This window comes from Acinetobacter sp. WC-323 (genome assembly GCF_000314615.1).
Lineage (GTDB): Bacteria > Pseudomonadota > Gammaproteobacteria > Pseudomonadales > Moraxellaceae > Acinetobacter > Acinetobacter courvalinii.
In genome coordinates, this window is record NZ_AMZS01000075.1 from 1 (window position 1) to 41903 (window position 41903).

The following is a 41903-nucleotide window of genomic DNA, read 5'->3' on the forward strand; positions in this document are numbered from 1 at the left end:
CCGCTATAAGGCGGGTATCATAAGCTGAATACATAGGCTTATGAAGCGAACGAGGGGAAGTGAAACATCTCAGTACCCTTAGGAAAAGAAATCAATTGAGATTCCCTTAGTAGCGGCGAGCGAACGGGGAGCAGCCCATTAAGTTATGTGTGTTCTAGTGGAACGCTCTGGGAAGTGCGAACGTAGAGGGTGATATTCCCGTACACGAAAGGGCACACATAATGATGACGAGTAGGGCGAGGCACGTGAAACCTTGTCTGAATATGGGGGGACCATCCTCCAAGGCTAAATACTCCTGACTGACCGATAGTGAACCAGTACCGTGAGGGAAAGGCGAAAAGAACCCCTGTGAGGGGAGTGAAATAGATCCTGAAACCGCATGCATACAAGCAGTGGGAGCACCTTCGTGGTGTGACTGCGTACCTTTTGTATAATGGGTCAGCGACTTATATTCAGTAGCAAGGTTAACCGCATAGGGGAGCCGTAGAGAAATCGAGTCTTAATAGGGCGTTTAGTTGCTGGGTATAGACCCGAAACCAGGCGATCTATCCATGAGCAGGTTGAAGGTTGGGTAACACTAACTGGAGGACCGAACCCACTGTCGTTGAAAAGCCAGGGGATGACTTGTGGATAGGGGTGAAAGGCTAATCAAGCCTGGTGATAGCTGGTTCTCCCCGAAAGCTATTTAGGTAGCGCCTCGGACGAATACCATTGGGGGTAGAGCACTGTTTCGGCTAGGGGGTCATCCCGACTTACCAAACCGATGCAAACTCCGAATACCAATGAGTACTATCCGGGAGACAGACTGCGGGTGCTAACGTCCGTAGTCAAGAGGAAAACAATCCAGACCGCCAGCTAAGGCCCCAAAATCATAGTTAAGTGGGAAACGATGTGGGAAGGCATAGACAGCTAGGAGGTTGGCTTAGAAGCAGCCACCCTTTAAAGAAAGCGTAATAGCTCACTAGTCGAGTCGGCCTGCGCGGAAGATGTAACGGGGCTAAAACTATGTGCCGAAGCTGCGGATGTATACTTGTATACGTGGTAGGGGAGCGTTCTGTAAGCCGATGAAGGTGTATTGAGAAGTATGCTGGAGGTATCAGAAGTGCGAATGCTGACGTGAGTAACGACAAAACGGGTGAAAAACCCGTTCGCTGAAAGACCAAGGGTTCCAGTCCAACGTTAATCGGGGCTGGGTGAGTCGACCCCTAAGGCGAGGCCGAGAGGCGTAGTCGATGGGAAATTGGTTAATATTCCAATACTTCTGTGTAATGCGATGAGAGGACGGAGAAGGTTAAGTCAGCCTGGCGTTGGTTGTCCAGGTGGAAGGCAGTAGGCATGCATCTTAGGCAAATCCGGGGTGCTCTATGCTGAGAGCTGATAGCAAGCTGTACTTGTACAGTGAAGTGGCTGATACCATGCTTCCAGGAAAAGTCTCTAAGCTTCAGTTACACAGGAATCGTACCCGAAACCGACACAGGTGGTCAGGTCGAGTAGACCAAAGCGCTTGAGAGAACTCTGCTGAAGGAACTAGGCAAAATGGTACCGTAACTTCGGGAGAAGGTACGCTGCTGACGGTGATGGGACTTGCTCCCTGAGCTTTGGCAGCCACAGAAACCAGGCCGCTGCAACTGTTTATTAAAAACATAGCACTCTGCAAACACGAAAGTGGACGTATAGGGTGTGATGCCTGCCCGGTGCTGGAAGGTTAATTGATGGGGTTAGCGTAAGCGAAGCTCTTGATCGAAGCCCCAGTAAACGGCGGCCGTAACTATAACGGTCCTAAGGTAGCGAAATTCCTTGTCGGGTAAGTTCCGACCTGCACGAATGGCATAATGATGGCGGCGCTGTCTCCAGCAGAGGCTCAGTGAAATCGAAATCGCTGTGAAGATGCAGTGTACCCGCGGCTAGACGGAAAGACCCCGTGAACCTTTACTGCAGCTTGACATTGAACTTTGACCTTACTTGTGTAGGATAGGTGGGAGGCTTTGAAGTTAGAACGCTAGTTCTAATGGAGCCGTCCTTGAAATACCACCCTGGTAATGTTGAGGTTCTAACTCTGCCCCGTAATCCGGGGCGAGGACCATGTCTGGTGGGTAGTTTGACTGGGGCGGTCTCCTCCTAAAGAGTAACGGAGGAGTACGAAGGTGCGCTCAGCGTGGTCGGAAATCACGCGTAGAGTATAAAGGCAAAAGCGCGCTTAACTGCGAGACCCACAAGTCGAGCAGGTACGAAAGTAGGTCTTAGTGATCCGGTGGTTCTGTATGGAAGGGCCATCGCTCAACGGATAAAAGGTACTCTGGGGATAACAGGCTGATACCGCCCAAGAGTTCATATCGACGGCGGTGTTTGGCACCTCGATGTCGGCTCATCTCATCCTGGGGCTGAAGCAGGTCCCAAGGGTATGGCTGTTCGCCATTTAAAGAGGTACGCGAGCTGGGTTTAGAACGTCGTGAGACAGTTCGGTCCCTATCTACCGTGGGCGCTGGAAATTTGAGAGGATCTGCTCCTAGTACGAGAGGACCAGAGTGGACGAACCTCTGGTGTACCGGTTGTGACGCCAGTCGCATCGCCGGGTAGCTATGTTCGGAAGGGATAACCGCTGAAAGCATCTAAGCGGGAAGCCTACCTCAAGATAAGATTTCCCTAGGAATTTATTCCTCTAAAGAGCCGTTCGAGACTAGGACGTTGATAGGTTGGGTGTGGAAGCACGGTGACGTGTGAAGCTGACCAATACTAATTGCTCGTGAGGCTTGACTATACAACACCCAAACAGTTGTTGTATTCAAGATAAATTCAATACATAACTTGATTTAGTGTAAACTAGTTACAATACGACTCGATTAAACTAATCCGTTAATAACTCTTTCGGTACTAAGTGGCAAAAAACGTAAGACCACCCAAAACCAAAACAGTTTGCTGGCGACAATAGCAAGAGTGAACCACCTGATCCCTTCCCGAACTCAGAAGTGAAACCTCTTAGCGCTGATGGTAGTGTGGCACTTGCCATGTGAGAGTAAGTCATCGCCAGCTTTTAAATATGAAACACCCCCTCCGCTAACGCAGAGGGGGTGTTTTTTATTGCGGAAAACATAATACTGTCTAAGAGCTTATTCTTGGCTCAATTCTTTCAAGATAGCTTCATTGAACTGCGGGATATCATCTGGGCAGCGTGAGGTGATAAGAGGCCAGTCATTGGTATTACAACGATGTACCGCTTCATCCACCCAGTGTGCGCCTGCATTTTCCAGGTCCAGACGAATGCTTTTATAGGACGTCAGATTTTTATCCTTAATCCGTTCTGCATTGATGAGTGTCCAAGGCGCATGACAGATTGCGGCAATCGGCTTGTTTTGATCGGTAAAATATTGAATTATGGCATGGGCTTTTTCATTGAGCCGTAAGGTATCGGCATTAACGGTACCGCCAGGAATAATCAAAATATCGTAATCTTCTACAGAAACCTGATCTAATGAGGCTTGTGGTGTATAACTTGGACCAAGTGCCTTATCACCTTTTACCGTCTGCACCGCATCAAAGCTTTCTGCAGCATGGATGACTTCAATACCTTTGCCTTTTAAAAATTCGAGCGGCTGAATCAGCTCATCATGTTCAACGCCTGCGTTAGATGTGATGATTAATGCTTTTTTACCCATGGTTACGACCTCAAAATCATTTTTATTTTAGGGTAACAAGCTAAAAACATGAAAAATGTAGGGCTTTCTGGGGCAGATTGTATCTTGCGGGATACGATGTCAATTTCTGTTACATGCTTCAGATAGATAACAAATAGATAAAAAGAAGCCCCATCATCCTGACGGGGCTTCTTTGTATTCCGCTTATGTCGTTGATATCCTATTAACGACCACGTCCTGTGTGTTTTATTATTCTCAATGAGACTTCCTGTCTCTCTATGCTTCATATATTAACGATTAAGCTGGGGTGGATATAGACGTAAATCTACCTGATCAACGTACGCTTAGGCGTACAATTAAGCGATATGATACTTCTGTAGTTTACTCATTAACGCTGACAAGCCTTTCACTTCAAACTCATTGGCTTCAAACGTTTCTTCTTTATTACGTTTAAAAATATCACGGATTTCAAGAACGGCATTGCTGTCCACCAAGCCGATATAGGTCGCGACCTGACGGAGTTGATCAATTGAGCGCGAGCCATTGGTTGCACCATAGCCCACATAAGCCGCAGGTTTACCTTGCCATTCCTTAGCCACGTAATCCAGTGCATTTTTGAGTGCTGGACTGTAGCCATGATTATATTCAGGGCTAATCAAGATAAATGCATCAGCTGCGGCAATTTTATCGGCCCATTGTTGTTGTTTAGGTTGGTCATAAACACCTGTCGCTGGAGGATGCGCGCCTGCAAAGATAGGTAAGGCCCATTCTTTCAGATCGATAATCTCGGTCTGAATATCATTTAATGAAAGTTCATTGATGGCCTGATCGACCCAATTGGCGATTTTAATGGCTATACGGCCTTCGCGGATGCTACCGACGATAATGTAAATGAGCATATTGATCTTCCTGTGTTATTGCTTTGAATCGAAAATAAATGTCTTTTAATGATCTTATACTTTTATTCAGGGTTAAAAAAAGCTCTCATTTGAGAGCTTTTATGTTACATCAATTTAATGCCTTGCTGTCCAGCCGGGGTGACCTTAAAGATTTCAACTTCAAAGGTAATATTTTTGCCTGCCAGTGGATGATTAAAATCGATTTCAGTGGTGTCATCATTGACCGATTTTACAATTCCAAATAAGGTGGCTTTGGCCTTATCTTCAAATTCAATCATATGACCAACGATGGGACGTTGTTCAAACTTAACGGTATCGAAGATTTGGATATTTTCAGCATTCCAAGGGCCAAAAGCATCTTCAGGTGGTAAATGTACAGTACGACGATCGCCTGCACGTAAACCAAATAAAGCTTTTTCAAAGCCAGGTAACAGGTTACCGTCACCAATGACCAGACTGACAGGCTCTTCACGGCCACGGGTATTGTCGATCTCAACACCATTTTCGATTGAAACCGAAAAGTGCAAGTCAACTTTTGAACCGTCCTGAATACGAATTTCTTCGTTTGGGTGAATAATTTCGTTCATCTTATCTATCCGCATTTTGGTTGCGTTTCTTCTCGAGGAAGAAGGTATCGATTAGCAGTAAAATCGTTCCCAAAGTAATGGCACTATCTGCAAGGTTAAATGCCGGGAAATGGCTGTTCTGGTAATAGACATGGATAAAATCAACCACATAGCCTAGACTGACACGGTCAATCAGGTTGCCAATGGCTCCCCCGAGAATCAACGCAATTGCCATAGGCAAAATGATCATTTTCTTTGGCATGCGCATGAGCCAGAACACAAAAATAACCGACACAATGCCTGCTAGAGAGGTAAACAGATAACGTTGCCAGCCACCCGCATCAGATAGAAAGCTAAATGCTGCGCCATGATTGTGAAGTAATGTCCAGTTTAAAAAAGGCAGAACCGGAACAGGATCAGCATAATTTAAATGCGAACTTGCAATCCATTTGGTCCATTGATCCAGCACAATGGCAAGGACAGAAAGTCCAAGCCACATGAAGTTGTGCGGGTAAAACTGGAATAAGCCTTTTTTTGCGGGGCTTGTTTGCACAGAATTATGCATATTTTCTCACTTCGCCACTGCCAGTGACATTGATAATACAACGAGCGCATAAACCAGCATGACCAACGTGTGTATTTACATCTGGCAACACATGCCAGCAGCGTACACATTTTTCACCATCCGCCGCTGAAACCTGAACACGTAACCCGGCAAGGTCAGTGCTTTCACCTTGTTCAGCATACGGATGCACAATGACTTGAGAGGTGATCAAGACAAAGCGTAATTCATCAGCCAATTGGTTCAACAATTTCTGTAATGCTTCATCTGCCCAAAGTTCAACTTTTGCAGATAAGTTACTGCCAATCAGTTTAGCGTTACGTGCTGCTTCAATCTGTTTATTTACTGCTGATTTTACGCTAATCAATGTTTGCCAATCTGCTTCAGACAGTAAGTTTGCTGTTGATGCGGTTGGAATGTCATACCATTCAGCGGTAAACACATATTTTTCAGTTTGTTCTGGGATTAAAGGCCATGCTTCTTGTGCAGTAAAGCTGAGAATTGGTGCCATCCAGCGAACAAATGCCTGAACGATATGGTACAGCGCGGTTTGGGCAGAATGACGTGCTTGTGAATCTGCCTTGGTGGTGTATTGACGATCTTTGATGATGTCGAGATAGAAACCACCCAAATCGTTGATACAGAAGTTGGTGAGGGCATTGGTCACAATATGGAAATTCATCTCTTCATAGGCTTGCTGAATGGTTTTTTGAACCTCAGCAGCACGTTGCAGGATGTATTGGTCTAATGCAATCAACTGGTCCACTGGCAGCGCATCCGTAGATGGCTTGAAGCCATTCAGGTTCGCCAGCAAGAAACGTAAGGTGTTACGGATACGACGGTAACCATCTGAAGCACGGCTAAAGATTTCTTTACCAGCCGTCATTTCATAACGATAGTCCGCAGAAGCGATCCAGAAGCGTAAGCCATCTGCACCCATATCTTTAATAATGTCTTGTGGGGTAATGATATTACCTAATGATTTAGACATTTTACGGCCTTTCTCATCGACCACAAAACCGTGGGTGAGCAAGCCTTTATATGGCGCGCGTTCATTGATGGCAATTGAGGTCAGCAATGAAGACTGGAACCAGCCACGGTGTTGGTCTGAACCTTCAAGATACAAGTCTGCAGGATCTTGCAGGTCTTCACGTTCACGTAGCACCGCATAGTGGGTTGTGCCAGAGTCGAACCAGACATCCAGTGTGTCACGGATTGCATTGTAGTTTTCGGCATCTGCACCAATGAAGTCACTTGCTTCACGGTTATACCAGCCGTCAATCCCTTCCTGTTCGATCAGCTTAGCCACTTCTTCAATCAGTTCAGGCGTGCGCGGATGCAATTCATTGGTATCTTTATGAACGAAGAATGGGATTGGCACACCCCAGGTCCGTTGACGTGAGATACACCAGTCAGGACGACCTTCAATCATGGATTGGATACGGCTTTGACCCCAATCAGGCACAAACTCGATGTCATTTTCAATCGCGTTTAATGCATTTTGGCGTAGACCGTTGGCATCCATGCTGATAAACCATTGTGGAGTCGCACGGAAGATAATTGGTGTTTTGTGACGCCAGCAATGTGGATAGCTATGCTTGATTGGCTGATGTGCCCATAAACGGCCCACTGCACCCAGTGCTTCAATAATTTGCGGATTGGCTTTATAGATATGCTCGCCTGCAAAAATTGGCGCAGTGGGTAAATATACACCATTGCCGCCTACAGGATTTTCAACTTTTAATTGATAGAGCAAGCCAACTTTATAGTCGTCTACACCGTGGCCTGGTGCGGTATGAACTGCACCTGTACCACTGGTTGCAATCACGTGCTCGCCTAAAATCACAGGCACTTGGCGATCAGTTAACAGCGGATGTTGCAATAAAAGATTTTCGATTGCCGCACCTTTGAAATCAGCGAGTACAACTGGGTTTTCAAGCTTATAGCGCTCGATTGCCGATTCGACCAGATCTTTGGCCAGAATAAAGTTTTGCGTACCACGATCAGTGGTCACCTGTACCAGTTGATAGTCGATTTCAGCATGCAACGCGACCGCCTGGTTGGCCGGCAAAGTCCATGGCGTCGTGGTCCAGATCACGATATCAGTCGCATCTTTCACCTCGACATTCAAACGTGTGCTGAGATCTTTCAGATCAACCACGGTAAAGCCGACATCGATGGCATCTGATTTTTTATCTTCGTATTCAACTTCAGCTTCAGCCAGAGAAGAACCACAGTCCATACACCAGTTCACTGGTTTTAAACCCGGCTCAATATGACCTGCCTTGGCGATTGCACCAAGCGCACGTACGATATCTGCTTCTTGTTTGAAGTTCATGGTGAGGTATGGATTGTCCCAGTCACCAAACACGCCCATACGTACAAAGTCTTTTTTCTGTAATTCGACTTGGGTATAGGCATATTCACGGCATGCTTTACGGAAAGTTGATGCATCAACCTTGACGCCGACCTTACCGACTTTTTCTTCTACTTTCAGTTCGATTGGCAGACCGTGACAGTCCCAACCTGGCACATAAGGTGCGTCAAAGCCATCTAAAACACGGCTTTTGATAATGATATCTTTTAAGACTTTATTGACGGCATGGCCTAAATGGATTTGACCATTGGCATAGGGAGGGCCGTCATGAAGGACATATTTTTTCTTGCCAATACGCGATGCACGAATCTGCTGATAAATGTTGTCGGCATACCACTCTTCTAACCATTTAGCTTCACGCACAGCCAAGTTTGCCTTCATGGCAAATTCAGTCGCAGGCAAATTGAGTGTGGCTTTATAATCCACTGCATTTTCAGGAGTTTGCTTATCGCTCATGCAAGTTTTCTTCCAGTTTGATCAGTTTGTAAACTGACATGTATTACGTTTTAAATTTAAAAAGGAAATTCTGCTGTGCTGCTACGATAATCTCGTAACTTTTGCACATCATCATTAATTCCGGCTTTGAGGGCTTCAAGCGAAGGGTAATTCAGCTCACCATGTAAATAGTGAAGGAAGGTTACCCGCATCAATAAGCCATACAGATTAGCAGAAACATCAGGGAAATGTACCTCTAATCGCCATTCTGGCTGGTCTTGTTTGATGGCTGGGCGTGTTCCCACATGACCTGCACCAAACAAACTGTCAGCTTGATAGCCAGAGATGCCATTGAGGGCAGGATCTGCATGTTTTATTTTTGCTGTAAGAGAGGCATCTTCACACACCACATCGACCGCATAAATCCCGTTTAAACACGGTTTATGACGGTTTAAACGCACATTGATCGTTGGGAAATCAAGGGTGCGACCAATCTGATCACCATATTGCACTCGGCCAGTGATGCTATACGGACGACCTAGTAATTTTGCCGCTAATGCCAGATCACCTGCTTGTAGCACCTGACGAATACGGGTTGAACTGACCCGTTCACCGTTTAAGGCAATGGTATTTAAATTGGTGACATCAAAGCCATAGTTGCGTAGAAACTCGCTGTTGCCTTGGCGGTCTTTACCAAAATGGAAGTCATCTCCCAGTACAAGGCTTTGCGCATTCAGTTTTAATTTGAGTAGTTCTGCAAATTCTGTGGCATTTAGACTTCTAAAATATTGGTCAAATTTTGCGACCGCAATGTAGTCTACACCGAGCTCGGTTAAATATTCTACTTTTTCACGTAATGAGCTAATCCGTGGCGGTGCTTCATAACCTTTAAAAAATTCAAGTGGTTGTGGCTCAAAAATCATCACCAATGTTTTTAAGCCTTGCGCAGCAGCCAACGTTTTGAGTTGAGCAATCATCGCTTGATGGCCGAGATGGACACCATCAAAATTGCCGATCGTTACCGCAGTCGGAGGTAACTGAAAATCTGGCGATAATGCGTTGAGACGAAGCAACTTCATGGGCGTTAAATACAGTGATTTTTGCAAAGGCTATATATTGCCATATTCTCAGCGTTTCGTCTTGTTGTTGTGTTTTTACACAGGAAATTTTCAGGATTTAGAAGTCTTATATCAATTAAACTGATTCATTAAATAAAAATAAATCAGTTTTTCTTATTTAACGATTGAACTAAAATAGCTGCATAGTCGCTTGATATCGAGATAGAGATGAAAAAGCCGTTTTATCAGCTAGAGCAGAGCACCGATGTAATTCGCCATTTTACCCCGAACTGGTTTACTGCAACCATGGGCACCGGGGTGGTGGCGATGATTTTAACACAGCTGCCTTTTGCTTCATCTCTTTTGTTTATGCTTGCGACGAAGTTGTGGCAATTCAATATTCTGTTATTCACCACCTTTACTGTGTTGTATGGATTACGCTGGATCTTGTTTCCGACTGAAGCAAAACAGATTTTAAGCCATCCCAATATGAGTCTGTTTTTGGGTGCGATACCCATGGGTTTAGCCACGATTGCCAATGGTTTTCTCAGTTTCGGAACACATTTATATGGCGATATTGCCATCCAGATAGCCACTTACCTTTGGTATATCGATGTTGTTCTTGCTGTAGTGATTGCGTGGGTGGTGCCATTTTGCATGTTTAGTTGTCAGGACCATCAACTGCAACGCATGACCGCCGTCTGGCTGTTGCCGATTGTGGCATGTGAAGTTGCTGCCAGCTCTGCGGGCTTGTTATTGCAACATTTAGCAGCCGATCAGCATGCCTTGACCATTTTGATCACAGGCTATGTATTGTGGGGAATTTCTGTGTTACCTGCATTTGCAATTTTAACCATCCTGATGTTACGTCTGGCTTTGCATCAGTTGCCTGAGAAAGAAGTGGCGATTTCTAGCTGGTTATGTTTAGGTCCGATCGGGACAGGGGCGTTAGCATTACTATTACTCGGTGAGCAGGCGCCACGGATCATGCAAGCGATGGGCTTTGAAGGCTTGGCAACGTTATTACCTGCTTTAGGCATCGTAGCGAGTCTGGTGTTATTAGGCTTCGGTTTATGGTGGTTTGGTATCGCGATTTTGACTACATTACGCCATATGCGCACTGGAATTCCATTTAACCTAGGCTGGTGGGGCCTCACGTTCCCGTTTGGGGTATTTATTTTGGCGATCTTTAATCTGGCACATCAGTTACATATCGGTTTTTTACAGTATGCGGCTGTGGTTCTCAGTCTGCTGCTGGTCGGATTATGGGCCTTGGTGATGAAGAAAACGCTGGCAGGAGCCTATAGTGGTCAGTTATTTTTCTCTCCCTGTTTGGTCGCCTTACAGCAGAAGATGCAATAATATCAAGGTGTGCCTGAGCACACCTTTTTTGTATCTCTATTTTGATTTGAACGAGTCTTTTTATGAATGCTGATATTGCCCTGATTATGGCGTTGCCGAGTGAATCCAAAGGTTTGTTTGAGCAGGCAGGCATAGAAGTCCATTACAGTGGAATTGGCAAAATTAATGCGGCATTCAAAGCCTTTGAGGTGATTCAAAAGACAGGGTGCAAAACATTGATCAATTTAGGCAGTGCCGGAAGTTCTCATTTTGATGCACATAGTCTGGTTGAAGTCACGACTTTCGTGCAGCGTGATATGGATGTCTCCCCACTCGGTTTTGCAGTCGGGGTTACACCAATGGATGATGAGATTCCTGCTGACATCCATGCCCAACCGCATTTTGAGTCTTTACCCAAAGGAGTTTGTGGCACGGGGGATTCGTTTGAAACGGGCTTACCGAAAGTCAGCTGTAATCTGGTCGATATGGAAGGCTATGCCTTAGCTAAAGTGTGTCAGAAACTGGGTGTACGTTTGATTTCCGTTAAATATATTACTGATGGTGCCAATGATACGGCACATCTGGATTGGGAAGAAAATCTGCTGCTTGGCGCACAAAAATTATTGGCGTTGTACCAGGCGCATTTTTAAGCACAAGGATCTATTGCTGTGGTGTATACGAAAAAAACTCTTTAATTATTAAATGATTGTTTGGGTAAATTCGCATACCGGCGATTTTATTCAATGAGCTCAATGTCTACTAAAATAGCTATACTTGCTTCTTGAAAATCACTATTTAAGAATTTCTTATTTTCAATAATTAGTTGTATTTTAAAGATAAAGGATTAGGTTCCTTTGTACACGGAAATTGAAACAGTACTATTGAGAGTGGCGATGATTATTTGCAAATTGTTAGAGAAAAAATGGCTTTATAGAAAATTTCTGCTCAGCATAGACGGTAATTCTTATTATGTGGAATATCATGGACGAGGAGCTGGGTATGAATATGTTGCGCTGAATGGAAATGTTGTAGATGGTGGAACAAGCCAGCCTTGGTTTATTCCATCTTTCTCTTTTGACATTGAACAGCATAAAATTGTGTTAAATGTTCGTGTTTGGCCATGGCTCGCGATTAAGAGCTTAAAGATTTCAGTGGATGGAATAGAAGTTTTTATTATTTAAGGTTAGATCCTTAATTTAGAAAATCTAAAATTCAAATAATATATTTTATAGACAATAATTAATCTTTTTCTTTGGGTATGAAAATTTCAGTCAAAATCGCCTTATAGTTTATAGCACTGAAATTATTTTTTTTGACTTTCCATGCTCCATAATTTCATTTAGGCAAACTTAATAATATTTTCGTGCATTCAATAAAAAAGCGACTAACAAAGCCGCTTTTTCTATTTTAATCGCTAAGATAAGGCGTGTGAAGAAAATTTAACGCGGCAATACGCCGTATAACATCACATGCACAGTATGCTCGATGCTGCGTTGAAACATACTCCGATTACGCAAGGTTTTGCCTGTCACCATTTCAATCTGGGTCGAGAAATCCGCATAATTCTGTGTAATGGCCCAGATATTCAGAATCAACAGTTCTGGATCAATCTCTGCCGACAATTTACCTTGTTCTTGCCAAGTTTGAATGACTTTAGCTTTACGCTTGAACAGTTTTTTTAACGGACCTTTCAAGATCGGCAAAATATGAGGAGCACCTTGAATAATCTCGAGTGCAAATAAACGTGAAGCCTTTGGCTGGTCACGTGAGCTTTCAATTTTTTGAATTAAATAATGCGTCAGTGCTTCTGTTGGTTCAAGTTCAGACTCCAAGGTCTGCAAAGGTGCCAGCCATTTTTGCAGAACCGTGGTGAGTACTTCCACATACAGTGACTCTTTATTTTCATAGTAGTAGAAAATATTGGATTTATGCATATTTGCGAGCTGTGCAATCTCATCCAGACTTGCGCCACTAAACCCATAGACGGAAAAAACATCCAGGGCAGCATTCAGCAGTTGATTGCGCTTTTGTGTACTTTTTTTCTGTTCCATCTGCGAGCTTGATTCAAAAAATGTCATTGACATTGTAAGATAAATTGCCGGATTTGTGCACAGTCACAGAATTTTTTTATCGAAAAAATTATACTTTTTGGGCCAAAATTGGGGATGTGTTTGATAATTATTGAAATCTAAAAAAGGTCATACATATTTTGTAAATAATTCATATGTTGGTCATCAATTGGAATCGTTATTTTTGTTGATTTGACGCATTTTTTAGAAAAAGTGAAACGGTTTTAGGTGGCTAAAACCGCATCAAGGACTTGTTGTTCGAGTTGTGCAAAAGCAATACTCTTTTTACGTGGACGTGGCAGATTCACCTGAAAATTATGCGCAATATGGCCCTGATCCAGAAGGATAATTCGATCGGCCAGCTGGACAGCTTCACTTACATCATGTGTCACCAGAATCGCGGTAAAGCCTTGTTCCTTCCAGAGACGTTCAATCAGGTTTTGCATTTCCAAACGGGTCAGGGCATCTAAGGCGCCTAAAGGTTCATCCAGAAGCAAAATACGGGGTGAATGCGAGAGCGCACGTGCCAGTGCAGCACGTTGACGTTGCCCTCCTGAAAGTTGTGCAGGCCATTGCGAGGCTTTTTCTTTTAAGCCGACTTTTTCCAGTAAGGTGGCTGCGAGTTGGTGCTGTTCTTTAGGTAGTCCCAATTGCACATTTTGCAGAACGCTTTTCCACGGCAGCAGGCGAGGGTCCTGAAACATCACCCGAATGTCTGCATTGGTGATACCTTCACGAAAATGACGGGCAGACTGGAATTTAATTTCACCATAACTGGCTTTTTCGAGTTGGGCAATCAGACGGAGCAGGGTACTTTTACCGCAGCCACTGCGTCCGACGACTGCAACAAATTCACCGGCCTGAATATGCAGGTCAAGATCTTCCAGAACCTTGACCTCACCATAAAACTTATACAGTTGCTCAATCAGAATATCTGCGCCATTGGCAGGTGCCTGAGCTGCTTCTGGTTCAGTCACAGGTTGCACCAGATTGTTGTCATAGAAATTTAGATTTAAATTACTCATCTTTATCTCCCTTTTATTTCTGGTAGCCTGCATGCCAGCGTAATAAATAACGTTCTAAACCTTGAGCCAAAACATCGGCCAATTTGCCCAGCAGTGCGTAGAGTAAAATACCGACCAGCACAATATCAGTCTGTAAAAATTCCCGTGCATTCATGGTCATATAGCCGATTCCTGATTGTGCAGAAATTGTTTCGGCCACAATCAAAAGGACCCAGACCAGTCCTAAAGAGAAACGGAGACCGACCAGTATGGAAGGCATGGCACCGGGTAAAATGATGTCTTTATACAACTGCCAGCGGCTAAGTCCATAACTTTTACCCATTTCGATCAGCTGTGGATCGACGGAACGGATGCCGTGATAGGTATTGATGTAGATCGGGAAAAATACGCCTACCGCAACCAGAAACAGTTTGGCCGTTTCATCAATCCCGAACCATAAAATCACTAATGGAATCAAGGCTAATGCGGGAATGTTACGGATCATTTGTAAAGTGGTATCAAGCAAGGTTGAAGCAATACGCGATGAGCCGTTGAGTAGCCCTAAAATCAGCCCCAAACCACCGCCAATCAGTAAACCCAGTAAAGCGCGACCCGCACTGACTTTGACATGCTGCCAAAGTTCACCACTGAGCAGTAAGTGCCAGAACGCACTTACCACAGCACTTGGAGCGGGTAATACCCGGCTTTGTAACAGTCCCGAACTCGAAGCAGCTTGCCAAACCAGCACCAGTAACACTGGAAATAGCCAAGGCAATAAACTGCTGCCTATTTTTTGTGTTCCACGTGAAACATTATTAACGGAAACTTTGCTATTCATGCAGTCTCCTTGGCCAAGGGTTTAGCTTCCTTGACCTCCGGCACGTAGTTATTGGCAATAATTTCACCAAATGGGCCGGTTAGATGTGGCTGTGCCAGTTTCTCGCGGGTTTTAAGGGGTAATAATGGGAACACCAGTTCTGCAAAACGGATCGATTCTTCCAGGTGTGGATAGCCCGAGAAGATAAAGGTATCGATACCTAAATCGGCATATTCCTGAATACGTGCCGCAACCGTTTCTGGATCACCGACCAAGGCGGTTCCTGCACCGCCACGGACCAGCCCAATGCCTGCCCAGAGGTTCGGTGAGACTTCAAGTTGGTCTTTACGTCCGCCGTGAAGGGCAGCCATACGCTGCTGGCCAACGGAATCCATTTGCGCAAATTTTTTCTGTGCTGCGGCAATGGTGGCATCATCCAGATATTGAATCAGCTCATCTGCTGCTGCCCAGGCCTGTTCGTTGGTCTCACGCACAATCACATGTAAGCGGATCCCGTAATTCAGGGTACGCCCTTTGGCCGCTGCTTTGGCACGCAAATATTCGACCTTTTCTTTCACTGCAGCAGGAGGCTCACCCCAGGTCAAATAGGTATCGACCTGTTCAGCTGCCAATTCAGTTGCAGCTTCTGATGAACCACCAAACCACAATGGAGGATAGGGTTGCTGTACAGGCGGGTAGAGCAGTTTGGCGTCATCGACACTGAGGCGTTCGCCATGAAAGGTAAACGATTCGCCGGTATGTGAGCGGGTCAGGATTTCACGCCAGATTTTGACATATTCAGAGGCGGTTTGATAACGGGTACTGTGATCTTCATAAAGACCATCACCCTTGAGTTCTTGCTCGTCGCCGCCAGTCACCAGATTAAGCAGAATACGGCCATTGGAGAGACGGTCGAAGGTGGCAGCCATCCGTGCAGCAAGTGCCGGGGTGGTAATGCCAGGGCGAAGTGCCACAAGGAATTTCAGTTGTTTGGTGGCATCAATCAGGCTGGCAGCGGTGATCCATGGATCTTCACAAGAGCGCCCGGTCGGAATCAGGACGCCGGCATAACCGAGATTGTCCACCGCTACGGCAATCTGTTTCATATAAGCATGATCGACCTGACGAGCGCCCTTGCTGGTGCCAAGATAACGACTGTCACCATGAGTGGGAATAAACCAGAAAATATTCATATGCTTACCTATCTATTGAAATCACTTGGCTTGCCAAACAGCTTGTTTGATACGGATACTGTTCGGAATAATGCCTTGCTGGCTAAAAATGTCCGCGAGTTGTTGTTGCTCTGCAATCACCTTGGCATTCAGTGGCGCGGCGGCAGAAGGACGCGGACGACGTTGCACAAATAAACTGCTGACGGCAGGTTTAAGGCCTGTACTTTTGCCAATCAGGTCGGCAGTTTCACTCTGATGTTGCTGTACCCATCGATCGGCCTGATTAATCTGTTTTAACAGTCCTGTCACTGCTTGAGGATGCTGCTGGACAAAATTCGGTGCCGCCAGATAAAAGGTATAATTGGGACTCAGATTTTTACCTGTCGCCAGGACTTTGGCCTGATCTTCCAGTTCGGTCGATGCGTAATAAGGATCCCAGATCGCCCAGGCGTCGACCGCTCCTTTTTGAAATGCAGCCCGTGCATCGGCAGGAGTAAGCCAAATCGGCTGGATATCACTCCATTTCAAACCTGCTTTGCGTACGGCCTGAACCAGTAGAAAATGTGCACTCGAGCCTTTTTGTAAGGCAATACGCTTACCTTTAAGATCGGCGAGCTGTTTTAAGCTGGAACCCTTTGGAATTAAAATTGCGGAAGCCAGCGGTTTTGCGGTTTCATAGGCAATGTAGTAGAGCGGTTTTCCTGCCGCTTGTGCATAAACTGGCGGGGCATCGCCTGTGACTCCCACATCAATCGAGCCGACTGCGAGAGCTTCTAAAATTTGTGGGCCAGCTGGAAACTCGTTCCATGTCACTTTGGCATTGGGAAACTCTTGTTCCAGAAGTTTTTGCTGCTTGGTAATGGCAAAGTTAATCGAACTTTTTTGAAAGCCAATCCGCAGCTGTTTAACAGTTGGATCAATTGCCCAGACCGGGCTGCTCAGCAACATGCCCAGACTGGCCAAGGTGAGCAAAGATTTGAACCGACGGGTGTGTTGCTGCATGACCATATCCTTATACTCAAATAGAAGACTTAAAATGGGCTTATTTCTTGCTCAGTAATGCATCTTGGATCACAAGCTGCTTTGGAATCAGTTTCTGGGCAAAAAATGCATCAGCCACATATTGCTGTTCTTTGGCAACCTTTTCAGAAATGGGCTGAACCCCAAAACCCATACGCGAAATTGATGTTTTTAAAATGTCGAATTCAAGTGCGGTCGGTTTTTCTAACAGTTTTGCAGCATCGTCTGGATGCGTTTTGACCCAGTCCGTGGTTTGATTAAGCGTGGTGACCACGGTATTTAGCACTTGCGGATGATTTTGTGCGAATTGGCGATCAGATAGATAGAATTGATGGTTGCTGACCAGATGTTCGCCATTGGCAATGACACGCGCATGAATCTGATGCTCAGCTGCAGCAAGGAATGGATCCCAGATCACCCATGCATCGACAGCACCTTTTTCAAAGGCAGCACGTGCATCTGAAGGCGGAAGGTAAACGGGCTGGATATCACTTAAGGTCAGATTATTTTCTTCTAGCAACTTAAGTAATAGGTAATGCACGTTGGAACCTTTATTCAATGCAATACGCTTGCCTTTTAAATCCTGAATCGATTGAATTGGCGAATCTTTTTGCACAATCAAGGCTTCTGCGGATGGGGCAGCGGGCTGATTAGCTACATAGACCAGATTGGGATTGGCAGCCTGGGCAAAGATCGGTGGTGCTTCACCAGCCTCACCCAAGACCACACTTCCGACGTTTAAACCTTCCAATAACTGGGGGCCGGCCGGGAATTCAACCCATTTCACCTGTATACCCTGAGCAGCAAGCGTTTTTTCTAATTCACCTTTTGCTTTGACAATCGGCAAGATGCCATACTTTTGAAAGCCGATATTTAATGTGGTGGTTTCTTGTTTTGTGGTGCTTTGCTGCTCAGGTTTTTTGGCACAGCCTGCAACACCCATCAAACTGGCAAGACTTGCCGCGATGAGGGTATATGTTGTCCATGAGCGATGGTTTGAAATAGCCATGATGCTTGTGCTCCCCGAAAAATCAAAAGATTTAAATAGATGAGCAACTAAGCTAAAACTTTTTTTATTGCATAAAAAATAACAAATCGGGCTTTGTTTATGAGGAAAAGTGCAAAATACAAGATTGCATAACCTTATCCATAAATGGAATAAGAATTAAAAAATGAAATATATTAAGTTTTTGTTTTTAATTAGATTTTCATTATTTTATCAGTTGGTGAATTTATTCTTCATACAGACTTAAGCAGAGATAATGATGATGAAGAGAGATCTTTATCAAAAATAAACATATCCCTTCATCATGCTCAATGCTTAGCGCAGTCTCTTTTTAAATACCAGAGAATTACGCTGATAGTTATATAACTCCTGACGCGCATTCGGTAAATCATCGACGCTGGCAGGGACAAAGCCCTGTTCCAGAAACCAGTGCGCGGTTCGGGTGGTGAGCACAAACAGTTGCTGAATCCCTTGTTGTTTGGCTTTGCTTTCCAGAAATTGTAAAATCTGGCTACCGCGATTGGATTTACGATAGCTTGAATCCACAGCCACGCAGGCAATTTCAGCAGAACGGATTTCATCTGATCCGGCCGGAATCGGGTATAGGGCTGCACAGGCCAGGATCATACCGTCCCGTTCAATTACCGCAAACTGTTCAATTTCACTTTCCAGACGTTCACGCGAGCGATAAACCAGAATGCCTTCCTGCTCCAGTGGACGTAACAGATTAATTAAACCGCCGACGTCATTGATATTGGCAATGCGGACTTCTTCATAGTGTGCATCAGTAATCAGGGTACCGACACCATCACGGGTGAACAGCTCTTCAATCAGGGCGCCATCATAGGCATATGAAATCAGATGCACACGATGCACTCCCGATAAAGAGGCCTGTTGCGCCTGTTTGAGATGGAGCGCAAATTCTGGATATTGTTGCTGGTTCTGTTGAATATAGGGTTCCAGCTGGTGCGGATTTAACTCACGCAATAACTGGTGCTGCGTATCCATTAAACCTTGTCTTTCACCCAAGAAAATCAGTTTATCGGCTTTTAATGCAATCGCGGTCTTGGTCGCCACTTCTTCTGCCAGTAAATTAAAGACTTCCCCTGTGGTTGAATAGCCGGTTGGCCCCAGCAGGACGATATTATGGTTATCCAGATGACGCTGAATGGCATCAGTATCCACCGAACGGACTTCACCCGTAAGCTGGAAGTCGATACCATCACGAATCCCGTAAGGTTTGGCGGTGACAAAATTACCAGACACCACATCGATGCGAGCGCCGTACATCGGTGAATTGGCCAGACCCATGGAGAGTAGGGCTTCAATTTCCAAACGGATTGAACCCACCGCATTCATAACACCACGTAATGATTCGCGGGTGGTAATGCGATGGTTCTGGTGAAATGGCGTGTCAATATTGCGATCAAGCAGATTCTGGTTGATTTGCGGGCGTGCGCCGTAAACCAGAATCAAGCGGATGCCCAAAGAATGCAACAGGGCAATATCATGAATAATATGCTGAAAATTTTCGTGTTGAACTGCTTCACCGGCAAACATCAGGATAAAAGTTTTATCACGATGGGCGTTAATATACGGTGCGGAATGGCGAAACCAGTGTACATAATCTTGGGTTGTACTATGTAACGTTTCAGTCATTTGGGTCGCCATGTGAATCTCAGAGATGTACCAATTGATCTGATTTTAACGAAAAAAATGAAAATATAAATCACTTCCTAAAACAACAACCCAACTTTTAGCGGTCAAGCGATTGGGGCTGTGCCTAGAAACCCATGATACGGATAATACTGTTATCTTCCGAATTGACCAAAATATAGTCGTTGTTGATTTTGTACCATTGCTCGTTACGGCTCGGTCGAGGAAGATTATTATCTTTATAATCGACTTTATAACCGTTGCCACGATAGTGCTGTGGCATGACATAACCTGCCTGCCAGCGATGTTGCTTTAAGCGCTCGACACCACGTTCTTCACGCATACGACGTTCACGTTGACGATTTTCACCATCCGGACGATCAAAGCCACGACCATTTTGCCAGCCGCCACCGCGCGAATCCTCATCACGATCGTGCGGACCTGCAAAACTCCCCATGCTACTGAACAGGGTGGTTGAACCTAAAACCAAGATAATGAAAAATTTTTTCATGATGCACCTTATTGACTTCGGATGTCTCTCATGTGAACTACTGTACGTTAAAAATGCAGAGAAACTGTGAAGATCAATTCATTATTGTTTTAAAACAATGAAGAGTTTTCACTCATTTCTCTGAAAAAAACAGTTTTAACCTCAGGGTCCAATGTTATTTAGAATTATTGTAAGGATGAAATTAAGCTTGGGCGTCAATACTTTGCCCGTTCATGTCCAGACTATCGTCACCCATCAGATACAGGTAGGCTGGCATAATGCTATCCGGTGTTGGAAGAACCTTTGGATCTTCTTCCGGATAAGCCTTGGCACGCATCGCGGTACGTGTACCCCCTGGATTGATGCAGTTAAATCGGATATTCGGATAGGTATTTTCAGCGGCAAAAATCTTGCTCATGGCTTCAGTGGCTACTTTAGACACTGAATAGGCACCCCATAAGGCACGGGCTTCACGGCCGACACTGGAACTGGTAAATACCACAGAGGCGTGTTCAGATTTCTGTAGCAACGGTAATAAGGCCTGGGTAAGGGCAAAAGGCGCACGTAAATTGACTGCCATGACATCATCCCAGACATCGACCGGATATTCTGCCAGTTCAACACGGTCACCGAGCATGCCTGCGTTATGCAAGATGCCATCAAGGCGGCCGAATTGCTGTTCCAGCGTATTGACCAGAAGCTCGTAGTCATGCGTTGAAGCAGTTGAAAGCTGCAAAGGTAAGATTGCAGGTTGAGGCGCACCCAAACCTTCAATTTCGTCATAGATCACTTCAAGTTTATTCAGGGTACGGCCGTGTAATACAACGGTTGCACCATGAAGGGCATAACTCATCGCAGCAGCACGTCCAATACCATCACCGGCACCGGTGATCAGGATAATACGGTCTTTCAGCAAATCTGGACGAGGTTGATATTCTGAATATTTCATTGTTATGCCTCCTGTTTTTATCGTTAATAATTAACCCATCATACCCTGATTTTCTGACAAAACAGTGATTTTCTGTTTGAGCAGCTGGTGTAATTCGGGGATGGTGTGAATAATGGCATCGGCCTGCCAGGCCGCCAGATCATCACGTGTTTCTACAGGCAAATAACCATAGGCAGCCAGAATGGTATACATGTCTGCATTACGGCCTGCATCAATATCACGTGGATGGTCGCCGACATAAATGATGTCTTTGGCATCAAGATTAAGCTTTTTGGCCGCCAGATACATCGGTTCCGGATCGGGTTTGGTGTGGCTGACATCTTCCGGGCAAACCAGCACAGCGCAACGATCGGTCAGGTTTAAGGCCGCGAGTAAAAGCTCGCTTAAGCCACGAGGTTTATTGGTCACAATACCCCACGGGATATCGTGGGCTTCCAGTTCTTCCAGTAAAGGATACATGCCTTCAAACAGGTTGGTGTCGACTACAATATTGTCACCATAGACATCTAAAAAGCGCTGGCGATGTCCTAAAAATACAGGATCGGTAATCTCTAATTCTGGATAGACCAGTTTTACCATGGCACGCGCACCTTCAGACACCTGCGTGCGAATGGTTGCGGCATCCACCACAGGGCGCTGCTCATCACGGCACATTTGTTGAATGATACGGATAAAGTCGGCAGCGGTATCGATCAGCGTACCATCAAGATCAAATAAAACAGCTTTCATCACGCACCTGTATTTGTGGTATGAACCATATAATTCACGTCAACATTTGGCGCTAGCCAGTAATGTTTGGTGATCGGGTTGTAATGTAAACCGGTCATTTCTTTGAGGGTGAGACCTGCATTGCGGATATCATGTGCCATTTCTGAAGGGCGAATGAATTTATGATAGTCATGTGTGCCTTTTGGCAGTAAACGAAGCACGTATTCCGCACCGATAATGGCAAATAAATATGATTTCGGATTACGGTTAATGGTCGAGAAGAATACATGACCGCCTGGCTTAACCAAAGCCTGGCAGGCTTTCACGATTGAAGCAGGGTCTGGTACATGTTCCATCATTTCCATACAGGTTACTACATCATATTGACCGGCCTGTTCCTGCGCCAGTTGCTCGACTGGAATCTGACGGTATTCAATATTTTCAACATTGTCCTGCTGGGCATGCAAACGCGCCACGGCAAGCGGCGCTTCGCCCATATCAATGCCCACAACATCGGCACCACGACGTGCCATGCTTTCTGCCAGAATCCCGCCACCACAGCCGACATCAAGGACTTTCTTGCCTGCCAGGCCGCCCACGCGTTCATCCACCCAGTTTAGACGTAAAGGGTTGATTTGATGGAGCGGGCGGAATTCAGAATGTTGATCCCACCATTTGGCAGCCAATGCTTCAAATTTTGCGATTTCTTGCGGGTCAACATTCAATTGCGACATGGAAGAGCCTCTATCAATATTTTATGGAGTTGTAATGATGATCAAATCCTTAGTTAAAACATTAAACCAAGCAGAGTCTTGCCGAGTTTTCATCTTATTTCAGGATAGACCTTCGGTTCGACCTACTTTTCTTTCGGGAAAAGTAGGCAAAACCATTGTCATCTGCAAAACCTGAGGGACGAATAGCAAAGATTAATAATCTTTGCCGTACCGCAAGGTGAAAGCTATGCTTGAAAAAAAACTACGCACTTCGCTTGTCTTGCGCTACACCAAAGCTTTAATGCTTTGGTTCGCTCAGGTTGCAGATGACGTTGTCGAGTATCTAATTTCAGAGAATGTTTTGAGTCTGAATTTAGCTTAGTGTAGCGATTCTGGCAAAAAAAGCGATAAATCCAATAAAAAACTTCACAGAAGCAAAACGAATTGCTCGTGTTTGTTTTATATTTAGCATATAAACTTACGAAAAATGCTTAGAGGAAAAGCAAAGTCAATGAAAAAGTTAGTATTAAGTGGTTTGAGTGTGGCTGCATTAGCATTTTCAATGAATGCCGTGGCAGCTGATTTTGTGGCTGGTAAGGACTATACCGTGATTGCAAATCCAGGCAAAACGGTTGCACCAGCCGGCCAGCTCGAAGTGCGTGAATTCTTCTGGTATGGTTGTCCGCACTGCTTCAAGCTTGAACCGCATATGCAGGCATGGTTAAAACAAATTCCAAAAGACGTCTATTTCCTTCGTACACCGGCGGCAATGAATAAGGTATGGGAACAAGGCGCGCGTGGTTATTACGTTTCTGAAGCACTGGGTGTGCGTAAGAAAACCCATATTCCACTGTTCCATGCAATTCATGAAGGTGGCCAGCAGATCTTTGACCAGGCTTCTCAGGCAAAATTCTTTGCCCGTTACGGTGTACCTGAGCAGAAGTTTAACAGCATGTTTAACTCTTTCCCGATCTCTGCAAAAATTGCCGAATCAAATAAACTGGCACAGCAGTACCAGTTGACGGGTGTTCCTGCCGTGGTGGTAAATGGTAAGTATGTGGTTCAGGGTGAAGATGGTAAAGTCACTCAAGTAGTCAATTACCTGTTAGAAAAAGAACGTAAAGCCAAATAATTAATGCATTTACATATATAAAAAAAGGACTGCGGCGACAGTCCTTTTTTTATTTAGTCTTGTTCCAGCTGAAAGTCTTTTAAATCAATCTGGACTTTCTGGGTGGGCAGCGACAAGGCCTGATTGACATACAGATTAATCAATTTCTCACGTGAACCGATCGAACGCTGGTAGTAGCTTGAGTTCAACAATAAGGCCGCGCCATAGGTCAGTGACCAGATATAAGACAGATAATCACGGATCGACATATCGTAATTCTGTGATTTTAAATATTTTTCAGTCATGTCTTTTAACGACACAATACGTTGTTGACGGATCGAGTAAAGCTCATCAAACAGATGCTTTAACTTGGATTCGGTCATGGTCAGATGTTCTTCTAACTGATGCAGCAGAATGGTACGGCTTGGAGAAGTGAGGTGATAGAGCATGTAACGTGGTGCATACTCTTTGACATCCGTATTGTATTTATCTGAAATTTTTAAGATTTCTTTTTCATTCTGGATAATCAGTTCCAGCAGTAACTCATTTTTACTACGGAAATGTTTATATAGGGTGCCTTTGGCAATATCCAGTTCAGCAACCAGTTCATCGAGGGTCATTTCTTGGTTGTTTTCTAATAACAGCTTTTCTGCAACCTGCAAGATTTTTTCTTTACGAATTAAGAACTGAGTATGACGATCTGGATTCATGATGCTTATAAGCTCCTCATAGTGTTCTACACTGCATTTGCATTAGTGTCCAATGCATCATAACGCGAAGCAATGCTTTTATATATCAAACTTTGGTTTGGATATGATCAAGCGTTTTGGGGTTCCCAGTTGGAAATCCCACTGAATAATAAGCGCACTTGGGTCGCGGCATTGTCAATAAACAGGTTTTGCTGTTCGAGTAAATGATCGATCGTGTATTGTTTTGGCAGATTGATCCAGGTCATGGCCCAGGTAAATGACATATTAATCAGGATGGTCGAAAGCACCTGCAAATGCTTGGCTTCCTTGATGTGTTTGAAGGTTTCGAGCTTGCACAGGTCAATCGCCAGATCTTCGATCAGAAATTCAATTTCACGTGCGATGGCGATACGTACCGTTTCAGATCCGCCCCAACGCTCCGCAATCATAAATTGCCATTGTTGCGGGCTGTGATTAACCGCCTGTACAAATAATTCAATGCTGGTCCGAGTTTTGGCTGAACCACTGTGTAACAAGTAACTTTGCCCCAATTGATGAATCAGACTTTTTAAATGCAAGGAAACCTGATCGACCAGCTCTTGTCCGAGCGCATCCATGTCCTGAAAATGACGATAAAACGCCGTTGGAACCAAACCAACTTCACGTGCAACTTCACGCAAGCTAATGCTACTGAATGAGCGCCCAGCAGTGCTGAGGTGGAGGGCTGCATCCAGTAAAGCCTGTCGACTCTGTTGTTTTCGTTCATCTCTAATCGACATGAATAAGATCCATTAAAACCATACCAAAGAGTCTAGCAAAAAAAACGGAAACTTTTTAGTCTTCGTACATTGCTAAATACAGATGTTTTTGATCTTTATGGATGCAACAGGTATGCAAATTACCCGCCCTATCTGAAAAGAGTGCTTTATTTTCCCCGTATTTTGAATGGCTTATAACAAGTACAAAAAATATTCAAAAAATTAGTGAACAAGTGTTGACTCAGTGAACACAAATAAATATAGTGTACACATGTTCACTACATGAACATTTGTTCACTCAAAATAAATAGCCAGATACAAAACGAGGAACGTATGAACGCAGAGTTAAGTTATCAGCCACATTGGATTCGAGAAGATTTCGTTGATTTTATCTTGCAAAAGATCAAACCAACCTTCGCCTGGAAACGCATTCTTGCGCAAGTCACTGCTGTGCAGCCGCTGAGCGAAGATATGGTTTCCCTCAGCTTAAAGCCCAATCATCATTTTGATGTTCGCCAGGTGAAAGCCGGTCAAAGCGTTTTAATTACCCTGATGATTAATGGGGTCTATCAGCAACGTAGTTATTCGATTATTGAAGTTACGCCGCGAGGCGAAATCCGTCTAGGCATTAAAGTGCAAGGTGTGGTGTCTAAGGCAGCACAACAATTACGTGTTGGGGACAGCTTTGAAATCTCTCAGCCACAAGGTGATTTCGTCTTACATCAAGGTCAGCAACCTGCATTACTGATTGCTTCAGGTTCAGGCATTACCGCGATTTATGCTTTATTAAAACAAGCGTTGCAACAGCAGCTTGAACACGTGCATGTGCTGTATTTTAACCGTGCTGAAGTATTGCATCAGGACATCTTGGCTTTGGCTGAGCAATATCCACAGTTGCACTATCACTTCTTTAATACGGCACAGCAAAAACAGCATTTAGATGTAGCATTGTTAGAAAAGTTAGTCCCGAATTTTAAACAGATGCAAGCCTATGCCTGTGGTCACCACAGCATGATGAAACAGGCGCAACAGATTTATACCGAGCATGCGGCAGCGGAAAACTTTCATCAAGAATTTTTCCAACCTGTACAAGTCGAGCACTCCAGTGAAGCACAACCGGTTAGCTTCCGTCGTGCACAACAGAATTTTATTGCAACCACCAATCTGCTGAGCAGTGCAGAGCAAGCGGGCTTACGACCACAACATGGTTGCCGCATGGGCGTGTGTAACCGCTGTAGCTGTACCAAAGTTAGCGGCGTGACCCAGAACCTGCTCACGGGTGAAATTGATGATCAACCGAATCGTCCAATCAAGTTATGTGTGAGCCAGGCACTGAGCCCAGTCACCATTGACCTATAAAAACAAAGATATTTGAGGATCAGCACAATGAATATGGCATTAGAATTTAAAAACGCATCCAAGTCAGCACATTTAACCCCTGAACAGGTTGAAGAGTTTGGTCGCCGTGTCGAGCAAATCCGACTGGAAGTGATGCAAAACCTTGGTGAGCAGGATTCAAAATATATTTATAAAGTGCGTAATTTCGTGCGTTATACCGAAATCGCATCGCGTGGCATGCTGATGTTTGGTGGCTGGATTCCACCAGTATGGTTACTGGGAACCGCCATGTTGGGTGTGTCTAAGATCGTCGAGAATATGGAACTGGGCCATAACGTGATGCATGGTCAGTTTGACTGGCTCAATGATCCAAGTTTACGTGGTGAAGATTACGACTGGGACAATACCTGTTCAGGCAATGACTGGCGCTATACCCATAACTATATGCACCATACCTACACCAATATTGTCGGTAAAGATCATGATGTGGGTTATGGCATTTTACGTGTCACTGAAGACCAGAAATGGGAAGTACGTCATTTGGCCAATATTCCGTTGGCCTTACAGTTGATGTTGTTTTTTCAGTGGTATGTGGGGGTACAAAACCTGCATCTGGAAGATGCACTGGTGTATAAAACCAAAACCTGGAAACAGGTTTGGGCAGATGCGGCGGAGTTCCGTAAAAAAGCCAGACGCCAGGTGCTGAAAGATTATGTGTTCTTCCCGGCCATTGCCACAGTGAATTTTCTTCCCGTGCTGGCGGGTAATGCCGTCGCCAATATTATCCGGAACCTGTGGTCATCAGCTGTGATTTTTAATGGTCACTTTACTGAAGATGCCGAGACCTTCGAAGCGGACAATACCGAGAACGAGACCAAGGCTCAGTGGTATCTGCGCCAGATTCGTGGTTCGAGTAATTTCACCGGCGGGAAGTGGATGCACTTCATGAGTGGTAATTTGAGCCATCAGATTGAGCATCATTTATTTCCGGATATGCCTGCCAATCGTTATGAACAGGTGGCACCACAAATCAGGGCCTTATGTGCCGAATATGGCGTGAATTATAACGAAGCCAACTTTATGAAGCAGTTCTGGACCGTGTGGGTGCGTTTGGCCAAATGTTCATTGCCAAATGACTTCTCTGCGCAACTGGCACAAGGTTGGAGCAACCTCAAGTCAAAGTTTAAGTTTGCTTAATTGGGTGAATTGTAACGAATAAGTAAAACTGAAAGCACGTGTAATTGAGCTATACTATGGCGCAATGATATTTGAGCCATAGTTTTAAGGAATCGTTATGCGTATTGACCAAAGAGCATTAGACCAATTACGTGAGGTAAAAATTACCCGTAACTATACCCGTTACGCAGAAGGCTCAGTTTTGGTTGAGTTTGGTCATACTAAAGTGTTGTGTACGGCGAGTATTGATAACTCGGTACCACGCTTCCTGAAAGGTCAGGGTCAAGGCTGGGTAACTGCTGAATATGGCATGTTGCCACGTTCAACCCATACCCGTAGTGATCGTGAAGCGGCGCGTGGTAAACAAACCGGTCGTACTCAGGAAATCCAGCGTCTGATTGGCCGTAGCTTACGTGCCATGGTGGACTTGAAGAAGTTAGGTGAGAACACCATTACCATCGATTGTGATGTGATTCAGGCCGATGGCGGTACCCGTACTGCGGCAATCACCGGTGCAGCAGTGGCTTTGGTAGATGCCATGAATGTATTGCTCAGCAACAAGAAAATTAAACAGGACCCATTAAAAGGTCTGGTGGCAGCAATTTCAGTGGGTATGTATCAGGATGAAGTGCTCCTTGATCTATGCTACGAAGAAGATTCAAATTGCCAAACCGATTTGAACGTGGTGATGACTCAGGCGGGTGAATTTATTGAAATTCAGGGTACGGCAGAAGACAAGCCGTTTACCCGCCAGCAGTGCAATGCCATGTTAGAGCTTGCAGAAAAAGGAATCATGGAGTTGATTCAGAAGCAACAGCAGGCACTCGGTTGGTAAGTTCCAGTTGATAGTGCGGGCGGTCTGGTGTGTTTAGACCGCCTTTTTTTTATCTGTTTTTTGTCATCAAACTGCGATCAAATCATCATCGAACTGTCATTTAGATTGTATTGACTATCTGCACTGATATTGAACGGATCGTCAAATGCGAAATTTCTTTTTAGCCTTACTTGCTGGGAGCTGCCTGTTACTCAGTGCCTGTAACGATAGCGATAGTGGCGATAACAATAACGCTCAACCAGAGCCGAAGCCACCTACCTCAAGCTGCAAGATGCATTGCGCCCCTTAAAGAATAACAATAAGGAAATGAATAAAATGAATCGTCGTGACTTTTTATTAAATTCAACTAAGGCACTATTTGGGACTGCAGCGCTGACCAGTTTTCCAATGAGTATTCAAAAGGCACTGGCGATTGATGCCAAGGTCGAAACCGGCACCATTAAAGACGTGAAACACGTGGTGATCCTGACTCAGGAAAATCGCTCTTTTGATAATTATTTTGGCACCTTGAAAGGGGTACGTGGATTTGGCGACCGTTTCACCATTCCTTTAAGTGAAGGTCGTAAAGTCTGGGAACAGTACGATGCCAAAAAGAACAAGGTCTATCCGTATCACCTGGACAGCAGCCGCGGCAATGCGCAGCGGGTCAGTGGCACACCGCATTCATGGACCGATGGGCAATATGCCTGGGATCATGGCCGGATGGGGAAATGGGTGCAATACAAGCAACCACAATCGATGGGCTATTACAAACAACAGGAAGTTGAGTTCCAGTTTGCCTTAGCCAATGCGTTTACCTTGTGTGATGCGTATCACTGCGCCATGCACACCGGAACCAACTCTAACCGTATGTTTATCTGGACGGGAACCAATGGTCCAACCGGGGCCAATGTTGCCAGCGTGGTCAATGATCTGGACTCGATTGGGTCATCTCTCACCGGTTATGACTGGACTACTTATCCTGAACGCCTACAGCAAGCAGGCGTCAGCTGGAAAGTCTATCAAAACATGCCAGATAACTTTACCGATAATCCCTTGGCTGGTTTTAAAAAGTACCGCCGTGCCAATGAATTATCAGGCAAACCGGTGAATAACACCACTATTTGCCCAGCTTATGACCCAGCCATTGATGCCAGACAACCCTTGTATAAAGGGATTGCCAATACCATGCCAGATGGCGGTTTCCTTGGTTCATTTAAAGACGATATTGCCAAAGGGCAGTTACCGCAGGTGAGCTGGCTGGTGGCCCCTGCAACCTATAGTGAACATCCGGGTCCTTCAAGCCCTGTGCAAGGCGCATGGTATATTCAGGAAGTCCTCAATGCACTTACAGAGCGTCCGGAACTCTGGAGCCAGACGGTTTTCCTGATTAACTTCGATGAAAATGATGGCTTCTTTGACCATGTACCTTCACCAAGTGCACCTTCAATGGATATATCCGGTGAGGTCTATGGCAAATCGACCTTAAGCAAGGAACAGATGTCCTATGAGTATGCAACACATGCCAAGGCATCCAGTGGCCAACCGAATTTTACCAATCCAGAGGTCAGTAATGGGGTCGGGGTCTATGGGCCAGGAATCCGTGTGCCGATGTATATCATTTCGCCATGGAGTCGTGGCGGCTGGGTCAACTCACAGGTGTTTGACCACTCCTCCGTAATTCGCTTCCTAGAACAGTGCTTTGGGGTACAGGAACCGAATATCAGTCCTTATCGTCGTGCCGTATGTGGTGATTTAACCTCGGCCTTTAACTTTAAGACTCCGAATTTACTGCCTATGCCAGATCTGGCAGGTAAGAAGAGTAAAGCCGATGCGGATGCGATTCGTAAAGCACAGGAGCAATTAGCGCAAGTCAGCCGTCCAGACAGCCAGACTTATCCTGTTCAGGAACTGGGTATCCGACCATCGCGTGCCTTGCCATATATTTTGCACACCAGTGCCAAAGTGGATAGCAGCGCGAAAACAGTCAAACTGATGTTCTCTAATACTGGGACACATGCAGCCGTATTTCATGTCTATGATAAATTGAATCTGGATGCGGTACCGCGCCGTTATATGGTGGAGGCAGGCAAGCAGCTGGATGATATTTGGCAAAGCAAGGACAATCAGTATGATTTGTGGGTATTGGGACCCAATGGTTTTCATCGTAGCTTTAGCGGTGACCTGACACAGCTCGCACAAATTCAGGCATTGCCAGAAATCCGGGTCTGTATGGAAGAATGTGATCCCAAACTGTTCCTGAAAGTACGTAATGATGCGGGGCAGACTGCAAAATTGCTGGTCAAAGCCAATGCCTATTTGCCGAATAAGACTTGGCACATTGAAACGGCTGCGGCTGAACAGGAACTGAGCTGGGATATGAGCGAGTTCGGCGGCTGGTATGATTTTACCGTCACCATTGAAAATGATCCGAGCTATCGCCGTCGTTTTGCTGGGCGTATTGAAACCAATGAAGACTCGATTTCTGATCCGTATATGGGCTTTATGGAGTTATAAATTATTGGAGGAGATCAGAAAAAGCAGTCTAGGTGAGCACTTAGGCTGCTTTTTAGATTCGATTAGCGTAATAAAAAGTAAAGACAGAGTGCGATCAGCAGCGACACACTAAGAAAACCCGCTACACATACTTCAGTACTGTCAAAATCCACCCGCTGCCCGAGACGATAACAGCGGACAACCGCATAACCGATACTACGGATCAATCCTTCAAACAGAATCTCAAAGATCACATTCATAAATACAAAGCGGAACAACTTAAAAAGTAAGTGGAATAAAGCCTCAAATATGCTGTCCATCATTATTATTTTAATCAGTCATGGTGCTGAGCATTGTCGGCTTACACAGCAAGAAAGGAAAGCAGACATAAAGCCAGCATCGTCAACACAACATTACCGAGAGTTTACATGCCTGTAACACAGCCCACTGATTTGACTCATTTAAATTTGCTAGATTGAGGCAAATTGAAACAAACACATTGAAGGGAAAGCATGTTACAGGTATTTTTGGTGTTACTCACCGCAGTAACTTTTGTTTTAATGGCGGCAGATCCACGCCCCACTGATTCGACCGAAGCCAAATCAGCGTGGCAAGTTGAAACGACAGAAGTCGCTAAGAACACAGAAATTTTGGTTTCCCAAAAGCATGAGTCTCAAAACAAAGAGACCGATCAGGCTTAAGCGTTAAAACGCATCGATAAATCAACCGCTGTTACATCTTTGGTCAATACACCCATTGAAATGTAATCCACGCCAGTGGTCGCCACTTCACGTAAATTTTCAATAGTGATATTGCCCGATGCTTCTAGCTTGCAGCGACCTGCCACATGTTTCACCGCATCAATCATCTGTTGCTGACTAAAGTTATCTAGCATCACGATATCAGCCCCTGCTTCCAGTGCCTGATTTAACTCATCCCAAGTTTCCACTTCGACTTCGACCGGTTTGCCTGGTGCGATTTCGTGGGCTTTGGTGATGGCCTGGGCAATGCCGCCCGCAGCCATAATATGATTTTCTTTAATCAGGAATGCATCAAATAAACCTAAGCGGTGATTTTGTCCGCCACCGATGGCTACCGCATATTTTTGTGCAATACGCAGGCCAGGTAAGGTTTTACGGGTATCGAGCAGTTTGGTATGTAAACCATCGAGCTGTTTAACGTAATTTGCAGTTTTAGTCGCAACCGCAGACATGGTTTGGATAAAATTTAAAGCTGGACGCTCTACTGTGAGTAAGCTGCGCGCTGAACCAGCGAGTTTGAGGAACGCTTCATTTGCCGCAACAACGTCACCTTCTTGCTTTAACCAAGTCACTTGCACGCTGTTGTCATAGGCTTGGATCAAGGCATTCACCCAAGGCTGACCAGCCAAGACCATCTCTTCACGGCTAATAATGGTCGCAGTGGCTTGCTCATCGACTGGTGTAAGCATGGCGGTAATATCTCCATCCCCAATATCTTCCTGTAATGCTTGTTGAATATTGATTTGAATAGATTGTTCAAGCAAAGATTGAGGAATACTCATACCAGTTCCAGTGTATGTTTGACTAAAAAACGTGTGCATTATATTAGCACTCTCCTCATAAAAAATAAGTATTTCATCTCGATTATTCTGGAGAAAGCATGGCAGAATGGCGCCTATACAGATTAAATTGCTGATTCGAGTTACAATGCAACACGCTAGATTTGCTCAAGTACAAGAGGGCGTATTGGTGGGGGCGACCCAGATTGCCTCGCCTAATTTTAATGCACGACCTGCCGGAACCGATATTCAACTGATCGTCATTCACAATATCAGTTTGCCGCCTTCCCAGTTTGGTGGGGGCTATATTCAGCAATTTTTTCAGAACCAGCTGGACTGGTCGCTCCATCCTTATTTTCAGACTATTCAAGGGATGCAGGTCTCGGCACACCTGCTGATTTTGCGCACAGGTGAAGTGATTCAGTTTGTGAACTTTAATGAGCGTTCCTGGCATGCAGGTCGTTCAAGCTATCTTGCGCAGAAAGAATGTAATGATTATTCGATCGGGATCGAACTGGAGGGGAGTGATGATTTACCCTTTGAGCCCGAACAATACCAGTCTCTGGTTGAAGTGGTCAGCACCTTACAGCAGGCTTACCCAAAAATTCAGAATCATCTTGCAGGGCATTCTGACATTGCACCCAAACGCAAAACCGATCCAGGTGAGTATTTTGATTGGCCATTGTTCCGGAATTTGCTTGCTCAACACAAGTTAGCCGAAAAAACATCGATAGATTTATAATTTCACAACGAAATCCATCAGGACTTTCATTACAATAACGCTTTTTAAAAGATAAGCCGTAGGTGAGTGCGATGGCATTGTGGCGATCGACTGTAATTGTCAGTGCAATGACAATGTTATCCCGGGTGTTGGGGTTGGTACGTGATGTGGTACTGCTCAATGTATTTGGTGCGGGTAAGGACTTCGATACCTTCGTTGTTGCCTTTCGTATTCCCAACTTTTTTAGGCGCTTATTCGCAGAAGGGGCTTTTTCTCAAGCCTTTATTCCGGTTTTAACCGAATATAAAACCAGCCGCGCTCATGCTGAAGTCCAGATTCTCATTAGTCGGGTATTTGGCTGTTTGCTCACGGCCATGTCCTTACTGACCTTTGTGGCGATGGTGGCTGCGCCTGCCATTATTTATCTCTATGCGCCGGGCTTCCATAACGATCCAGAGAAGTTTGAGCTCGCGGTCGATATGTTCCGCCTGACCATTCCTTATCTGATGTTTATGTCCTTGACGGCCTTTGCCAGCAGTATTCTCAACAGTTATGGTTCTTTTGCTTCACCTGCATTTTCTCCGGTCTTGCTTAATGTGGCAATGATTGCTGGGGCGTGGTGGTTGACGCCGTATATGGCTGAGCCGATTATGGCATTGGGTTGGGCTGTGGTTGCCGCAGGGGTTCTGCAGCTAGCGATTCAGATTCCGGAATTATGGAAGAAAAATTTGCTGATTCCACCTAAAGTGGATTTCAAACATGAAGGTGTGGATCGCATCTTAAAGCTGATGTTACCTGCTTTATTTGGTGTATCGGTCACCCAGATTAACCTGTTGCTAAATACCATTTGGGCTTCCTTTATGCAGGATGGTTCAGTTTCATGGTTATATAGTGCCGAGCGGATGACCGAGTTACCTTTGGGATTGATTGGTGTCGCGATTGGTACCGTGATTTTACCGTCATTGTCTGCACGCCATGCTGAACAGGATCAAACCAAATTTAGAAGTATGATTGATTGGGCCGCCAAGGTGATTATGCTGGTCGGGATTCCTGCCAGTATTGCCTTATTTATGTTGTCGACGCCGATCATTCAAGCGCTATTCCAACGCGGTGAGTTTACTTGGGAAGACACCAAGATGACCGCGTTGGCACTGCAATGTATGAGTGCAGGGGTGATCTCGTTTATGCTGATCAAAGTGTTTGCTCCGGGCTTCTATGCTCAGCAAGATACCAAAACGCCTGTTCGGGTGGGTTTAATGGCGGTTGCCGCCAATGCCATTCTCAACGTGGTGTTTATTGGCTTCTTTAAATTGATTGACTGGCAGGCGGAGCATATGGCTTTGGCCTTAGCCTCTTCTGGCTCTGCTTTGGTGAATGCGGGCATGCTGTATTTCTATCTGCATAAACGTAATATCTTCCGTTTTGGCGCGCATTGGAAAAAACTGGCGTTTCAATATGCAGTGGCTAATATCGCTATGATTGCGGCATTGTGGTATGGCTTAACCTGGTATCAGGGAGAAGTCTCACAATGGCTGCGTATTGCAGAAGTGATCGGTTTATGTGTGGTGGGGGTAGTTGCTTACCTAATCGGATTGCTGGTGACAGGATTTAGACCGAGACATTTAAAAGCATAGGTCATTTGAAAAATTAAACCCTCCAACATGGAGGGTTTTTTATTATTTCACTTCCAGTAATTCAATATCAAAAATTAAAGTACTGTTTGGTCCGATCGCATCACCTGAACCAACATCGCCATAAGCAAGATTGGCTGGAATAAAGAAGCGACTCTTACCGCCTTCCTTCATGGTTTGCACACCTTCCGTCCAGCCTGCAATCACCTGATTCAGTTTGAACTCCACAGGGTGATTACGGGCGATAGAACTGTCAAATACGGTACCATCCAGCAAACGGCCTTCATAATTCACTTTAACGGTAGAGGTAGCTTTGGGGGATTTTCCCTTACCAGCTTGGAGCACTTGATATTGTAAGCCTGACTTGGTGGTTACGATATCGGCTTTTTTGCCGTTTTCCGCTAAAAACGCTTTGCCGGACTGATCATTTTTTTGGGCCTGTTCCTGAAACTCAACCAATTGCTTGGCTTCCAGACGCTTTTTATATTGATTCAGCACATTGGCCATTTCTTCATCGGTTAAAGAGGCGGCTTTACCCTGCATGGCTTCCTGTAAGCCTTGTACAAAGGTCTCGATATTTAAATCTTTGAGTGTTTCGGCATTCCCTCGACCCATCAGATAGCCGTAGCTATAGCCGAGTTGATCTTTTTGTGGGCTCTTTGTGGAAATGGGTGCTGCTTGAACCGTTCCGATGGTTGAGGCAATTAAAATCAGGCCTAATCTTTTCATTCTATCTTCCAAAAAAAATAAAGGAGGGCACCAGCCCTCCTTAAATCATTTATTTTACAGCGATTAATTCTACGTCAAATACCAATGGGCTATTTGGTGGAATTGAGCCAGGCACACCCTGTTCACCGTAACCGAGGTTGGCAGGAATATAAAGCGTTGCCTTACCGCCTTCTTTCATCAACTGTAGGCCTTCAGTCCAACCAGGAATAACCTGGTTCAGTGGGAATTCAATTGGCTCGCCACGGTCATAAGAGCTATCAAATACTTTACCGTCTGGAAGCTGGCCTTTGTAGTGAACTTTCACGGTAGAGCTTGCAGTCGGTTGCTTGCCTGTACCTTCTTTGGTGATTTTATATTGCAGGCCAGAAGCGGTGGTTTTCACGCCTTCTTTTTTGGCATTTTCTGCCAGGAAGCTGCTATTGGTTGCTTCAACTTTTTTGCTTTCATCCATTTGCTTTTGTTGCAGCTGCTTCTGGAATTCTACATAGGCTGCCTGTAACTCTTCTTCTGTATATGCAGCAGGTTTTTGTGCATGGGCATCACGGAAACCTGTAATAAATGCACTGGTTTCTAATTCTGGTGGTGTTTGCTTAGCCACTTCGTAGCCGAGTGCATAACTGATTTTTGCGACAGGTGCTGCATTTTTATCAGCTTTTGCCCCAAGTTCAGTCGCTGGGTGTTGAGTTGCATAATAGACAGGAACGAGTGCTGCACCGCCTAATACGGCTGCGACAACGAAAGGTAAAGCTTTACTCATGAGATGTCCCAAAGTGAGATTGGAATAAAAAATATGGCAATGATCTTAGCATGTCTAAGCTGAGGCATTGAATAATTAAGCGCAAAAATGCGTGGGTTTTTTATAAGATTTATGTGTTTAAGCATAAAAAAAACCAGATCCCGGGATCTGGTTTTCTAACAATCAATTTAAAGTTTGCTTAGTCATCTTTATTGGCTTTATAAGCATATGAATAGTTATAACCATAGCCGTAACCAGCACTTGAACGTTGAATGTCATTCAAGATGAAGCCATTCACTTTCACATTGGCCTGTTCAAAACGGTTCAGGCTCAGTTCAAGCTCTTTCATTTGTGATTTGGCATAACGTGCAACCAGTAAATTCACACCCGCATATTGCGAAATAATAATACCATCGGTTACTGCCAATACTGGTGGCGTATCAATAATGATATGGTCATATTGCTGGCTCAACTGTTCCATCAAGGCTTTAAACTGTTCTGAACTCAACATTTCAGACGGATTCGCCGGATTTTTACCCCGTGCAATCACACTGAGACCAGCTACATCGGTTTGACGGATGACTTGGTTTAAGTCAGCCAAATTACTTAAATATTCAGATAAACCTGGTTTAACATCAAGATTAAAGTATTTATGCATATAGCCACGACGCATATCGGCATCAATCAACAAGACCTTTTTATTGCTCTGCGCAAGGATAGTAGCTAAATTGGTGGAAATAAATGATTTACCAACTTCTGGCGAAGGACCCGCAATCATGATGATATTGTTTTTAGCATTTGATAATGCAAAATGAATCGCGGTTCGAATACTCCGTAAACTTTCTACCGCAATATCATCATTATGTTTAACCGCCAAAATAGGAATCGATTTCTTTTTCTTCAAGATACTTATACGGGTTTCTTGAACAGGTGAGCGCGGCACGGTGGCATAGACAGGTAAATCAAATTCCGTTTCAATTTGGGTCGAATCTTTTACTCCTGTACGTAACATATTACGTAGGAGTGCAATCACGGTTCCCAAGAAGCCACCAAGGAAGATCGAAAGTATCAGGATTTGTAGTTTTTTCGGTTTAATTGGTTCTACTGGCTCTACGGCCGTATCCACGATCCGCACATTACCAATTTCACCGGCTTTGGCGATACGTAATTGCTGATACGAGTTCAATAAAGCAGTATAAAGTTGGGTTTTTACTTCAACTTCACGATACAGTTGTAAATATTGTCTTTGAATATCAGGTAATTGTTTCAAGGTACTATTGAGTTCTGCTATCTGCTTATTTAATGCGCCAATTTGTGCATTGATTTCACGCATCGCTGGATGCTCGGCCGTATATTTGGCTGCAAGATCTGCCTGTTGCTGTTGTAACTCAATTTTTTTGGTTTCAAGTGTGATACTTTGGGTTAAATACAGTTCGGACTCTTTGGTGACATCAACTGTATTATATTGTTGGCGGAACTTGTTAAATAGCCGTTCTGCATCGTCTAGTTGTTTTTTTAACTCTGGTAATTGTTCATCCAGAAACTTTAAGGTTTGTGCGGTTTCAGCAGAGCGGCGCTCGACATTTTGTGCGCTATACGCCGCTAAAATTGCATTCAGCACTTTGGTAATATGTTCTTTGTCCTGACCTTGATAATTTAACCCTAAAATTCCTGTCAGTTTACCTTTTTCTGCTACAAAATAATTATTATTAAGCGCTTGAACTGCGGCAGGTAAAGAGCTCTTCTGGACCAAATAATGCGTATCAAAGGTATTTTTAGTAAAAATCGCAATTTTCCAGACACCATAACGGGTACTGATTTGATTTAGCTTATTTAATGGTGCTGTTAAGATTACTTCTTCTGTGGCAGGATCGGTTAAGCTAAAATTTTGATCTTTAAAGCTTAAGCTCAGTGTCTTATCCAGATAATAGTTTGGTACATCAAATTGCTGGATATCAAAGCTTTTTTCTTCATCATGAAAGGTAACCGCTTTAGGGTTATATTCAGTGGCATAATCAGCTTTATTAAATAAACGATGTGAAAAAGTATTTTCCGGACTGGAAATATTTAGGTCCAGATGCAGGGCCTGAATCACAGAGCCAAGTACCAGGCGCGACTTTAAGATTTCGATTTCAGATTGGGCTGGTGATTTTTGCTCTATCATTTGTGATAGATCACCGAGTAATGCGGCAGAAGCCCCTTTTTTGTCTTCCACTTGTACCATTGCATCAACCGAATAAGTATTAGGTGTAGTGCGTAGGTAAAGTAAAGCTAAGACCAAACTGAGAATAATACACAGTGCAATGAGTTTCCATTGGGCGATCAGAGCAAAGAACAGCTCTTTCAGGTCAATTGTATCTTCGGTTTTGATAGTTTGGCTCATAATCTTAATCTAAAAAGTTAAATATAATTTTTCCAGTCAGTCACGCACTGCTGAATCAACTGACAGGTATTATCAAAAAAGGCCTGATCGTGTTGGTAGGGATCAGGTACATTCTTATTTTGCCAATGCCCTAGACGAAATACTTTGCCTTTGGCAAACGGCCATGTTTGCTCGATATGCTTTTGCTGATTATGGCTCATCACTAAAATCAGATCGGCTTGCTTCAGTTGCTCTGCATTTAGTTTTTTAGCGATATGCGCACCCATATCAATATTTAAACGTTGCATACATAATTGAGCTTTGTCATCAGCCGGATGCCCGATCAAGCCAGAAATACCCGCTGACTCGACTTGTAACTCTGGATGTTGCTGTTTGAGTAGATACTCTGCCATGGGGCTGCGGCAAATATTGCCTACACAAACAACTAAAATATTTTTAATATCCATTTAGTTATTGCCCTAGACGATCAAAATTATATAGCGCACTAGAGAAAGGAATAATCTGGTTGATCACACGTTGCCAGCGCGTCAAACCAGTCGCGTCGACATAGACAATATCATTACTACGCAGCTTAAATTGATTGGCAAGTCCAAAATCACCCAGACTCATTAGGTTGAGATGATAAAGTTCGGTATGGCGATCTTGAGGATTGGTACGGAGCACATAAATCCGGCTGGCGCTGGCCGAAAGAGGATTAATCCCTAGGCTCTCACCTAAGGCATCGCTGAGAGTCATACCCTGATCACGCATAGGTAGAGCCTGATTTTTGCCTGACTCACCCATCACATAAATTTTCTGGTTTTCGCGGCTACTGACATAAATCGTATCGTTCGGTTGGACTAAAAGCTTATGTAGCGAATAGCCTGCTTTTTCCAACGCGATACTATTCAGATCATAAGTTTGCCCATTACGAATCAATTGAATAAAAGTATTATCACCTTTATCGGTAACACCACCTGCCATACCCAAAGCCGTATAGATACTGATGGGTTGATCATTTAAATAGAACTGTCCACCTTTGATGACACTACCTTGCACCGAATAACGCTGTCCCTGATAAGACAGGACCCGTACAATCACATCAGGATTCTTTAAATATTGTGCAAATCTGTTGCGTAAATCGATGTTGATTTGTGAAAGTGTTTTACCCGAAGCTTTATAGCGTCCAACCAAGGGAACTTGAACATAGCCATTGGAGTCAATTGGATAACCATTGGCTTGGATCGATTGATCATTGGTTAGATTATTAACTGGTGGTGTGATTTCAGGATAAGCCCAAAGCTGGATGGAGAGAATATCACCTGAACTTAGGCGATAAGCCCGTTGCTGTTGTTTAAAAAGTGTCGAATAGTTGTTGCGATAGTCAATTTGAGCAGGTTGAATCGCGGGTAAGTTGTCCTGGGTAATTTTAATTACGTTGACATTGGTTCCCTGGTCAGTCGTGTATACACCTTCACTTGGAATATCATGTGTTTGTAAGCCAGAAGTTACAGCACAGGCTGTTGCACTCAGACTAATCGCAAGAATGGAAAAAAGTTGATAATGCTTCACACTCGACCCTTGAATAGTTATATCTGTTGTCACGCAACAACATATCTTTGGACTTAGAATTGGGGTCATTCTAGCTGAAAAATATCAAAAAAGCACCGAAGAATCATTTCGGTTTGTATGTTTAGTTTATCTGAAAAAACATAAAAATGGCTTTGCAGCATATGATAATTTAAAGGCTGGGAAGAACGCTATAAAAAGCTTTTGAGTACTGTTAGAGCGTTTAAATCAAGTTCGGTTAAGTCTTTGCTGTAATAACGTATTTCAGCTTTGATTAAAGCCATAAAATGGACTGTTTACTACCTGTAGAAAACATTTAAAAAAGATAAAGTTGATTGAAATCATTCCTGCTATATTCAGTAAAAATAGTGTCATTCGAGTGTATGAGAAAAGTTAAAGCTTTTTGCTTTAAAACACAGCAGTGATAGAAGTTGATGAGCAACAAGTAAGATATTCTCGTTAGGAAAACAGGATTTTAGCGACGAGCTGTAATTGTTATTTCGTCAAATCCTTTCAATCAAGGTCTAGTTGTTCCAATTCGAGTACTGGTCTATATAGATAAAAACGCGTGTATTAACCAAACAGGTTAGAGGTTTAAGAGACTTTTAAAACATAGATAATAAGTCATATATAAAAAGGGTAAATTCGATGAAGAAAGTTTTATTGGTATTCGGCACACGGCCAGAAGCGATAAAAATGGCGCCTTTGGCTTTAAAGTTACAACACTATTCGCAAGATTTTGAGACCAAAGTCTGTGTAACCGGACAACATCGGCAGATGCTAGATCAGGTGTTGGAGCTATTTAGTTTAAAACCTGATTTTGACTTGAATTTAATGAAGCCAGGACAAACGCTCTCTGATGTGACCTCCGGAGTACTTAAAGGTCTGGAGCAGGTGTTTGAACAATGGCTGCCAGATGTAATTTTGGTACATGGTGATACCGCGACCACGTTTGCCGCATCCTTAGCTGCGTATTACCATAAAATTAAAGTAGGGCATGTTGAGGCTGGGCTACGTACAGGTGATTTATATTCGCCTTGGCCGGAAGAAGCTAATCGACAATTAACCGGGGTATTGGCAAATTATCATTTTGCACCCACACAATCCTCTTATGACAACCTGATTAAAGAAAATGTGAATCCAGCGACTATTGTCGTGACTGGTAATACCGTGATTGATGCGCTATTGCAAGTCAAACAAAAGGTTGAGCAAGATCAAACACTGGTCGAACAATTTCAACAGCAGTTCTCATTTCTCGAGCAAGAGAAGAAACTGATTCTGGTGACGGGTCATCGTCGTGAGAACTTTGGCCAGGGTTTTTTAAATATTTGTCAGGCCTTAGCGAATCTGGCAAAAAAATATCCGGATATCCAGATTGTGTATCCGGTGCATTTAAATCCCAATGTACAGCAACCGGTAAACGCACTTTTAGCCGATATTGACAATGTGTATCTGATTGCGCCTCAAGACTACTTACCTTTCGTCTATTTAATGAATCGTAGTTACCTGATTCTGACTGACTCTGGCGGGATTCAGGAAGAAGCACCTTCTTTAGGTAAACCGGTGCTGGTAATGCGAGATACCACAGAAAGACCTGAAGCTGTACAGGCTGGCACAGTGCGTTTAGTGGGAACAGAGATCGCTGCGATTGAACAGTCGGTAGCAGAATTGCTTGAAAATCCTGATGTTTATGCTGAAATGGCTGCAGCACATAATCCGTATGGCGATGGTACAGCCTGTCAGCAGATTATTCAGTTTT

Annotated in this window: 38 protein-coding genes and 2 rRNA genes; 14 read left to right on the forward strand and 26 right to left on the reverse strand. The window is 44.3% G+C overall.

Annotated features, from left to right (window positions below; all coding sequences use genetic code 11):
* Together ACINWC323_RS00275 and rrf are read left to right on the forward strand one after the other, a co-directional pair.
* A 23S ribosomal RNA gene (locus ACINWC323_RS00275) occupies window positions 1-2758 on the forward strand; the annotation flags it as partial.
* 157 nt (window positions 2759-2915) lie between these two features.
* Window positions 2916-3030, forward strand: a 5S ribosomal RNA gene (gene rrf, locus ACINWC323_RS00270).
* A gap of 77 nt (window positions 3031-3107) precedes the next feature.
* On the opposite strand, the gene ACINWC323_RS00265 is transcribed toward rrf, so the two are convergent.
* The 6 genes from ACINWC323_RS00265 to ribF all read right to left on the reverse strand — a co-directional run bounded on the left by ACINWC323_RS00265 (window position 3108) and on the right by ribF (window position 9550).
* Complete coding sequence (locus ACINWC323_RS00265; RefSeq protein WP_005281506.1) at window positions 3108-3653, reverse strand: type 1 glutamine amidotransferase domain-containing protein; 546 nt, start codon at window positions 3651-3653, stop codon at window positions 3108-3110.
* Between the two features lie 335 nt (window positions 3654-3988).
* Entirely contained in the window at window positions 3989-4531 is a 543-nt protein-coding gene (locus tag ACINWC323_RS00260; RefSeq protein ID WP_009516396.1) for an NADPH-dependent FMN reductase, read from the reverse strand.
* A 104-nt stretch (window positions 4532-4635) separates the two neighbouring features.
* Complete coding sequence (locus tag ACINWC323_RS00255; protein ID WP_009516399.1) at window positions 4636-5118, reverse strand: FKBP-type peptidyl-prolyl cis-trans isomerase; 483 nt, start codon at window positions 5116-5118, stop codon at window positions 4636-4638.
* A gap of 1 nt (window position 5119) precedes the next feature.
* Window positions 5120-5650 carry a signal peptidase II gene (gene lspA / locus ACINWC323_RS00250; protein ID WP_153560063.1) on the reverse strand — a complete coding sequence of 177 codons (531 nt, stop codon included), beginning with the start codon at window positions 5648-5650 and terminating at the stop codon, window positions 5120-5122.
* A gap of 4 nt (window positions 5651-5654) precedes the next feature.
* On the reverse strand, window positions 5655-8492 hold the full coding sequence (gene ileS / locus ACINWC323_RS00245) for an isoleucine--tRNA ligase (RefSeq protein WP_009516378.1): 2838 nt from the start codon (window positions 8490-8492) through the stop codon (window positions 5655-5657).
* 56 nt (window positions 8493-8548) lie between these two features.
* Window positions 8549-9550, reverse strand: coding sequence for a riboflavin biosynthesis protein RibF (gene ribF, locus ACINWC323_RS00240; protein WP_032881805.1), 1002 nt, complete (start codon window positions 9548-9550; stop codon window positions 8549-8551).
* Window positions 9551-9757: 207 nt separating this feature from the next.
* Between ribF and ACINWC323_RS00235 the strand changes: the two genes are divergently transcribed.
* From ACINWC323_RS00235 to ACINWC323_RS00225, 3 genes are all read left to right on the forward strand, one after another.
* On the forward strand, window positions 9758-10891 hold the full coding sequence (locus tag ACINWC323_RS00235) for a TDT family transporter (protein ID WP_009516369.1): 1134 nt from the start codon (window positions 9758-9760) through the stop codon (window positions 10889-10891).
* A 62-nt stretch (window positions 10892-10953) separates the two neighbouring features.
* Entirely contained in the window at window positions 10954-11520 is a 567-nt protein-coding gene (locus ACINWC323_RS00230; RefSeq protein ID WP_009516392.1) for a 5'-methylthioadenosine/S-adenosylhomocysteine nucleosidase family protein, read from the forward strand.
* A 204-nt stretch (window positions 11521-11724) separates the two neighbouring features.
* Window positions 11725-12051, forward strand: a complete 327-nt coding sequence (locus ACINWC323_RS00225) for a hypothetical protein (RefSeq protein ID WP_249364873.1) — start codon at window positions 11725-11727, stop codon at window positions 12049-12051.
* A 258-nt stretch (window positions 12052-12309) separates the two neighbouring features.
* Here ACINWC323_RS00225 and ACINWC323_RS00220 read toward each other — a convergent pair whose 3' ends face one another.
* The 11 genes from ACINWC323_RS00220 to ubiG all read right to left on the reverse strand — a co-directional run bounded on the left by ACINWC323_RS00220 (window position 12310) and on the right by ubiG (window position 22495).
* Window positions 12310-12921, reverse strand: a complete 612-nt coding sequence (locus ACINWC323_RS00220; RefSeq protein ID WP_005228225.1) for a TetR/AcrR family transcriptional regulator — start codon at window positions 12919-12921, stop codon at window positions 12310-12312.
* A gap of 242 nt (window positions 12922-13163) precedes the next feature.
* Window positions 13164-13964, reverse strand: a complete 801-nt coding sequence (locus ACINWC323_RS00215; RefSeq protein ID WP_009516390.1) for an ABC transporter ATP-binding protein — start codon at window positions 13962-13964, stop codon at window positions 13164-13166.
* A 13-nt stretch (window positions 13965-13977) separates the two neighbouring features.
* Window positions 13978-14781, reverse strand: a complete 804-nt coding sequence (gene ssuC / locus ACINWC323_RS00210; RefSeq protein WP_009516385.1) for an aliphatic sulfonate ABC transporter permease SsuC — start codon at window positions 14779-14781, stop codon at window positions 13978-13980.
* Entirely contained in the window at window positions 14778-15953 is a 1176-nt protein-coding gene (gene ssuD / locus ACINWC323_RS00205; protein WP_009516397.1) for an FMNH2-dependent alkanesulfonate monooxygenase, read from the reverse strand. Before ssuD ends, ssuC begins: the two co-directional genes overlap by 4 nt.
* 21 nt (window positions 15954-15974) lie before the next feature.
* The gene (locus tag ACINWC323_RS00200) at window positions 15975-16880 is read right to left on the reverse strand and encodes a sulfonate ABC transporter substrate-binding protein (protein ID WP_406935574.1); all 906 of its coding nucleotides are present in this window, start codon (window positions 16878-16880) and stop codon (window positions 15975-15977) included.
* Window positions 16881-16974: 94 nt separating this feature from the next.
* Window positions 16975-17961, reverse strand: coding sequence for a sulfonate ABC transporter substrate-binding protein (locus tag ACINWC323_RS00195; protein WP_009516384.1), 987 nt, complete (start codon window positions 17959-17961; stop codon window positions 16975-16977).
* Window positions 17962-18273: 312 nt separating this feature from the next.
* Entirely contained in the window at window positions 18274-19629 is a 1356-nt protein-coding gene (gene argA, locus ACINWC323_RS00190) for an amino-acid N-acetyltransferase (protein WP_005228233.1), read from the reverse strand.
* A gap of 112 nt (window positions 19630-19741) precedes the next feature.
* Complete coding sequence (locus ACINWC323_RS00185; protein WP_004773416.1) at window positions 19742-20125, reverse strand: RcnB family protein; 384 nt, start codon at window positions 20123-20125, stop codon at window positions 19742-19744.
* Between the two features lie 181 nt (window positions 20126-20306).
* Window positions 20307-21053 (reverse strand): YciK family oxidoreductase, encoded by a 747-nt coding sequence (locus ACINWC323_RS00180; protein WP_005228239.1) that lies wholly within the window; start codon window positions 21051-21053, stop codon window positions 20307-20309.
* Between the two features lie 30 nt (window positions 21054-21083).
* A complete protein-coding gene (locus ACINWC323_RS00175) occupies window positions 21084-21785 on the reverse strand; it encodes an HAD family hydrolase (RefSeq protein WP_171062236.1) in 702 nt (233 codons plus the stop codon).
* Window positions 21782-22495, reverse strand: a complete 714-nt coding sequence (ubiG, locus tag ACINWC323_RS00170; protein WP_009516391.1) for a bifunctional 2-polyprenyl-6-hydroxyphenol methylase/3-demethylubiquinol 3-O-methyltransferase UbiG — start codon at window positions 22493-22495, stop codon at window positions 21782-21784. Before ubiG ends, ACINWC323_RS00175 begins: the two co-directional genes overlap by 4 nt.
* A gap of 490 nt (window positions 22496-22985) precedes the next feature.
* Between ubiG and ACINWC323_RS00165 the strand changes: the two genes are divergently transcribed.
* Complete coding sequence (locus ACINWC323_RS00165; RefSeq protein WP_005281463.1) at window positions 22986-23606, forward strand: thiol:disulfide interchange protein DsbA/DsbL; 621 nt, start codon at window positions 22986-22988, stop codon at window positions 23604-23606.
* A 53-nt stretch (window positions 23607-23659) separates the two neighbouring features.
* Here ACINWC323_RS00165 and ACINWC323_RS00160 read toward each other — a convergent pair whose 3' ends face one another.
* Window positions 23660-24295 carry a TetR/AcrR family transcriptional regulator gene (locus ACINWC323_RS00160; protein WP_005228246.1) on the reverse strand — a complete coding sequence of 212 codons (636 nt, stop codon included), beginning with the start codon at window positions 24293-24295 and terminating at the stop codon, window positions 23660-23662.
* A gap of 107 nt (window positions 24296-24402) precedes the next feature.
* Window positions 24403-25053 (reverse strand): TetR family transcriptional regulator, encoded by a 651-nt coding sequence (locus ACINWC323_RS00155; RefSeq protein WP_005228248.1) that lies wholly within the window; start codon window positions 25051-25053, stop codon window positions 24403-24405.
* 312 nt (window positions 25054-25365) lie between these two features.
* Here ACINWC323_RS00155 and ACINWC323_RS00150 point away from each other — a divergent pair, with 312 nt between their 5' ends.
* The 4 genes from ACINWC323_RS00150 to ACINWC323_RS00135 all read left to right on the forward strand — a co-directional run bounded on the left by ACINWC323_RS00150 (window position 25366) and on the right by ACINWC323_RS00135 (window position 30877).
* Window positions 25366-26391, forward strand: a complete 1026-nt coding sequence (locus ACINWC323_RS00150; protein ID WP_009516400.1) for a flavin reductase family protein — start codon at window positions 25366-25368, stop codon at window positions 26389-26391.
* A 33-nt stretch (window positions 26392-26424) separates the two neighbouring features.
* Window positions 26425-27567: a fatty acid desaturase family protein gene (locus ACINWC323_RS00145; protein WP_171062238.1), complete on the forward strand. Its 1143-nt coding sequence runs from the start codon at window positions 26425-26427 to the stop codon at window positions 27565-27567.
* Between the two features lie 97 nt (window positions 27568-27664).
* A complete protein-coding gene (gene rph / locus ACINWC323_RS00140) occupies window positions 27665-28381 on the forward strand; it encodes a ribonuclease PH (RefSeq protein ID WP_005228254.1) in 717 nt (238 codons plus the stop codon).
* Window positions 28382-28696: 315 nt separating this feature from the next.
* On the forward strand, window positions 28697-30877 hold the full coding sequence (locus tag ACINWC323_RS00135) for a phosphocholine-specific phospholipase C (protein ID WP_009516370.1): 2181 nt from the start codon (window positions 28697-28699) through the stop codon (window positions 30875-30877).
* Window positions 30878-30939: 62 nt separating this feature from the next.
* Here ACINWC323_RS00135 and ACINWC323_RS0119450 read toward each other — a convergent pair whose 3' ends face one another.
* The gene (locus ACINWC323_RS0119450) at window positions 30940-31179 is read right to left on the reverse strand and encodes a hypothetical protein (RefSeq protein ID WP_081401867.1); all 240 of its coding nucleotides are present in this window, start codon (window positions 31177-31179) and stop codon (window positions 30940-30942) included.
* A 189-nt stretch (window positions 31180-31368) separates the two neighbouring features.
* Between ACINWC323_RS0119450 and ACINWC323_RS00130 the strand changes: the two genes are divergently transcribed.
* Window positions 31369-31557 (forward strand): ABZJ_00068 family colistin stress protein, encoded by a 189-nt coding sequence (locus tag ACINWC323_RS00130; RefSeq protein WP_009516376.1) that lies wholly within the window; start codon window positions 31369-31371, stop codon window positions 31555-31557.
* Here ACINWC323_RS00130 and nadC read toward each other — a convergent pair.
* Window positions 31554-32399, reverse strand: a complete 846-nt coding sequence (gene nadC, locus ACINWC323_RS00125; RefSeq protein WP_005228267.1) for a carboxylating nicotinate-nucleotide diphosphorylase — start codon at window positions 32397-32399, stop codon at window positions 31554-31556. The genes ACINWC323_RS00130 and nadC overlap by 4 nt on opposite strands.
* 145 nt (window positions 32400-32544) lie before the next feature.
* On the opposite strand from nadC, the gene ampD reads away from it, so the two are divergent.
* Window positions 32545-33138 (forward strand): 1,6-anhydro-N-acetylmuramyl-L-alanine amidase AmpD, encoded by a 594-nt coding sequence (gene ampD / locus ACINWC323_RS00120; protein WP_005281445.1) that lies wholly within the window; start codon window positions 32545-32547, stop codon window positions 33136-33138.
* A 62-nt stretch (window positions 33139-33200) separates the two neighbouring features.
* Window positions 33201-34751, forward strand: coding sequence for a murein biosynthesis integral membrane protein MurJ (gene murJ, locus ACINWC323_RS00115; RefSeq protein WP_171062237.1), 1551 nt, complete (start codon window positions 33201-33203; stop codon window positions 34749-34751).
* Window positions 34752-34793: 42 nt separating this feature from the next.
* On the opposite strand, the gene bamJ (ACINWC323_RS00110) is transcribed toward murJ, so the two are convergent.
* The 5 genes from bamJ (ACINWC323_RS00110) to ACINWC323_RS00090 all read right to left on the reverse strand — a co-directional run bounded on the left by bamJ (ACINWC323_RS00110) (window position 34794) and on the right by ACINWC323_RS00090 (window position 40147).
* Window positions 34794-35477 (reverse strand): BamJ family beta-barrel-assembly machinery protein, encoded by a 684-nt coding sequence (gene bamJ / locus ACINWC323_RS00110; RefSeq protein ID WP_009516380.1) that lies wholly within the window; start codon window positions 35475-35477, stop codon window positions 34794-34796.
* Window positions 35478-35526: 49 nt separating this feature from the next.
* The gene (gene bamJ / locus ACINWC323_RS00105; protein WP_005281438.1) at window positions 35527-36234 is read right to left on the reverse strand and encodes a BamJ family beta-barrel-assembly machinery protein; all 708 of its coding nucleotides are present in this window, start codon (window positions 36232-36234) and stop codon (window positions 35527-35529) included.
* Window positions 36235-36412: 178 nt separating this feature from the next.
* Window positions 36413-38596, reverse strand: coding sequence for a polysaccharide biosynthesis tyrosine autokinase (locus tag ACINWC323_RS00100; protein ID WP_009516374.1), 2184 nt, complete (start codon window positions 38594-38596; stop codon window positions 36413-36415).
* Between the two features lie 17 nt (window positions 38597-38613).
* Window positions 38614-39042 (reverse strand): low molecular weight protein-tyrosine-phosphatase, encoded by a 429-nt coding sequence (locus tag ACINWC323_RS00095; protein ID WP_009516394.1) that lies wholly within the window; start codon window positions 39040-39042, stop codon window positions 38614-38616.
* A 4-nt stretch (window positions 39043-39046) separates the two neighbouring features.
* The gene (locus tag ACINWC323_RS00090; RefSeq protein WP_005228282.1) at window positions 39047-40147 is read right to left on the reverse strand and encodes a polysaccharide biosynthesis/export family protein; all 1101 of its coding nucleotides are present in this window, start codon (window positions 40145-40147) and stop codon (window positions 39047-39049) included.
* A gap of 645 nt (window positions 40148-40792) precedes the next feature.
* Here ACINWC323_RS00090 and wecB point away from each other — a divergent pair.
* On the forward strand, window positions 40793-41903 hold a 1111-nt coding region (gene wecB, locus ACINWC323_RS00085; RefSeq protein WP_009516375.1), incomplete at its 3' end, for a non-hydrolyzing UDP-N-acetylglucosamine 2-epimerase.

Bases quoted from the DNA above. Each gene is read 5' to 3' on its own strand.
- ACINWC323_RS00265 (WP_005281506.1), bottom strand. From the start codon at position 3,653: ATGGGTAAAAAAGCATTAATCATCACATCTAACGCAGGCGTTGAACAT.
- ACINWC323_RS00260 (WP_009516396.1), bottom strand. From the start codon at position 4,531: ATGCTCATTTACATTATCGTCGGTAGCATCCGCGAAGGCCGTATAGCC.
- ACINWC323_RS00255 (WP_009516399.1), bottom strand. From the start codon at position 5,118: ATGAACGAAATTATTCACCCAAACGAAGAAATTCGTATTCAGGACGGT.
- ileS (WP_009516378.1), bottom strand. From the start codon at position 8,492: ATGAGCGATAAGCAAACTCCTGAAAATGCAGTGGATTATAAAGCCACA.
- ribF (WP_032881805.1), bottom strand. From the start codon at position 9,550: ATGAAGTTGCTTCGTCTCAACGCATTATCGCCAGATTTTCAGTTACCT.
- ACINWC323_RS00235 (WP_009516369.1), top strand. From the start codon at position 9,758: ATGAAAAAGCCGTTTTATCAGCTAGAGCAGAGCACCGATGTAATTCGC.
- ACINWC323_RS00230 (WP_009516392.1), top strand. From the start codon at position 10,954: ATGAATGCTGATATTGCCCTGATTATGGCGTTGCCGAGTGAATCCAAA.
- ACINWC323_RS00220 (WP_005228225.1), bottom strand. From the start codon at position 12,921: ATGGAACAGAAAAAAAGTACACAAAAGCGCAATCAACTGCTGAATGCT.
- ACINWC323_RS00215 (WP_009516390.1), bottom strand. From the start codon at position 13,964: ATGAGTAATTTAAATCTAAATTTCTATGACAACAATCTGGTGCAACCT.
- ssuC (WP_009516385.1), bottom strand. From the start codon at position 14,781: ATGAATAGCAAAGTTTCCGTTAATAATGTTTCACGTGGAACACAAAAA.
- ssuD (WP_009516397.1), bottom strand. From the start codon at position 15,953: ATGAATATTTTCTGGTTTATTCCCACTCATGGTGACAGTCGTTATCTT.
- ACINWC323_RS00200 (WP_406935574.1), bottom strand. From the start codon at position 16,880: ATGTTGCTGAGCAGCCCGGTCTGGGCAATTGATCCAACTGTTAAACAG.
- ACINWC323_RS00195 (WP_009516384.1), bottom strand. From the start codon at position 17,961: ATGGCTATTTCAAACCATCGCTCATGGACAACATATACCCTCATCGCG.
- argA (WP_005228233.1), bottom strand. From the start codon at position 19,629: ATGGCGACCCAAATGACTGAAACGTTACATAGTACAACCCAAGATTAT.
- ACINWC323_RS00185 (WP_004773416.1), bottom strand. From the start codon at position 20,125: ATGAAAAAATTTTTCATTATCTTGGTTTTAGGTTCAACCACCCTGTTC.
- ACINWC323_RS00180 (WP_005228239.1), bottom strand. From the start codon at position 21,053: ATGAAATATTCAGAATATCAACCTCGTCCAGATTTGCTGAAAGACCGT.
- ubiG (WP_009516391.1), bottom strand. From the start codon at position 22,495: ATGTCGCAATTGAATGTTGACCCGCAAGAAATCGCAAAATTTGAAGCA.
- ACINWC323_RS00165 (WP_005281463.1), top strand. From the start codon at position 22,986: ATGAAAAAGTTAGTATTAAGTGGTTTGAGTGTGGCTGCATTAGCATTT.
- ACINWC323_RS00160 (WP_005228246.1), bottom strand. From the start codon at position 24,295: ATGAATCCAGATCGTCATACTCAGTTCTTAATTCGTAAAGAAAAAATC.
- ACINWC323_RS00155 (WP_005228248.1), bottom strand. From the start codon at position 25,053: ATGTCGATTAGAGATGAACGAAAACAACAGAGTCGACAGGCTTTACTG.
- ACINWC323_RS00150 (WP_009516400.1), top strand. From the start codon at position 25,366: ATGAACGCAGAGTTAAGTTATCAGCCACATTGGATTCGAGAAGATTTC.
- ACINWC323_RS00145 (WP_171062238.1), top strand. From the start codon at position 26,425: ATGGCATTAGAATTTAAAAACGCATCCAAGTCAGCACATTTAACCCCT.
- rph (WP_005228254.1), top strand. From the start codon at position 27,665: ATGCGTATTGACCAAAGAGCATTAGACCAATTACGTGAGGTAAAAATT.
- ACINWC323_RS00135 (WP_009516370.1), top strand. From the start codon at position 28,697: ATGAATCGTCGTGACTTTTTATTAAATTCAACTAAGGCACTATTTGGG.
- ACINWC323_RS0119450 (WP_081401867.1), bottom strand. From the start codon at position 31,179: ATGATGGACAGCATATTTGAGGCTTTATTCCACTTACTTTTTAAGTTG.
- ACINWC323_RS00130 (WP_009516376.1), top strand. From the start codon at position 31,369: ATGTTACAGGTATTTTTGGTGTTACTCACCGCAGTAACTTTTGTTTTA.
- nadC (WP_005228267.1), bottom strand. From the start codon at position 32,399: ATGAGTATTCCTCAATCTTTGCTTGAACAATCTATTCAAATCAATATT.
- ampD (WP_005281445.1), top strand. From the start codon at position 32,545: ATGCAACACGCTAGATTTGCTCAAGTACAAGAGGGCGTATTGGTGGGG.
- bamJ (WP_009516380.1), bottom strand. From the start codon at position 35,477: ATGAAAAGATTAGGCCTGATTTTAATTGCCTCAACCATCGGAACGGTT.
- bamJ (WP_005281438.1), bottom strand. From the start codon at position 36,234: ATGAGTAAAGCTTTACCTTTCGTTGTCGCAGCCGTATTAGGCGGTGCA.
- ACINWC323_RS00100 (WP_009516374.1), bottom strand. From the start codon at position 38,596: ATGAGCCAAACTATCAAAACCGAAGATACAATTGACCTGAAAGAGCTG.
- ACINWC323_RS00095 (WP_009516394.1), bottom strand. From the start codon at position 39,042: ATGGATATTAAAAATATTTTAGTTGTTTGTGTAGGCAATATTTGCCGC.